General features: G+C 68.7%; 37 protein-coding genes. 16 read left to right on the forward strand and 21 right to left on the reverse strand.

Features of this window, described 5'->3' with window-relative positions; all coding sequences use genetic code 11:
* Positions 1-53: 53 nt before the first annotated feature.
* Complete coding sequence (locus CV1CTNOD_RS07925) at positions 54-1,343, reverse strand: acyltransferase family protein (RefSeq protein WP_131785502.1); 1,290 nt, start codon at positions 1,341-1,343, stop codon at positions 54-56.
* Complete coding sequence (locus CV1CTNOD_RS24550) at positions 1,340-2,497, reverse strand: acyltransferase family protein (protein ID WP_165485378.1); 1,158 nt, start codon at positions 2,495-2,497, stop codon at positions 1,340-1,342. Before CV1CTNOD_RS24550 ends, CV1CTNOD_RS07925 begins: the two co-directional genes overlap by 4 nt.
* A 327-nt stretch (positions 2,498-2,824) precedes the next feature.
* Between CV1CTNOD_RS24550 and CV1CTNOD_RS07935 the strand changes: the two genes are divergently transcribed.
* On the forward strand, positions 2,825-3,703 hold the full coding sequence (locus CV1CTNOD_RS07935) for a class I SAM-dependent methyltransferase (protein WP_131785504.1): 879 nt from the start codon (positions 2,825-2,827) through the stop codon (positions 3,701-3,703).
* 68 nt (positions 3,704-3,771) lie between these two features.
* Here CV1CTNOD_RS07935 and CV1CTNOD_RS07940 read toward each other — a convergent pair whose 3' ends face one another.
* From CV1CTNOD_RS07940 to CV1CTNOD_RS07965, 6 genes are all read right to left on the reverse strand, one after another.
* Positions 3,772-4,782, reverse strand: a complete 1,011-nt coding sequence (locus CV1CTNOD_RS07940) for a glycosyltransferase family 2 protein (RefSeq protein ID WP_131785505.1) — start codon at positions 4,780-4,782, stop codon at positions 3,772-3,774.
* A complete protein-coding gene (locus tag CV1CTNOD_RS07945; RefSeq protein ID WP_242606477.1) occupies positions 4,779-5,780 on the reverse strand; it encodes a glycosyltransferase in 1,002 nt (333 codons plus the stop codon). Before CV1CTNOD_RS07945 ends, CV1CTNOD_RS07940 begins: the two co-directional genes overlap by 4 nt.
* A gap of 100 nt (positions 5,781-5,880) precedes the next feature.
* Positions 5,881-7,260, reverse strand: coding sequence for a phenylacetate--CoA ligase family protein (locus CV1CTNOD_RS07950; RefSeq protein WP_131785507.1), 1,380 nt, complete (start codon positions 7,258-7,260; stop codon positions 5,881-5,883).
* The gene (locus CV1CTNOD_RS07955) at positions 7,257-8,729 is read right to left on the reverse strand and encodes a DUF362 domain-containing protein (RefSeq protein WP_242606478.1); all 1,473 of its coding nucleotides are present in this window, start codon (positions 8,727-8,729) and stop codon (positions 7,257-7,259) included. Before CV1CTNOD_RS07955 ends, CV1CTNOD_RS07950 begins: the two co-directional genes overlap by 4 nt.
* Before the next feature lie 234 nt (positions 8,730-8,963).
* On the reverse strand, positions 8,964-9,926 hold the full coding sequence (locus CV1CTNOD_RS07960; RefSeq protein WP_165485379.1) for a class I SAM-dependent methyltransferase: 963 nt from the start codon (positions 9,924-9,926) through the stop codon (positions 8,964-8,966).
* A gap of 2 nt (positions 9,927-9,928) precedes the next feature.
* The gene (locus tag CV1CTNOD_RS07965; RefSeq protein ID WP_131785510.1) at positions 9,929-10,726 is read right to left on the reverse strand and encodes an FkbM family methyltransferase; all 798 of its coding nucleotides are present in this window, start codon (positions 10,724-10,726) and stop codon (positions 9,929-9,931) included.
* Between the two features lie 466 nt (positions 10,727-11,192).
* Between CV1CTNOD_RS07965 and CV1CTNOD_RS07970 the strand changes: the two genes are divergently transcribed.
* Positions 11,193-12,362: a glycosyltransferase family 4 protein gene (locus CV1CTNOD_RS07970; RefSeq protein WP_131785511.1), complete on the forward strand. Its 1,170-nt coding sequence runs from the start codon at positions 11,193-11,195 to the stop codon at positions 12,360-12,362.
* Positions 12,363-12,368: 6 nt separating this feature from the next.
* Here CV1CTNOD_RS07970 and CV1CTNOD_RS07975 read toward each other — a convergent pair whose 3' ends face one another.
* Entirely contained in the window at positions 12,369-13,394 is a 1,026-nt protein-coding gene (locus CV1CTNOD_RS07975; RefSeq protein ID WP_131785512.1) for a GDP-mannose 4,6-dehydratase, read from the reverse strand.
* 99 nt (positions 13,395-13,493) lie between these two features.
* On the opposite strand from CV1CTNOD_RS07975, the gene CV1CTNOD_RS07980 reads away from it, so the two are divergent.
* Positions 13,494-14,165, forward strand: coding sequence for a class I SAM-dependent methyltransferase (locus CV1CTNOD_RS07980; protein WP_131785513.1), 672 nt, complete (start codon positions 13,494-13,496; stop codon positions 14,163-14,165).
* Between the two features lie 19 nt (positions 14,166-14,184).
* On the opposite strand, the gene CV1CTNOD_RS07985 is transcribed toward CV1CTNOD_RS07980, so the two are convergent.
* The 7 genes from CV1CTNOD_RS07985 to CV1CTNOD_RS08015 all read right to left on the reverse strand — a co-directional run bounded on the left by CV1CTNOD_RS07985 (position 14,185) and on the right by CV1CTNOD_RS08015 (position 24,405).
* Entirely contained in the window at positions 14,185-15,012 is an 828-nt protein-coding gene (locus CV1CTNOD_RS07985) for a TylF/MycF family methyltransferase (protein ID WP_131785514.1), read from the reverse strand.
* A gap of 117 nt (positions 15,013-15,129) precedes the next feature.
* Positions 15,130-16,011: a glycosyltransferase gene (locus CV1CTNOD_RS07990; protein WP_131785515.1), complete on the reverse strand. Its 882-nt coding sequence runs from the start codon at positions 16,009-16,011 to the stop codon at positions 15,130-15,132.
* Between the two features lie 10 nt (positions 16,012-16,021).
* A complete protein-coding gene (locus CV1CTNOD_RS07995) occupies positions 16,022-17,380 on the reverse strand; it encodes a lipopolysaccharide biosynthesis protein (protein WP_131785516.1) in 1,359 nt (452 codons plus the stop codon).
* Positions 17,377-19,776 carry a bi-domain-containing oxidoreductase gene (locus CV1CTNOD_RS08000; RefSeq protein ID WP_131785517.1) on the reverse strand — a complete coding sequence of 800 codons (2,400 nt, stop codon included), beginning with the start codon at positions 19,774-19,776 and terminating at the stop codon, positions 17,377-17,379. Before CV1CTNOD_RS08000 ends, CV1CTNOD_RS07995 begins: the two co-directional genes overlap by 4 nt.
* Positions 19,773-21,989 carry a heparinase II/III family protein gene (locus CV1CTNOD_RS08005; RefSeq protein WP_131785518.1) on the reverse strand — a complete coding sequence of 739 codons (2,217 nt, stop codon included), beginning with the start codon at positions 21,987-21,989 and terminating at the stop codon, positions 19,773-19,775. Before CV1CTNOD_RS08005 ends, CV1CTNOD_RS08000 begins: the two co-directional genes overlap by 4 nt.
* Positions 21,986-22,855, reverse strand: a complete 870-nt coding sequence (locus CV1CTNOD_RS08010) for an SDR family oxidoreductase (protein ID WP_131785519.1) — start codon at positions 22,853-22,855, stop codon at positions 21,986-21,988. Before CV1CTNOD_RS08010 ends, CV1CTNOD_RS08005 begins: the two co-directional genes overlap by 4 nt.
* Positions 22,852-24,405 (reverse strand): glycosyltransferase family 4 protein, encoded by a 1,554-nt coding sequence (locus CV1CTNOD_RS08015; protein WP_242606479.1) that lies wholly within the window; start codon positions 24,403-24,405, stop codon positions 22,852-22,854. The genes CV1CTNOD_RS08010 and CV1CTNOD_RS08015 overlap by 4 nt, the downstream gene beginning before the upstream one ends.
* A 300-nt stretch (positions 24,406-24,705) precedes the next feature.
* Here CV1CTNOD_RS08015 and wecB point away from each other — a divergent pair, with 300 nt between their 5' ends.
* Positions 24,706-25,884 (forward strand): non-hydrolyzing UDP-N-acetylglucosamine 2-epimerase, encoded by a 1,179-nt coding sequence (wecB, locus tag CV1CTNOD_RS08020; RefSeq protein ID WP_242606480.1) that lies wholly within the window; start codon positions 24,706-24,708, stop codon positions 25,882-25,884.
* A 354-nt stretch (positions 25,885-26,238) separates the two neighbouring features.
* Entirely contained in the window at positions 26,239-28,050 is a 1,812-nt protein-coding gene (locus CV1CTNOD_RS08025) for a putative bifunctional diguanylate cyclase/phosphodiesterase (RefSeq protein ID WP_242606481.1), read from the forward strand.
* On the opposite strand, the gene CV1CTNOD_RS08030 is transcribed toward CV1CTNOD_RS08025, so the two are convergent.
* Together CV1CTNOD_RS08030 and CV1CTNOD_RS08035 are read right to left on the reverse strand one after the other, a co-directional pair.
* Positions 28,040-28,792, reverse strand: coding sequence for a protein tyrosine phosphatase (locus tag CV1CTNOD_RS08030; RefSeq protein WP_131785544.1), 753 nt, complete (start codon positions 28,790-28,792; stop codon positions 28,040-28,042). The genes CV1CTNOD_RS08025 and CV1CTNOD_RS08030 overlap by 11 nt on opposite strands.
* 15 nt (positions 28,793-28,807) lie before the next feature.
* Positions 28,808-29,899, reverse strand: coding sequence for an MraY family glycosyltransferase (locus tag CV1CTNOD_RS08035; RefSeq protein WP_242606483.1), 1,092 nt, complete (start codon positions 29,897-29,899; stop codon positions 28,808-28,810).
* 373 nt (positions 29,900-30,272) lie between these two features.
* Between CV1CTNOD_RS08035 and CV1CTNOD_RS08040 the strand changes: the two genes are divergently transcribed.
* Positions 30,273-31,577 (forward strand): nucleotide sugar dehydrogenase, encoded by a 1,305-nt coding sequence (locus CV1CTNOD_RS08040; RefSeq protein ID WP_131785521.1) that lies wholly within the window; start codon positions 30,273-30,275, stop codon positions 31,575-31,577.
* 182 nt (positions 31,578-31,759) lie between these two features.
* Here the strand turns inward: CV1CTNOD_RS08040 and CV1CTNOD_RS08045 are convergent, their stop codons facing one another.
* Complete coding sequence (locus CV1CTNOD_RS08045) at positions 31,760-32,569, reverse strand: enoyl-CoA hydratase/isomerase family protein (protein ID WP_165485380.1); 810 nt, start codon at positions 32,567-32,569, stop codon at positions 31,760-31,762.
* Positions 32,570-33,039: 470 nt separating this feature from the next.
* Positions 33,040-33,588, reverse strand: coding sequence for a MarR family winged helix-turn-helix transcriptional regulator (locus CV1CTNOD_RS08055; RefSeq protein WP_131785523.1), 549 nt, complete (start codon positions 33,586-33,588; stop codon positions 33,040-33,042).
* 65 nt (positions 33,589-33,653) lie between these two features.
* Here CV1CTNOD_RS08055 and CV1CTNOD_RS08060 point away from each other — a divergent pair, with 65 nt between their 5' ends.
* The 3 genes from CV1CTNOD_RS08060 (at position 33,654) to CV1CTNOD_RS08070 (ending at position 38,455) form a co-directional block, all read left to right on the forward strand.
* A complete protein-coding gene (locus tag CV1CTNOD_RS08060; protein WP_131785524.1) occupies positions 33,654-34,373 on the forward strand; it encodes an SDR family NAD(P)-dependent oxidoreductase in 720 nt (239 codons plus the stop codon).
* Positions 34,374-34,730: 357 nt separating this feature from the next.
* Positions 34,731-36,320 (forward strand): HNH endonuclease signature motif containing protein, encoded by a 1,590-nt coding sequence (locus CV1CTNOD_RS25505; RefSeq protein WP_131785525.1) that lies wholly within the window; start codon positions 34,731-34,733, stop codon positions 36,318-36,320.
* Between the two features lie 746 nt (positions 36,321-37,066).
* The gene (locus tag CV1CTNOD_RS08070; protein ID WP_131785526.1) at positions 37,067-38,455 is read left to right on the forward strand and encodes a glycosyltransferase; all 1,389 of its coding nucleotides are present in this window, start codon (positions 37,067-37,069) and stop codon (positions 38,453-38,455) included.
* Here CV1CTNOD_RS08070 and CV1CTNOD_RS28165 read toward each other — a convergent pair.
* Positions 38,388-38,930 carry an NUDIX domain-containing protein gene (locus CV1CTNOD_RS28165; protein ID WP_431607089.1) on the reverse strand — a complete coding sequence of 181 codons (543 nt, stop codon included), beginning with the start codon at positions 38,928-38,930 and terminating at the stop codon, positions 38,388-38,390. The genes CV1CTNOD_RS08070 and CV1CTNOD_RS28165 overlap by 68 nt on opposite strands.
* Before the next feature lie 1,735 nt (positions 38,931-40,665).
* Here CV1CTNOD_RS28165 and gap point away from each other — a divergent pair.
* The 7 genes from gap to CV1CTNOD_RS08110 all read left to right on the forward strand — a co-directional run bounded on the left by gap (position 40,666) and on the right by CV1CTNOD_RS08110 (position 48,729).
* Positions 40,666-41,673: a type I glyceraldehyde-3-phosphate dehydrogenase gene (gene gap / locus CV1CTNOD_RS08080; protein WP_131785528.1), complete on the forward strand. Its 1,008-nt coding sequence runs from the start codon at positions 40,666-40,668 to the stop codon at positions 41,671-41,673.
* Between the two features lie 93 nt (positions 41,674-41,766).
* Entirely contained in the window at positions 41,767-42,969 is a 1,203-nt protein-coding gene (locus CV1CTNOD_RS08085; RefSeq protein ID WP_131785529.1) for a phosphoglycerate kinase, read from the forward strand.
* Complete coding sequence (tpiA, locus tag CV1CTNOD_RS08090) at positions 42,969-43,784, forward strand: triose-phosphate isomerase (RefSeq protein WP_131785530.1); 816 nt, start codon at positions 42,969-42,971, stop codon at positions 43,782-43,784. The genes CV1CTNOD_RS08085 and tpiA overlap by 1 nt, the downstream gene beginning before the upstream one ends.
* Positions 43,785-43,952: 168 nt before the next feature.
* Complete coding sequence (locus CV1CTNOD_RS08095) at positions 43,953-45,779, forward strand: ABC transporter substrate-binding protein (protein ID WP_242606485.1); 1,827 nt, start codon at positions 43,953-43,955, stop codon at positions 45,777-45,779.
* A gap of 317 nt (positions 45,780-46,096) precedes the next feature.
* Positions 46,097-46,327 (forward strand): preprotein translocase subunit SecG, encoded by a 231-nt coding sequence (gene secG / locus CV1CTNOD_RS08100; protein WP_131785532.1) that lies wholly within the window; start codon positions 46,097-46,099, stop codon positions 46,325-46,327.
* Complete coding sequence (locus CV1CTNOD_RS08105) at positions 46,324-48,096, forward strand: ABC transporter substrate-binding protein (RefSeq protein WP_242606486.1); 1,773 nt, start codon at positions 46,324-46,326, stop codon at positions 48,094-48,096. The genes secG and CV1CTNOD_RS08105 overlap by 4 nt, the downstream gene beginning before the upstream one ends.
* Before the next feature lie 297 nt (positions 48,097-48,393).
* Entirely contained in the window at positions 48,394-48,729 is a 336-nt protein-coding gene (locus tag CV1CTNOD_RS08110) for an RNA polymerase-binding protein RbpA (protein WP_131766216.1), read from the forward strand.
* Positions 48,730-48,912: the final 183 nt, after the last annotated feature.

The following is a 48,912-nucleotide window of genomic DNA, read 5'->3' on the forward strand; positions in this document are numbered from 1 at the left end:
CTCCCCGAACGGCGACTGAATGTTTACCTGCTAGCGTTGCCGCGTGTCCGGCATCATGTCCCGGTCGCGCCGGGATGCTCGATGGTCCCGGCTTCCGGGAGGGTGCCGCGGGCGGGTGTCTCAAGCCTGTCCTCCTGGCGCGGGAATGCCACCCGGGGTGCGACGCGCCGCCGAGTGGCCTGGGTGGGCCAGAAGAACGGTCGTTCCGTCTTCAGCCTTCCGGGAGTCCAGTGCTTCAGCTTCAGTACATGTTTCTCGACCGCGAACCAGCTGCCCGCGGCGAGGGCGGCCGATCCCACCGTGAACGCCGAAAAATACACCAGTACGCCGTGCCGGTGCAACCCGTGGAGCGCCAGGAGGTGCTGCACCGGGGAGGAGTATATGTACAGGCCGTAGGAGAGGTCGTTCTTTGCCCCGATCCGGTGGAACGGGAGCCGGATTCCCAGCCACAGGCACAGATAGGCCAGCGGCGGGGCCAGGATCAGGTGCGGTTCGCTCAGGAACATCGAACCTGTCACGGCGATGGCCGCCGCCGCCGCGAGCCGGCCCGACACCGGCACCCGGTCCCCGTAGAGAAACAGCAGGGACCCGCAGAGGAACAACGGGCCCAGCCGGAGTGCTCCCTCGGCGAAGGGGCTCCCGAGAAGAGTGCCGGCGACGTCAGGCGTGAGGTGATGCACGACCACCGCGAACCACATGACGGCGGTCAGCACGGCGACGACCACCCGTCGCCGTCGCAGTACGCCGATCGCTCCCAGGATGGCCACGCCGAGGTAGCAGAGGAACTCCCACCACAACGACCAGAGCGCACCGTTCCAGGAAGCCGGACCTGTGGCGGGCGCCGTGCCCGGAGCGTTTCCGGCCGGGGTTCCCGAGACGTCGTAGAACTGCATGTGCAGCGTGCTGTTCCGGACGATGTACTGGACCGGTCCGTGGTTTGCGTCCAGGAAGCCGTCGAGCGACCCGTGGGCGTGCAGCCAGCCCAGTGGCGCGAAGAATCCGGCGACGACGACGAGACAGACCCAGAAGGCCGGGTAGATCCGCAGGAAGCGGTGCCACAGGAAACGGGCGGTCGTCCCCACCCGCACGTTGCTGCGGGTCACGAGGAATCCGCTGATGACAAAGAACGAGTCGACGGCGAGAGCACTCACTTCGTAACGCCCGAGTCGGAACAGGCCGAACTGCCCCAGCGCCCATCCATGGGCGATCATGACGAGGGCCGCGAAAACCAGGCGTAGGAAATTCAGACTGTTGTCGGGGCCGAAGGCGGTCCTGATCGCGGGTTTCCGCGGCCGGTGCGAGCGTGTCGACGGGCGCGGGCCCGGCTTGGTGCGGTTGCTCATGATTCCTCCGCTCGGGCGCCGGGGGAAAGTGGTTCTTCGGGTCTGGGCAGGCGAAGCCGCTGTAGTATGCGGATGGTCTCCGCCGGGCGGGGGGTCCAGCTTTTCAGCCGCAGGGCCGGGCGTTCGATGCAGAACCAGCTCAGTACCGCCGCGGCGGCGGTCACGGACAGGCAGAGCACGAAGTATGCCGCGATGCCGTGTTGCTGTACCTTGTACACCGCCGCGAGCTGTTGGATGGGAAACGAGTAGATATACAGGCCATACGAGAAATCGTGTTCCGCGCCGACCCGGTGCAGCGGCAGGCGGATGCCGAGCCAGATACACAGGTAGGCAAGGGGAAGATTCAGCAGTATATGCGGATCACTCAGGAACATCGAGACGATCAGAATGACGGTGCAGCCGGCGGCGAGCATTCCTGAAAGCGGGATACGGTCGGCGTAGAGGTAGAGGACGGAGCCGGCGAGGAACATCAGGACGAATCGCTCCACACCGCCTGCGAAAATGCTGCCAAGAGGCCCTGGGGTGAAACCTGGTGCCAGCCAGTGCAGCACTAGTACGGCCCACAGGCAGGCGGTGATCGCCGCGACGAGCGCGCGCCGCCGCTGGATGATGCCGAGCAACGCCAGAACAGCGATGCCGAGGTAGCACAGGGCATCCCAGTAAAGCGTCCACATGGAGTTGTTCCAGCCGATCGAAATAGCCGAGTTCGCCGGTGGGAAGGGTATTCCGGACGGTGTACCGGAAATATCGTAGAAGCGCACCTTCAGCAGAGAATTAGCGATCACGTACTGTATCGGCCCATGTGGACGGGCGGCCAGGTAGCCGTCGAACGAGCCTCGTTCGTATCGCCAGGCCAGCGGCGCGCAGAGGAACGCCACAGCTATCAGGCTCGCCCAGAACCCCGGCAGGATGCGCAGGGCGCGGTGCCACAGGAAGCGGGACGTGGTTCTCACGCCCAGTCGACTCCGGGTGATCAGGAAGCCGCTGATGACGAAAAATCCGTCCACGGCGACGCTGGCCGGATCGTAGTTGCCGATGTGGATCTGGCCGAATCCACCGAGGGCCCAGGCGTGAACGATGACGACGGTGAGGGCGAACACCAGGCGAATGAAGTTGAGGCTGTTGTCCTTGCTGAATCCGGTGGCGATGGTCACCTTTGTCTCTGTCCGATGTGACACGGATGTCTCCGATTGCTGTGATTGCGGCCGGCTCCCAAGGGGAGCTGAATGCGATGTATGGTAGCGAGAATCGATTGATCTCAAGGTTTCCGACACGCCCATCGATGGTGGCAGGGTAGTTGTCCGGGCTCTTGTGCCGTTAAAATCGGAAACATTGATGCGAACGCTTCCAGCAGAGGTCGGCCGCATGTCCCGGCCGACCTTCGACGGCGGTCGTCCGGGCCGTACGAGGGATGCTGCCGGGTTGTTTCGCCACGCCTTGGTTTGCAAGATCCACGGACGAGGAGAAGGAGAAGGAGTGACATGGGTACGGTCCGCCCGGAGGTCCGGTCGATCACCGAAAAATTTCGGGAACGCCGAGTCCTGGATGCCCGATGGGTTCCGGCGCTGCTTGACGCCACCCCGTCGGGCAAACGCCGACGAGTGGCGTCGTGGCTGATTTCGCTCGATTCCCGGTACGCCCGCGCGGCCGATCGGGGCAGTGGGGCGGGTCGGGCCGACATCCCCTGGGATGGACTCGTCCGGGATCTGCTCGTCCCGTCCCTCACGGTAGACATGACCGTGCTGGAACTCGGCTGCGGACCGGGTTTCGCGACCAGGGAGGTTGTCCGCCATGTGGACGCGGTCACCGCGGTGGACATCTCACGGGGCGCTCTCGCCTGCGCTCGTGCGATCAGCTCCGACCCGGACATCGAATACATGACTCCGGAGGAGTTCAATCGTGCGGGGCGGACCGTGGACTTCGCGTACTCCTTCACGCTCACCCAGGATCTGTCCGATGATCTGTTGCGCGGGGCGCTGGAAACCGTCTGCCGCGCGCTGCGCCCCGGCGGAGCCCTCCTCGTGTATGCCGGTGCCGGCGAACCGGACACCGCGGGCGGACGCGAGCGCGCCGGGACCGGCGCATTCCGCACGGACGCGTTTCACGCGAACGTGTTCCGCGAGGACAACGGTCCGGCCCGTGCCGGCGGCGCTGACCAGATGCGTATCCTTCGCCTGGCGCGGGCCGCGGGCTTTGTCGACGTCGATGTTGCGCCGGTCCGCCCGCGGACACCGGGCCCGGACGCCATCGCCGACCGGCGCATCCTCAACGTTCTCACCGCGCGTCGTCGCGGTCCGGTCGAGAAGGATGCCGCGGGTACGAGCTGGGACGCGCAGGCGGAATCCGCGCCGACACCGTAGCCAGCCACGGTGAACCGGTTCACCGTGGCTGGCTTCAGCTTGGTTTCAACCGGTTCACCGTGGCCGGTTCAGCTGGCCCGAAGGGAGGCTGACGGTGAAGGCAGCGGTGCCGTTCTGACAGCTACCGTCTCGAACGGGTAGACAGCTTCCTGCGGTGCTGCCACGGAGGTGTTGAGAAGATTGATCGTCTTCTCGTGCCAGGCTCGGTACAGGCAGAATGCCAGCCCCTGCCAGCCGTCCCGCCAGCCGCTTCTGAACACGTACATGTAGAAGAACATCGCCGGCGTCTTGCAGGGCACCAGGGGAAAGACGACGTCCCGGGCGATGGCCCGCGACAGCGGTCTGGTGCTTGTCGTCCGATTGTTGACGAGCGCCTGCCGAAGCTGCTGGAACGGCTTGGCCGAGGTGCTCCGGCGGCGTGCCTCCAGCTCCGCGTAGGTGATGTGCTTGTGCAGCCAGGAGGCCAGTCCCTTGCTGTCCTGGTCGATGAGGTCATGTTCGAGGGTCAGTATCCTGCCGTTGACCGACGCGCGTTCGTTGAATTCCTCCGCGGTGGCGAACGATGCGAATCGTCGGTCGAGCAGCCGGGCCTGCCAGCTGTTGGTGTACCATCCGCAGTGGGCTATCCATCGTCCGAGGAAGAAGAACCGGCGGCGGTGGGTGTAGGCGGCACACTCCTCCCGCCCGAGCCGTTTGGCGATCTCCGCCGCGAGTTCGACGGGAACCCACTCGTCAGCGTCGAGAAAGTACACCCAGTCGTGCTCGATGTCGGGATGGCGCATTGCCCACTCGCGCTGGCCGGCAAAGCCGCGCCATGGTTCCTCCCATACCGTGGCGCCCAGCGCCCGGGCGATGTCGGGTGTCCCGTCGGTGGAGCCGGAGTCGACAACCACCACCTGTCTGCACCACCCGACCGACCGGACTGCCCGGGCGATGTCCCGGTGTTCGTCACGTGCCAAGATGATTGCGGTGACCGATACGGACCCCGGTGGCGGCGACAGCTCGACACCGGCTGTGGAGGGGGCTGCGTACGGGAACGACAGCTGTGCCGGCCGGGCCGATGCGGATCGGAACATCATGGTGTCACCTCTGCTTCACCCAGCATCCAGTTGAAGTAACGGTCACGGTCGAACGGGTTGTCGTGTTCCTGCGGCACCTGAGTCTCCAACGCACGCCGGATCGCGTCGGCGACTTCTTCCGGATTCTCCCGGGTGAATGGCACCAGAGCGCCGCCGGCGACCTCCCGGTTGTGTGGCGTGTCATGGGCGACAACCGGCTGTGCCGCGAGCCGTGCCTCCGCCAGCGGGTAGCCGAACGATTCGATACGGGTGGGGTAGATGGTCGCCCACGACGTCCTTCGGTACCTTGTCACATCGGCATGCGTGATCCGGCCGATGAAACGTAGGTGACGCGCGTCGCCCACCCCCTCCGTATGAGCCTCCTGGGGAGTCGCGGTGACCAGCACTTCGACTGGTGTTCCGTGTTTGCGCCGGACGATCCCCACCGCATCGTCGATGACCCGGAGGATGTCGCCCATCCGCTTCCATCTGGCAAAAAGCACAGGACACAGGAAGACGCCCGGTTTTCGATCGGAGACCGGCTCGGGCTCCATCGACAGCGGGTTCGGCCGTACCGAAATGCGCGACGAGAGATCCGGGGCGGCCATGGCGACCCGCTGCGCCATTCCGGTGGTCGGTACCACGATCACGTCCGATCGGCGGGCGGCCTGGCGTACCACCTTGGCCTGCCACGGGATCTCCCGATCGATGCGGTTCCCGAGATTCCTGATCTCTTCGGGATCCAGAAAGTGCTGTGGTTGGTGGAGCAGCAGCCATCGTCGGGCGGGCGTCACCACGAACCCGACGTTGTTGAGGGAGACCACCCGGCTGTGTTTCCACGGCCGCTCGCGCTGGATCAGCCAGGTCGGGTTGACCGGTTGGTCGCGACCGATGATGCGGACGTCCGGGCGATGGTTGTCCGCGAGATAGCCGTCGAGCTCGAGAAGCAGCCGCCGTGCGCCGCCCATCCGTGCACCCGCACAGTCGACGAGGACGGTGCGCTCCTTCGCCGCTGTCATCGTCGCCTCCATGGTTTCGGATCCGTGCATAACGTCCATGTTCGTCGCACTTCTCTCCTCGGTCGGTCCGGAAAACTGCCGATGGCTTGAGACTTGGTGGTCAGGGCATACCGGGACGCTCCTGCGTCCGGGCCGGTCGATAGTGTTGGTCCACCGTCACGCCCTTTCCCCGGATGCTCAGGAGCGTGTCCGGGGGGACGACGGTCACGGACACCCGCAGGCGGTCGCCCACCCGTTCCTGCAGGAGGCGGCGGGCCCGGGTCAGGTCGCTGGTCTCCGGCCGCCGGGCGGCGGCCACCCGCAGCTCCACCTCGCCGCGCCTTTCCTGCCGGAACTGGAACCTGTCGAAGACGGCGAAGGAGCTGTCATGGAAGTTCAGGGCCGCGGTGGAAATGGGTTCGTCATCCGTCCCGTAGACCAGGGACTGGTCCCAGCGGCCGCGAACGTCGGTCAGCACCGGGAACGACGAACCGCATACGCAGCGGGCGTCATGCGGACCCGGGGGCAGGAGGGTGCCCGCGTCCTCGGTGTCGTAGCGCACCAGGGGCATGGCGGCGTTCGTCATGCCGGTGCCGACGATCCGCCCGTCGACGATCTCGGTGAGGCCGTAGGTGGGTGCCACGTGGTAGGCGCCGGTGCGGCGGGGGCATTCACCCGCGAACACCACCTTCTCGCTCTGCCCGTACCAGCGGACCACCGGCGCGGCGAAGACGTCCCGGAAAAGCGTCAGCTGCCAGTCGAAGGCGCCTTCGCTGGCGAGCAGAACCGCACGAATGCGATTCAACGCGCGATGCGGTCCGGTCCGCGCCACCCAGCGCGCGAACGGCGTGACAGCAGACGGGTATCCCCAGACGGCCATCGGCCGGAATTCATCGAGCCGGTCCAGGAGATCCTCGAAGGTCCGGTCCGACAGGTGGAACGGGGACACCAGGAAATGGTTGTAAGTAGGCTGGAACAGGATGGGACGGCCGGCGAAGCCCTCCCCGAGGCTGCCCCCCCGAAAGGTGATTTTCGGGTCGGTCGGCCGTACTCCCGCCCGTCCCCACACGTGGGCGATGTGGGCCCATTCGGTGAAGAACGACGCGTAGGAGATCCTCAGGTCCAGCGGCCGCCCGCCGGTGCCACCGGTGGTGACGCGCCGTGCGGGCACCCGTGGATTGGTGAAGGAGCCGGCAAGGCCGCGAACGGTTTCCTTGCCCAGCACCGGAAGATCGTCGAGCGGGCCCTGGAGGTATTCCGGATGCGCCTGGTAATACGGCACCGGCCGGCCCCATTGCCGGTGGAACCGGGCCATCCGGGACAGCTGCCACTCGCGGACCTCGGCCGCGTCGGCCGACTCCAGCCGGGCGAGTGTGCGCAGGTGGCCCTGCACCAGTGGGCTGGCATAGGCGGCGCCGAACGCCGCGGCGGCAGCCCGTGACCCGAACACCGAGCCCGCCTTCGCCGAGGTCGTCCTTGAGGTCGTCCTCGCCCGGGTCATCGAGGGACCGCCGGAGGTGGCTCGTGTTCGACGTGCCCATGCCAGGCGAAGTGCGCCTCGGCCCGCAGGACCGCCTCGACCGGCAGCGATCCGAGGCCGCCGCGCCATGGGTCGTGGTCGGAGACGATCTCGATGTCGCGCCAGTCGCCGTGGGCCAGCGGCAGGCTCCGGCACGCGAACGCCTGGTGGACCACCGGCACCCGCTCGGGGTCGAAACCGAACAGGTACGTGACGGCCGCGTCGACCGCGGCCGGCGTGGTCCCGCAGGCCAGCAACCGGGCGGGCAGCGGGTCGGGGTTCATGGGGCCGTTGCGCTGCCCCGCGATCACCCCGTCCACGATGACGATGTGCCGCCGGTTCGGGTCGGGGGTTTCGGCCACGGTGCCGTCCGGCCGGCCGTATTCCAGGATCTTGTTAAGGTCGAGGCACATGCGCCATACCGTGTCGTTACCCCACCAGTTACCGCTGCGTACCACGGTGTCACCGTCGCCGAACAGTTGGCTGCCCTGGTGGCGAGCCACCCGCAGCACGCGTCCGCCCAGGCGAGGGGACAGCGCCGCCGCCCGACGCAGCCGGGTGGCCACAGCCCGCTCGAGGGAGTGCCGGGAGCTGCGGCTGGGATGCTCGTCGCCGCCGGTGTCGGGCCGGCCCTCGGTGTGGTGCGGTAACCAGTTCTTGTCTGCGTTGATCCCGACCAGGTTCTTCAGACCGAGTGTGATCCCGGCCTTCTTGTGGCTTTTCAGCTTGGGAAGGTTCACCACGAGATCGGCGCGTAGGGCCGTACCGGACAGCAGGTACTCGTGCCGGCCCCCGATGTGGTGGGAGTTCACCACCCGGCTGTCGTAGTCTGCGCCGTAGTAACGGCCCGCTCCGCTGTGGCCGACGAACTCGCTGGCCGTCGCGAGGTCGAAGGCGATCGCGCCACCGGGATCACCTGCCAGGCGGCGCCGGGCCACGACGACGTCGTCGACCGTGGTCCATTCCTCCTGGCGGAGGTCGATCAGATCGAGGCGCAGCCCGCGTTCCTGGTAGAAACGGCGCAGCTCGTCCAGGCCGAGCACACCCACGATCGCGGAGAACGACGAGTCGGTCTGCGGTGCGTCGGCGACCACCACCCGGCCCGCGGTCCCGACCGCGGCGAACGCGTAGTCGGCGACGGCGCGCACCACGGAGCCGTGTGTGAGCACGTACCGCCAACCCTGCGGATCTCGCGGGTGACGTTCGCGCACCAGGTTGGGTTTGAGGACGACCGTCCCGCCCGGTGGGACGAAGTCACCCAGCGGATTCCAGCGGGCCGTGTCCACATGCGCCGCGTCCATCCCGGCCAGCGCCAGGACCCGGCGGACGCCGGAATACACCTGGTTCGTCGCCGGGCCGAGGTGCCCGTGCGCGTACTCGGGATATGCCGTGTCCGGAGAGAAGGGTGCGATGTCCGGATATGACGCCGTCTGCGTCCGCGTGACTGCCACCCGGTACTGAAAGGCGATGTTTTTAGGCATTACCGGCTTTCCGGCCTTCTCGGTAGGAGAGCTGGCCGTGGTCGCGATGCCGCCACGGCCGGGGTGGTCGGATATCGCGCCTACCGGTCCTTGAACGGATGGTCGGTAGATAGCCGACGGTGGTGTATCTACGCTCAGGGTAGTGATTCTGCTACATAATGCGAGGACTGGACCGTGCGCGTCGCATCACCGGCAGGCATGGACTCAACCGCGCAGGCCGGGCTCAGGGGTTTGATGGGTGAGAACGGCCTTGATGGAGGCGGCCCGCCCGAGCCGGGCCATCAGCCGGGCGCTGGGCTCCCAGCCGGGCCTGAAGCGGTGCGCCCGTCCGTTCGTCCTGCGGTCCGCGGCTTCATGGGCGGCTCGGATGGCAGGCGCTCCGGCAGCCGGTGGGCGGCCAGGTGCGGCGTCCCGCCGGCCTGCCTCGGACCGCCTGCACCGGAAGTAGTCGCGCACGGCCACCGCCAATCCGATCGGCGTCTCCAGCGGGAGCTCGCCCGTCCACACCCGACCGACTGCCAGGCCCGCGGCGGCGGCGACGGCCGACATGCCCGCGGCCGACGGGAAGGCCACATGGTCCACCTCCTTGAACATCGACCACCACGGGCCTACGACGCCGGGCACGATGCAGGATGAGTTCGACGTCGAGATGAAGATTTCGCCGTCCGGCGCCAGGCGTGTTCGCAGCGCCCGCAGGAATCCCCGGATGTCGTGGACGTGTTCCAGGACGTTGATCGCGACGATCGCGTCGAAGGTCCGGCCGGGCGGGAGATCCGACAGCGCCGGGTGGACGGTGCGGATTCCCCAGGCGGACGCGATGTGGGCGCGGTGCGCCGGGTTTGTCTCCACGCCCCACACCTGCCGGCCGGCGTCCCGTGCGGCGGCCAGCAGATGCCCGGAGCCCGGCCCGATTTCCAGGACAGTCGATCCGGCCAGGCCGAGCGTCTGCCAGGCGTCGGTATGCGGCTGGTCGCCCGACGCCCCGACTGCGCGGGGAATCAGGGTCGTACCGTCTTCCGCCTGTTTGTGGAGATCTTCGAAGTCGGTTGCGGAGATGTCACGGAAGATCGATCGGCAGGCTCGGCACGCCGCCCAGACCGCCGTGTCCCGGTTGCCGTAGTAACGGGCGCCGGAAGCGCCGCAGAACGGGCATTCTCTGGTGATCACAGCTACCTCTCCGCGGCGAGTGCGAGCGTGGACCAGGCAGCGGAGTCGACGGGCCGGCGCGTGCCGGCGGGATGGGAGGCGTCAAAGATCTGGTAACCGTGCTCGGTGAAGATCTGTGTCACCGGACCGGCATTGGCCGGGGCAACCTCGCAGATGACAGCCGGCCGGGTCTCACTCAGCAGCCGGGGCCCGCCTTCGAGGACCAGCCGCTCGGCCCCCTCGACATCGACCTTCAACACGTCGGGTGCGGGGAAGTGGTCGAGGAGCGAGTCGAGGGTGACCGTCGGCACGACCTGGACAGCGCGTACGCCGCCGGTCTGGTCACCACCGAATCCCTCGATGTGGTTGGTGGCCCGGTTGCGTGCCGCGATGCAGAACCTGCTCACACCAGGATCGGCCGCGGCCGCCACCGGCAAGACGTCTATACGAGCACGTCGCCCGGGCAACGTGCTCGACCGTCGCAGCAGGTTGACCATGATCGTGTCGGGTTCGACGGCGAGCACCGTTCCACCGGGGCCGGCCGTCGCCGCGGCAGCGAAGGTGAACAGACCGGTGTTGGCTCCGATGTCCCATACCGTGCTGCCTGCCCGGACCACTTCGCCGACCAGGCCGAGCAGGACGGGGTCGACACCGGTCAGGCGCGGGCGCAGGAACTTCAGCCCGGCCTCGGAGGAAACATAGATCCGGGTCTGGTCGAAGGGCGCGGGCAGCCTGCGGCGCAGCACGACCCGGTGGGACGCGCGCTCCGCCGCGGATCGCAGGGAGAGCATCGTTGCCGCGGAGTGCCTCGACCCGATCATCGGATCGCCTGTTCGTCATCGGAGCCGCTCGGACGCGGCTCGCCGATCCAACGACGATTCTCGTAGATGTTCCTACGGTTCATAGGTTCTCCCGCACGTGGGGGTGCCACCCTGGTGTGAATCCAGCGGGCCTGAGGTCGTCTCCGGGTGACCAGCGGGCCAAAGGTGACGCGATCATGTTCTTTTCGCGCGCTCGGGGGCCGGTTGGAAACTTAGAGTAGCAGTTCAGTAACTTTTCGTGTCTAGCAGTCGGGATTTCGGCGTGCCTCGCGCCGGTGCGTTCCCGCCATGGCGACCCGGCGGGCCAAAGGCAGTGTGATCATGTTCCTTTTGTGCTCGGGGCTCCTGTCGGAGTCCGAGGTTCCTGGGGTGCTTCGGCCGTGCGCGGGATGGCGACACTGTGCGCGCTCAGGACCGGCGCGTTGATGCCGCTGGTTCCGAGCGTTTCTCGAGCACAATATGTGACATGAAGAACTCCATACGTCATGGCCGTCACGCACGGCAGACCGGCCGGACCGGTGACGTGCTGCTGCTCGCACCGTCGCTGGGACTCGGTGGCGGCATCGAGCGCTATCTCGCCACGCTTGAACAGGCCCTCGACGGGTCGGGCGCACAGGTACGCAGGGTGGACCTGCTTTCTCCCGGACGCCGTCCCACGCTCGCCGCGAAGGCCGCCTTTGCCGCTCGCGCCCTGGTCGCCGCGCGGCGGCATTCGCCGATCCGCTGCCTGCTGGTGGGGCATCCCGGCCTCATCCCGGTGGCGGCGGCGGTCACGGCGGCGGCCAGGCCGCCGCGCTCGTTCGTCGCGTTCTACGGCACCGACATCTGGGGTACCCGACCGCTGCGCCGGACACTGCTCACCCGGCTTTCCCGGGCCCGCCCCCTGACGATCAGCAGTTTCAGCGCGGGTGCCATGGTGTCCCTGGGTATCCCGGCGGTCCTGCCGCCCGGCATCGACCCCGTCTGGCGCCAGGCCCTGCTGAGCACGCCGCGTCCGGCCGGGGCGGACCGCGTTCCGGTGCTGCTCACCGTCTGCCGGTTGCCGGATTGGCGGGGCAAGGGCGTGGCGGAGCTTGTCGAGGCGACCCGACAGGTACGTGAGCGCATCGGTGCGGTGCGTCTGGTCGTGGCGGGTCAGGGCCCAGCCCCCTCCGACCTCGTCGAGTTGCTCGCCCAGGCGGACGCCGAGCTGCACGTGTCGCCGTCCGACGCACAGCTGGCGCAGCTCTACTGCACCGCCGACCTGTTCGCGCTGTGCACCCGGACCAGAGTGCGGCCCCCCAGCAGCGGGGAGGGTTTCGGCATCGTGCTGGTGGAGGCGCAGCTCGCCGGCTGCCCGGTCGTCGCGCCGTTTTCCGGTGGCTCCTCCGACGCCTATGTCGCCGGGGTGACCGGCTGGTCACCGACGGACGAATCCGCTCCGGCCCTCGCCGAGCTGGTGCTGCAGCTGCTCTCCGACCGCTCACGCCTTGCCGAGGCCGGCGGGCGTGCGCGTGAATGGGCGCGGACGGTGACCGATCCTGACGCCTACGCCGAGCAGACCTGCCGGATCCTCCTCGGCCGGGATGGGCCGTCCCCGGCCGGGACGGGCCGTCCCAGCGCCATGGCAGGCTGGGTCGGGCCCACCGTGATCTGATGTTGTTCAGGCCCGCTGCGCGGCGTCGCCGCGCAGGGTGGCGTCCTCACGGTCGAGATCGCTGCGCACGGCGGTAAGGTCGGCGTCCACCATCATCTCGACAAGGGTGCGGAAGTCGACCGCCGGTCGCCAGCCGAGCAGATCCCGTGCCTTGGAGGCGTCGCCTACGAGCACGTCGACCTCGGCGGGCCGCAGGAAGCGCGGGTCCTGGACGATGTACGGGCTCCAGTCGTCTATCCCGACATGGCTGAACGCGGTGTCGAGCAGCTCGCGGACCGAGTGCGTCTCCCCGGTGGCGACGACGTAGTCATCGGCGGTGTCACGCTGGAGCATCCGCCACATGGCGTCGACGTAGTCGCCGGCGAACCCCCAGTCGCGCCGCGCCTCGAGATTACCCAGCGCGATCTTCTCCTGTGCTCCGAGCGCGATCCGTGCGACCCCTCGGCTGATCTTTCTGGTCACGAACTCCACACCCCGTCGCGGGCTCTCGTGGTTGAACAGGATGCCGGACACGGCGTGGGCGCCGTAGGACTCGCGGTAGTTGACGGTGATGTAGTGGCCGAAGGTCTTCGCGACCCCGTACGGGGAGCGTGGGTGGAAGGGAGTGGTCTCACGCTGCGGGGTCTCGCGCACCTTGCCGAACATCTCCGAGCTTGACGCCTGGTAGAAGCGGATGCCTCCCATCTCGTCCGAGGCGACTATCCGGATCGCCTCGAGCATCCGCAGGACGCCGATGCCGGTCGTCTCGCCGGTCAGCTCCGCCTGCCGCCAGGACAGGCCGACGAAGGAGATCGCGCCCAGGTTGTAGACCTCGTCGGGCTGGGCGATCTCGACCGCGCCGATGAGGGACGGCAGGTCGGTCAGGTCGCCCTCCAGCAGCTGGACCCCTGGCAGCGTCTTCTCGACCATGGCGACCTTCGGATTCGACTGGCCGCGGACGAGCCCGAAGACCTCGTAGCCCTTGTTGATCAGTAGCTCGCCCAGGTACAGCCCGTCCTGACCGGTGATACCGGTGATCAGTGCGTGTGGCATGCGATGACACTCTCTTTCTGTTACTTGGAGTACGCGATATATTGCGTATAGTAGCGAGCTTGCATCGTCCATCGTCACCGCATGTAGGGGAACAGTCTGATGGCCACTGATTTGCGATACCGCAACGCCGGCAACAAGATCCTGCTCGACCTGATCCGCCGGGAGCCCGGTAGCGCACTCGACTGCGGCTGCGGCGCTGGTGACAATGCGCGGTTGCTGACCGGCCGTGGGTGGAGCGTCACCGGGGTCACCCACGATCCGGCCGAACTCAAGGTGGCGGAGGAGGTCTGCGAAGCCGTGTACCTGCGCGACCTTACCGATGGTCTCCCTTTCGCCACTGACGGTTCTTATGATCTCGTGCTGCTGTCACACGTCCTGGAGCACCTCGCCGATCCCGCCCGGCTGCTGGCGGAGGCTCGGCGGGTCGTCGCCGAGGACGGGCTCGTGGCGGTGGCCCTGCCCAACGTCCTGCACTACAGCCAGCGGGCCAAGTTCATCCGTGGCCGGTTCGAATACACGCAGACCGGGGTGATGGACGCCACCCACCTGCGGTTCTTCACGTTCGACTCCGCTCTCCGGCTGGTCCGCGACAGCGGCCTCGACGTGGTTTCGACGTTGCCCGACGGCGGGCTTCCCTGGTGGCGCCTGCGCAACGTGCTGTCCTCGGGCGTGACCGGACGGCTCGACCAGTGGGCCGCCCGGCGGCGGCCGAACCTGCTGTGCTGGCAGGCGGTGTTCCTGGCTCGACCGCTGCCGAGCTGGGCGGCGTGACCCGCCGAGCGACCCGGGGCTACCGCCGCCAGTAGGCGCCGCAGGCGTCGATCCGCACGAGCGGGGCGTTGATTCCCTCGGCCGCCCGGAAGTCCTCGACCGCGCGCCGGCAGCCCTCGACCGCACCGAAATCGTCGATGATGCAGAAGCCGCCGTCCGACAATCTGGGATAGAGCGCGGTCAGGGCCTCGATCGTGCTTGAGTACATGTCGCCGTCCAGGCGCATGAGCGCGAGCCTTTCGATCGGCGCGCCCGGCAGCGTTTCGGAGAACCAGCCGGGGAGGAACTTCACCTGGTCGTCGAGCAGCCCGTACCGGCGGAAGTTGTCCTTGACCTCCGCCAGCGAGACGGCGAGCTCGGTCACCGTGTGATGCCGATCATCGGCGTCGGCGGGATAACGCGTGGGATCGGGCCTGGGCAGCCCCGAGAACGAGTCCGCAACCCATACCCTGCGGTCCTCGACTCCGTGGGCCGCCAGTATTCCTCGCATCAGGATGCACGAACCGCCCCGCCAGACGCCAGTTTCGATCAGATCGCCGGGAACCTCGTCGCGCAGGATCGTCCCGACGCATTCCTGTAGATTGTCCAGCCTTTTAGTGCCCACCATGGTGTGTGCGAGACGAGGCCAGTCCTGACCGTTCTGGCGAACCTCTGGAGAAATAATTTTCGCTACCGACAGATTATGGCGCTCGAGCAGCCGCTGCAGAATCTGGGCGCTCTTGCGCCCGCGCCAGACGGCGCCGTCCCGCCCATCCCACAATGAGAAGGAGAGCACCTCCTTCAGTAGGTGGACATACCGTTCCGGAAGTTCCTGTCCCACGGTCGGTGATATGTCGAGGTCCGTCATGTCAATCATTCCTCTTTTTCTTTTCCGGTGGGCGTGTCAATGCCCCTGTCGCCGGCCCAGGTTTCTCGGGGCCTCCGAGCGCGCGAGAAAAATCATGATCGTGTGCTTTTCGGCCGGCTAGGACCAGGACACCCAGCGGGCGGGACGGGGTTCGTCGGGCAGGGGCGCGCCGTCGGCGGGCATGCGCAGCAGCCCGTCGACGAGACCGTGGAAGGCGAGCAGGCAGGACATGTACCCACGCCTGCGCACGGCGTCCTTCAGAGCGGTGCCGGGCAGCAGGACCAGGACCGACCACAGTGTCACCAGTGCCGTGCGCAGCGCCCAGCCCCGCGCGCGGACGAACCACAACCTGTTGCGGATGCTGTAGTAGATGTATCGGCCGGACGGGATCGTCCCGCCGCTGGCGTGCCAGGCCCGTGCCGGGCTGAGCATGACACGCCAGCCGGCATCCCGCGCCCGGTGGCAGAAGTCGGCGTCCTCGAAACCGAGGAAGTAGCGCCCGTCCATCGGCACGTCCCGGTGACATTCGGCCTTGATGAACATGGCCGCGCCGGTGACCCACTCGGCCTCGCACGGCTGGCTCGCAGCCGGTGTCCGCAGGACCCGGGGTGCGGCAAGGAACCGGGTGAGGACGGCGGCGCCCGACTGCAGTCCCCGGGCGTTGACCAGTGTCGGGCCGACCACGCCGACGCGGTCGGTGGACAGCAGGTCAAGGCATGCCCCGATCGTCGCGTCATCCATCCGGATGTCGTTGTTGAGCAGCAGATAACAGGATGCGGTCGGGTAGACCCGGGTGGCGTGCTGAAAACCACCGGCGAAGCCGAGATTGCGCGACGGGACCATCCAGGCGATCTCCGCGGGGATGTCCTCGGGGCGTTCCGACAGATCGTTGGCCACGACCGCAACCCTGTGGAGCAGCGTGCTCCGGTTCAGTTCGCGGGCGAGTTCGACGGTGGGCTCGGCCGGCCCCCAGTGCACGATAACCGCGATATTCCTCATGATTGATTCCTCATGATTGCTCCGCAAAAGCGGCTCGGTTCGGCGCGGTGCGGCCCGGTGCGGTGCGCCGCAGCACCGCGCCGAACATCAGTGCCGCGGACAGGGTGTAGACGGCGATCGACGCGGTGGCGACGAGCGTGAGATTCCCCGTCGGCACGGTCACGCACAGGCCGGCGATGGTCAGGGTTGCCGCCAGCGCCTGCGTCCCGTACACGCTGCGCTGGCTGGAAAGGCTGAGCAGGGCATGAATCAGCAGGTAGTCGGCGGACAGCGGGATCGCCGCGAGGACGAGAGCCCGGGTCGGGTCCACGGCGGGCAGGAATTCCCGGCCATAACAGACAGTGATCAGCTCGGGTACGAGGATCGCGACCGGCAGGGCCACACCGGCCGCGACACTGAGCGCCCACTTCACGCCACGCCGGATCAGGAGGCGTTGCTGGTCCGGGCCGCGGGCGTGCCGCAGCCGGCTGAAGGCGACCATGCCGACCGCCTGGCCGAGCGCGGTGCAGGTGAGGCTGGCGGTGGCCGCGATACCATAAAATGCGACGCTGGCGGTGGGCAGAGTGGCAGCGACGACCACCGAGTCGAGTCGATAGATCACCTGCGCCCCGATGGCCGTGGGCAACGCTGCGACAGCACTCTGGACAAGCGCCCGCGACGGGACGATCCGGGCCAGCCCGCGTAGCTTTCCCAGGCCGCCGAGGGTCCGCACCAGCATCATGACCGCCGGGACGGCGACGCCGGCCCCCGAACACAGCAGCCACACACCGACGTCGCGCGTTCCCGCCCGCCAGGCCACGACCAGCAGGAACAGGCCTGCCAGGCTGGGTACCAGCCGCACGATCTGGAACTCGCCGGTCATCCGTGACCGGCGCTGGGCCATACCGGACGCGAGCGACGAGGCCACCGCGCCAGTGGTGGCCGCCGCCGCGCCGACAACCCCGAAAACGCCCAGCCATGGTTGTGCCCCGGTGCCGGCGAGCACCCCGAACATCACCGTTGCCGCCAGCACGACCGCGGCGACCTGCGTCAGCAGCGGGCCGACAAGGTCGCTGTCGCTGCCGCGGTCGGTCACCACCGCCTGCGTCACGCCGAGGGTGAGCACGACCGCCGCCACACCCGACATCGTCTGGGTGGCCACGAACGCCCCGCGGGCGGCCGGCCCGAGAAACCGTGCGGTCACGATCCCCGAGGCCAGCCCGATCAGGATCCCGGAGGCGTTGCCCGCGGCGACCGCGATCCCCGACGGCACGGTCGGGCGTCCGAGTGCCATGCGTCGTGACCGCCGGTGCCGGGCCGTGGGCAGCCTGCCGGGCGCTGTGACCGGGCCCGCGGCGACGCTGCCGGTCTGGGCGTCCTGGGCTGTCACGTCGCGGCGTTCGGAGTAGTCGCGACGTCCGCGCCGCTCGTGCTGTCGGGCGTGGCACGGTCCGCCGGCTGGGCGCTGCTTCGAGTTGCCGGCGCCGCGGGCGTCGCCGTTGTGGTTGCCGTCGCCGCGGCGGCAGCCGCGAGGACGTGGGCCGAGGTGGCCAGGCCGAAGTCCGGCTCCGGGGCGTCACCGGTGTTGCGCAGGCGCCGGTGGAACTCGCGGACGGCCGCGTTGTGGCCCTTGTCCTGGCGTCCCTGCCAGACACCACGGCCACCGACGGTCAGATTCCGGAAGTCGTCGAGGACGAGGTGCGTATCGCCGGCCAGAGCCTCCAGGTGCTCCTTGCCGATGCCGGCCGGGCGGGCGGAGGAGTAGACGATCACCGAGGTCGACTGGTCGGCGTGTCCCAGTACGACCGTCACGTCGTCGGCAACCAACACGCCCCCACCGCCGGCCGGGTGCGCCTGCACCGACACGACCTCGGAGGGATTCAGGAACGTGCAGGTGTCGACGAAGTGGCAGACCTCCCCGAGCAGCCGCCCGCCCTGGCGGCGGTCGGCGTACCAGTGCCCGTCCGCGATCTTCCCGGCCGCGACCCGGTAGATCATGGTGAGCGGGGACGTCCGGGCGTCGAGATGCTCCCGGGCGAGCCGGGCCGCGGGTGACCAGCGCCGGTTGAAGCCGACGAACAGGACGCCGTCAGCGCGGCGGGCGGCGGCGTCCACCGCCTGCAGCTCGTCGAAGGACAGCGCCAGCGGTTTCTCGCACCACACGTGCCGGCCGGCGTCCAGCGCCCGTACGACAAGGTCGGCGTGGGCGTCGTGCGGGGTTGCGATGACCACCACGTCGACGTCGGGATCGTCGATGACGGCGTCCGCGCTGCCGGCGATCTTCGCGAAACCGGCGCGTTCCCCGAACCGTCTGGCGCGCAGGCCACCGGCCGAGCCGACCGTGACGAAGCGGTCGAAGCCCGCGGCGCGGAAGGCGGGCAGCAGCACCGTGGCGGAGAAGGCGCCGGCGCCGATCCAGCCGACGCCGTAGCGTCCGCCGGAGGCCCGTGCCGTGCCCTCGTCTGTGACGCGCTGTGCCCCGGCCAGCCCCGGGACCGCGGGGAGCTCGGGACGCCGGGAAGATCCGGAAAGCCGAGAAGATCTGGAAAGCCTGGGAAAGCCGGGAAGCCGGGCAGGCCCGGCCAGCCCTTGGGCCCCCGGCAGCCGGCTCGGGTGGCCACGCTGGGAAGGCAGGACGATGCTGTCCGGGAGCGTCCGGGACACGTCATAGTCGAAACGGATCGCCAGGTACGGTTCGCTCCTGCTTTCGACCAGGGCGTAGGCGGCCGCGGCGTCGTCGATGGCGAAACTGTGCGTAACTAGATCGGCGACTTCCAGGCGGCTGGTGGCCAGCAGGTCGACGACGGCCTCCAGGTTGCGGCCCTCGGTCCAGCGGACCTGGCCGGCCGGGTAGTCCACGCCCCAGTCCTCGTACGCCTGCTCGTAGCGACCCGGCCCGTACGAGCGCGCGAACCGTACCGACAGTTCCCGGTCGTAGAAGGGTGTGCGGTTCAGCTCGAGCCCCACGTCCCCGACGACGACCACGGTCGCGCGGTCCCGGCACAGCGCCGGCACCCTGCCCATGAGATCCGACGTCCGTGTGGCGGCGCAGACCAGCACGGCGTCCGCGCCCCGTCCACGGCTCCAGCGCAGCACCGCGGCCGTCGTGGCCTCGCCCTGTTCACGCAGGGTGAGGACACCGGCCCGGCCGGCCGCGGCCAGTGGCAGGTCGGCGACGTCGATGCCGGCCACGTCACATCCGCTGGCCAGCGCGATCCGGGCGGCGAGCTGGCCGACCAGGCCGAGTCCGGCGACCACCACCTTGGCACCCGGCCCGACGTCGGCGAGGCGCAGCCCGTGCAGGGCGATGGAACCTACCGTCGCGAACGCCGCGTCCACGGCCGGTACCCCGGCGGGAACCGGCGCGCACAGCAGACCTGGCACCGCCTGCACCTCGGCGTGGTTCGCCCAGCCGGCCCCGCCGGTCGCGACGAGCTGTCCGGGCACGATGCCGGCCCCGCTGACCATCTCTCCGACATCCACCACGGTTCCGGCCGCACTGTAGCCCAGCGGTATGTCCCCTCCGAGCCGAGCCTGCACCGCGCGAGCGGCCGTACCGATCCCGTCGGTACGGGCCCGCCGGACCACCTGGCGGACCAGGTCGGGACGGGCTCGGGCCTTGGCGACGAGTCCCGACTGGGCAAGCGCGGTGACCGCCCGTTCCGTCCCGGGGGAGACGATGCTCGCCGCGGTACGGACCAGAACCTCGGTCGGACCGATCTGCGGTGCGGGGACGTCGAGAACCTCGACCGCGCCCCCACGGATTGCCTGCACCACCTGTTTCACGTCCGCTCCACCCCCTTCTTTCCTGGTTGGCCTGGCACTCCTGGTTGGCCTGGCGTTCCTGGTCGGCTTGGTATTTCCGGCCGGTCTGGTATTTCCGGCCGGAGGCCGTCCGGTCGGACGACCTCGATGTCCGTGTGGATCTCGACGGGCAGCTCGCGGTCGACGACGTATGCGGCGGTGAACGCCGGTACGGTGTCCTGCCAGCCGATCGCCCGGTGTGTCCGGCGTAGCTCCCAGCGACCCTCCACGGCGGTGGTCGCGGTGCCCCGCGCGCGCAGGACGATCTCCCAGGCGCCGGCGGTGCGGACCCGGATCGTGCTGGCGGGGTCGTCCACTGTGGCGACCGTGTCGTGAGCGAGCGGGAAGAGAACCTCGACGCGGTGGGCTTCCCGCTCGCCCGCTCGGTCGGTGAGTTCCACCCGGTCGGTGAGTTCCACCCGGTCCGGCCGGACTGTGAAGGTGCGCTCGTGCGCCGGGCGTCCGGGCAGGTGCCGGTAGCCGTCGTGGGAGGCGGTGAGTACCGCTGTGCCGCCGTCCAGCGCCATCTGGACGATCTTCGGATGGGCGCGGCGGCCGGCGCGGAAAGCGCCCCAGACCTCGGTCGAGTCGACTCCGTCGACGACGAGGCTCGCGTGCGCCGCGCTCGAGCGTTCGTGGTCGCGGACGGCTCCCGGGTCATAGGTCGAGGTCGCGGTGTCGACGATCAGGGGGATGCCGTTCCACCAGAGCAGGAACGCGAGGGTGTCGGCGTGGGCGTGCGCGGGGAGAGTGTCCGGGCACGCCGGTCCGACATCGGCGACGAGGTGGAAGCCGCCTGCCCGTAACACCGCGAGACCGGTGTCGGCAAGCAGCCGTGACCCGGTCCCGGTGACGGCAGGTGCAGGGACGCCTGACCGGCCGCCGCCGGCATGGTGGACCACCTGCCGCCTGCCGGATCCCCACCCGACGGGCTCCGGCCCTCCGGCTCCCCGCCCGGCTGGCAACAGGTGGTCCACCATGCCGGCCGGGATCGGGTAGCCGTCGTTCAACAGCGGCACATCGCCGTCCGGGCCGAGTACCGTGCGTAGCCAGTGGCGCATCCTGGTGACCGCGGCCGGCAGCTCCTCCGGTACCACCGCGCCACTGGCCGACAGCAGGCCGATCACGTCGTCGAGGTCGGCGAGCACCTGGCAGTGGTAGGCGGGTGCCCGTTCGAAATGACCACCGTCGGCCAGCACCTGTCGGCGGACCTCGCCGCGCAGCTTCTCGACCCACCGCTGGCGGTCCGCCGTGTTCCCGCCGGCCACCGCCAGCCCGATCAGGGCCTTGAGGTTCTTGACCAGATGGTTGCCACCGACATCGGTCTCCAGGTGCAACCGCAGGAATGCCTCGTGCCGGCCGAGGTCGGCGCGCACGGTCGAATCGACCGCGCTGTCGCGCACGAGCGGCTCGAACAGCCCGCACAGCGTCCACGCGCGAAGGGACACGACATAGGGCGCCCATGCGGTGCCGCCATGGAGCGTCGCGGCTCTCCCGCCATCGGGTGTCGCGGCTCTGCCGCCGTGGGGCATCGCTACCCGGCCGCCGTCAGGCATCCCGATCCGGCCGCTGCCGATCATTGTGGCGGTCCGCCAGGACGTGTAGAGCCGGGCGAAGGCGGCCCGGGCCTCGTCGCGGTCACCGTGGGCTGTCAGCGACCAGGCCCAGTCCCAGTAATGCAGGTGGTAGCGCCACAGCAGTGGTGCGTTCGCCTGTTCCCAGTCGAGCTCGGACGGGCTGCCGCCCCGGGGGTGCAGTCGATGGGTGCGGCCGAGCAGGGTCAGCGCTCCCTCGAGGATCTCGGCCGGGTCCGGCCAGGCCGCGTCGCAGCGGCCGTCGAACGGTATGAAGGAGGGCGGCCAGCAGCCGATCTCCGGCGCGGCCAGGCGCAGCAGGCGATCGGTCGTCCAGGGGAAGCGCCGGGCGAAGGCCCGCTGGCCGCGAAGGCGTACGCGGGCGGTGATCTGTTGCGGCCGCAGGTGCCGCACGGTCCGCAGGTACCGGCCCGGCTGGACGCCTGTGGTAGCTGTGGGGAAGCGGGAAGCCGCCGGTCCGGCAGGCTGTCTCCTCTCCCGTGTGGGCTCGTCGCGGTGGGTGACGGACGGTCCGGCGTCGGTGGGGACGCCGCTGACCGCGGTCGCAACCTCGGGGCCCGACGGATTGTGCAGGCCGGTCACGTCACGAAGGCCGGTCATGTCAGTAGCGCCGCTTCGGCTCGGATGCCCTGGTCGAACGGCCGCGGCGCGAAGCCGAGGTCGGCGGCTGCGTCGGCGATCGAGAACGCCTTGTCCTCGGCGAGCCGGGCGATCTGTTCGGCGCGCAGCAGCGGACGGGCCGTCAGCCGTTCGTATCCGCGGGCCACGGCGAGCGTGGTGCGCAGCGGGAGCGTAACGGTGACCACCCGGCGTCCGACCGCGGCGCCGGCCTCCTCGACGATCTTCCGGAAGGTCAGCGCTTCCGGCCCGGCGATGGTGTAGGAGCGGCCGATGGAAGCGTCCAGTCGTACCGCCGCCAGCACGGCGGAGGCGAGATCGTCGACGTGGACGGGCTGCTGCAGGCGTTTGCCACCACCGGGCAGGGGCAGTAGCGGGGATCGGCGCAGCGCGGCCAGCAGCCGCGCCATGTTCCGGTCGTCCGGGCCTCCGTAGATCATGGTAGGTCGCAGGATCGTCCAGCCGAGGCTGCTGCTGGTGACCGTTTTTTCGGCTTCCGTCCGGATCTGCTTTGTCGCGGCGGGGAGCGTCGTGAAGATTGCGGTGGTGGAGATGAAGATCGCCCGATTCAGCCCGGCCGCCTCGGCCGCCGACACGATCACGTTCGCGTGCCCGAATCCGAGGGAGGCAATGTTGATCAGTACGTCGCCCTTGGCGGCCCGGAACGCGGCGTCCACCGAGGCGGGGTCATCAAGATCGCCCGGAACGGCCTGCGCGCCCGCGCGTTCAAGGGCGCGAACGGCCGCTGCGCTGCGGGCGAGTCCGGTAATGTGATGCCCTTCCCGGATCGCGTCTGCGACCACCCGGCGCCCGAGAAACCCGGTTCCGCCGGTCACCACCAATCTCATGCGTGTTCCCGGTGCCCGGCGATTTCGGCGATCCCGGATGCGTCCGAAGGCTCGAGCTCCGAAGATGTGGACTCCGAAGATTCGGGCCCCGACGACTCGGGCCCCGACGATGTGGGCCCGGAAGGTTCGGATGCGCCGGACGCCTCTACCGCCTGCGCAGGCTCGGTCACCGGATCGGTCGCCGGTTGGTACGGCTCGACCGTGTCCGCGCTCCGCTGCCGGGGGACGGCGACCGTACGGCCCGCTACCTCCTCGAGAAGGCTGCGGTACCGACGGGCCAGTACCAGGCGGTCGAAACGTGTCGCCACGTAGGCGTGGCCCCGCTCGCTCATTGCCACGCGCCGGGCCGGGTCCGCGGCCAGGGTGCGGATCGCGCCGGCCAGTTCCAGCGGGTTTTCGGGCGGGACGACGACCCCGCCCGCCTCGGAGAGGATCCGGGCGGCCTCGCCGGTGAGCGCCCCGATGACCGGCCGTCCGGCGGCGAGCAGCTCGAACATCTTCGACGGGATGAAGGTGGAGAACAGCGGCACGTCCCGCAGGGGGACCAGGCAGATGTCGGCCGCGGCGACGATGGCCGGGACCTCGTCGCGGCTGACCGCGGGCAACATGGTGACGTTGGTGAGTCCGAGCTCGGTGACCCGGTCGGCGACCCGTGCCCGGTCGGCTCCCTCGCCGACGAGGGCGACGTGCACCGGGTCTACCGGATCCCGGGCGAGTTCGGCCGCGGCTTCCACTACCGAGACCAGGCCCTGGGAGATGCCGTGGGCCCCGATGTAGACGACGAGGGTGTCGCCGGTGCGCGCGCCGAGACGGTCGCGTAGCGCCCGGGACGGCGACTCCGCCGGGGATGCTGATCCCGCCGGGGACGGCGACTCCGCCGGGGACGGCGAGTCGGATGGGCTGAACCGGCTCAGGTCGGCCCCGTTGTGGATCGTGTGGACCTTGCCCGCGGGTATGCCGCGTCCGACGATGTCGTCCCGGAAACCGTCGGTCACGGTGACGACGGCGTCGGCGGCTCGGTAGGCGGCCATCTCCAGGCGTTCGAGCGCGGCTATGACCCGGCGGTTGCGCAGGACGCCGAGCTGCACGAAGATCGCCGGCCACAGGTCGCGGACCTCGACCACCAGGCGTGCGCGCCGCAGCCGGGCCAGCAGCCACGCCGAGCCGAGCGGGAAGAACGTCGGGGACGAGACGACCACGACGTCGGCCGCGCCGGTGTGACGCCCGCCGAGCAGCACGCTGGTCGCCATGAACGACAGGTGGGACAGGGTCCGGCGGGCGATGCCCTCGTTCGGGGTGGCGTATATCCACGTCCGTATCACCCGGTAGCCGTCGCGATGTTCGATCCGCCGCCGTGCGCCGCGGTACTCAGGCGGCACGATGCCAGTGGGGTGGTTGGGCATCCCGGTCAGGACCGTGACGTCGAGGCCGTCCGCCGCCCATGCCTGTGCCGTCTCGGCGAGGCGGGCCTGCGGGGCACCGACCTCGGGCGGGAAGTAATGAGTGATCAGGAGTACGCGCAGCGGTCGCTGGCCTGCTGGTTCGGTCACCGTAGCTACCTCGACGCCGCGTACGCGATGTAGGCGAACTTCACGGTTGTCTCCTGAGTACGAGATGGCGTGGGAAACGTACTGTCGGTGTGACAGAGCTTATCGTAGCCAGATGCATACGATCCGTATGCACACGTCGGGCGCGGCGATCCGGCTACTCGCCTCAAAGCCGTCCGGCAAGGGACAAGCCGTCCAGCCGTCCAGCCGGCCGGCTACTGGTTCGACGGCTACTGGTTCGACGGCTGCTGGTTCGACGGCCGCTCGACGGTCGGTTTGACGCTCTAAGTAGGGAGTTCCGTCGTGCATGTACTCTTCGTCGCCGGTGCTCGGCCCAACTTCATGAAGGTCGCGCCGGTACTGGCCGCAACCGTGGGTCGTGGTGCCGTCACCACGCTCGTGCACACCGGTCAGCACTACGACGCCGCGATGAGCGGGGTGTTCTTCGACGAGCTCGGCCTGCGGGCCCCCGACCACTTCCTCGACGTCGGCTCGGGCAGCCATGCCGGCCAGACCGCCGGGGTCATGACGGCCTTCGAGCCGCTGCTCGCCCTCGTCCGCCCGGACGTCGTCGTGGTGGTCGGCGACGTCAACTCCACACTTGCCTGCGCGCTGGTCGCGGCCAAGTCCGGCATCCCACTCGCCCATGTCGAGGCCGGGCTGCGCAGCCGGGACTGGTCCATGCCCGAGGAAGTCAATCGTGTCGTGGCCGACCGGATCTCCGATCTTCTGTTCGCCACCTCGCCGGACGCCGCCGGCAACCTCCGCCGGGAGGGCTACCGGCCCGACCAGATACATCTCGTCGGCAACGTCATGGTCGACACCCTGCTGGCGAACATCGAACGGGCGCGGGCCCGCCCGACACTGTCCCGGCTCGGTCTGCGCGCGGGCGAGTACGGGCTGGTCACCCTGCATCGCCCGGCCAACGTCGACGACCCGGGTGTCCTTGCGGGGCTGCTCGGCGCGCTCGGGACCGTGGCCGAGCGGTGCCCCCTGGTGTTCCCCCTGCATCCCCGGACCCGCGCCCGAGTCGAGGGCCGGTTGCCGGCGGGTGTGACCACGCTCCCGCCCGCCGGCTATCTCGACTTCCTCGCCCTGCAGGTCGGCGCGCGTGTCGTCCTGACGGACTCGGGCGGGGTCCAGGAGGAGACGACTGTCCTGGGGGTGCCGTGCCTGACGTTGCGCGACACAACCGAACGAGGAATTACTGTCGCTGAGGGTACTAATCAGGTCATCGGCACCGATCCCGAGCGGATCGTGGCAGCGGCAGCTGACGTACTCGCCTGCCCACCACGGCCGCGGCGGCCCGCGCTGTGGGACGGACACGCTGGTGAACGGATCGCCGAGATACTGCTCGCCGGCGATTACGGGTGTCGCGGCCGGCGGCCGACCGACATCCTCGCCGAGCCCGTCGAAAGTATTTCTGATGTTGGTCTGCGGAATTCCTCCCCGCTGCCGCGGATGACAGATCCGCTGGTGTAAGCCTCCGCTGGTCTAAGCATCCGATGCTGTAAGCGTCCACCGATGTAAGTAACGCAAGTGGTGTAAGCGGACCGTGTTCCGGACGGACCACGTTGTGAGCTCTCAAGCAGACCACGCTGTGGGCGCTGGCGGCTCCCTGCGCCTAATATCGCGTGGATGGCCGGGAATTGCCTGGTCGCAGGCTGAGAAGTCCCTGCTCCTGAAAGCGGAGTTCATCCATACCGGGCGAGTCCGACGCGTTACTCTCGGACCGCTTACCAAGAGCACCCAAGTCCGGATTTCAGGGGAATCAATGCCTGCAGACATCAGCGGCCGCACCGGCCGGGATCCCGTTACCAGACCATCAGCGCAATGGTGACGTTGTTCGCGCCCGAGCGTCGGGCCCGACACCGGAGCCCGGACGGATACGCGCTGCGGGATCGCCTGTCCCACCGGTCGGTTCGCCCGGTCGCGGACCCGATCGGTCGCCTGATCGGTCGCCCGACCGACCGGACGACCGGACGCGCCACACCGATGCTTCCGGTTTGCCCGTGGGCTGTCGCGGCCACGCTGGTCGTCTGGACGGCAGCCTCGACGGCATTGGCGGTTTGGACGACCTTGCACGGGGGGTTCGGTCGGTGGCTCACCGGCCTGGCGTGTCTGCTGATCCTGATTGTGATCGCGGCGACCATGCTGTTGCTGTGCCGGCTACGGGGAAAACGCGTCGGCGACGAGTTCGCGGACACCGACGAGCTGACGGGCCTTGCCAACCGTCACGGATTTCTCGGTCAGGCCGCGCGGTTGCTCGGGGAACACTCCGACGGCCGCCCGGCGCGACGCCAGGGTCAGGGACGGGGCCGAGGCCAGGGAGAGCCGGAGCGCTCCGGCCATGTCGCCGGCGCGTTGATGCTGATCGACATCGACCGTTTCAGCGAGATCAACAGCAGTCTCGGTCACGAGCAGGGCGATCGTCTGCTGGTCAAGGTGGGTCAGCGGGTCCGCGCGAGCGGACGCTCCGGCGACATCGTCGCAAGGATCGGCGGGGACGAGTTCGCGGTACTGCTGCGCAGCGCGGGCACCGAGCGAGTGCAAGCCGAGGCGGTCAGCGTCCGTGACGCCCTCCGGGAACCGGTCATGCTGGCCGGCATGCCGGTGCCGGTCGAGGCGAGCATCGGCATCGCGATCGCTCCCGATCACGGTCGGGACGTGTTCGAACTCCTGCGCAACGCCACCTCTGCCCTGGGGGAGGCGAAGAAGTCACTCGCCGGCCACCGCGTGTATGACACGAGCTGCGGCCGGATCAGCCCGGCCCGGCTACGGCTGCGCGCCGAGCTGCGCACGTGCCTGCAGAGCGGGCAGATCGAACCGCACTACCAGCCCAAGGCTAACCTGCGCACAGGACGTATCACCGGGATGGAGGCGTTGGTGCGCTGGCGGCATCCGGTCGAGGGAATCCGCCCGCCCGACACCTTCCTCCCCGACATGCAGGCCGCCGGTCTGATGCCCAAGCTGACCGGACAGGTCCTCACGACCGCGCTCGCGGACTGCGCGCGCTGGCACGCGGCCGGGGCGAAGCTGTCGGTGTCGGTGAACGTGCCCGCACCCGTGATCGTCGACCCCGACTTCGTCCACGGTGTTCATGACGCGCTCGGCGGGGCGGGCGTCCCCCCGTCCGCGCTCTGTGTGGAGATCACTGAGGATTCCCTGATGACGCAGCGGGAAAGCGCGCAGCACACCCTCGCCCGGCTGCGTGCGCTCGGCGTGCGGGTCAGCCTCGACGACTACGGCAGTGGCTACTGCTCCCTGGCCTACCTGCGGGATCTTCCCGCGGACGAGATCAAGCTCGACCGGGCCTTTCTGCGGGACATCGAGCGCAACCCTGCGGCCGGGGAGATCGTCCGATCGACGGTCGCTCTGGCGCACACCCTGCACCTGCGGATGGTCGCTGAGGGTGTCGAGACGGACAGGTCATGGGCGCTGCTGGCGGGCTGGGGATGTGACGAGGCACAGGGCTACTTCGTCTCGCCTCCCATGGTCGGTGAGCAGGTTCTTCCCTGGCTGCGGCAGTGGGCCCGGCGTACCCGTCCGTCCCGGCCGGTGCCGGTGCCGGCACCGCTGTCGCAGCCACCGCTGTCGCAGCCACCGCTGTCGCAGCCACCGTCGTCGCTGTCGTCGTCTAGCCGGTAATGTTCACGGCACGAGCCAGCAGCTCCAGCGGCTGGGCCAACGCGTCGCTGATCTGTTCGGCGCACAGCCGGAACGCCTCGACCGGCGATCCGATCGGGTCGGGGATGTCGGCATCGGCGGGGTCTGCGGGTGGATGAAGACCGCGGCGTGCCAGTGCACGGGCGACAAGAGCCTCGCAGCACATCCGGACTCTGTCCCGGGAGACCGGAACCCCGCTCGCGGGGGTGCCGTTCACGAGGGCTTCGTCCGGGTGGCTGTTGCTCAGGTGGGCGTTGCTCGGGCGGGCCTCGTCCAGGCGGGCGCTGTCCGGACTGATGTCAACGGGCTTGATTCCGGCGGTCACCCGGGCGAATTCTCGCAGTGTGAAGGTGCGGCTGACGACTTTTGGTGCGGCCGTCACGACGGTTGCGCGGTGTTCGCGCTCCGCGCACAGCACCAGGTCGGCGCTGCCGATCAGCCTGGCGTCCAGGCGGCGTGTTGCGAAACCCCGTGGGTCAAGACCGCGACCGGCCAGTACGGATGCGGCGTGGGGATGCATGGGTGTGCCGTCACGTGCGCGGGTTCCGGCGCTGGTAACGATCATTCCGGATGTGGCGGTGCCCAGACCGGCCTGTAACAACGCGGCGGCTAGGTACTGGGCCATCGGTGATCGACACAGATTCCCCGTACACACGATCAGTATGTGCCACGGTGGGGCAGCGCCGCCGACCGCATGTTCATGGGGTGTGTGGGTGGGTGCCATCACCGTGCAGGGCCCTCACACCGCGGGGGTGTTGTGCAGCGGTTCGTTTCGTCCGCCAACCTTCGCGGCCCGGTGCCGGCCGGGTGCGGTCGCACCGGCCCGGGGCTGTTGCTGCCCGCGGGCGACGTGCCGGGGGAGGAGGAGATAACCCCGGACGAGCAGGATGGCGACGATGTCGGCCGCCACCCGTACCGCCACGTCGGCACTGTAGATCACCAGTCCGAGGCTGGTGGTTGCCACGGTGACCGAGGAGACCACGAGCGTTGCGCGGGTATGCGACCATCCTGCGACCGTGAGTAGCTGGTATACGTGGCCGCGGTGCGGCGCATACCAGACCTGGCCGGACCTTACCCGCCGCAGCAGCGTACAGGAGGTGTCCGCGAGGTAGACCAGCAACGGGGCGACAACGGCGTCGGGTCGCACACCGTGCCCGACGGCCAGCAGCGCCAGGACGGCGATCAGCGCGCCAAGGGCGTAGCTGCCTACGTCACCGAGAAATATCCTTGCTCGCGGGAAGTTGTAGGGGCCGAAGCCGAGTGCGACCCCGGCTGCCATGGCTCCGCCGTAGGTGAGGAAGTCAAGGCCGCTACGGTGCCCGATGATGGCGAAGGCCACGCCGGTCAGCAGAGTCTGGGCTGACGAGATGCCGTTGATGCCGTCCATGAAGTTGAAGGCATTGGTGAAGCCGGCGATCCACACCAGCGCCGCGCAGGCGGCCAGGGGGATGGTGGCGACCGGCAGATCAGGCTGTGCGACGACGACCCAGGCGGCAATCGTCACGGCTGCCGCCACCATCTGCAGGCCGAGTCGACGAAGGGCGGCCACGCCATGGGTGTCCTCGGCGAGGCCGAGCAGACCGAACAACGACGCCGCCACAACCACGGTGAACAGGTCGGCGGGGGCGTCCACGTCCGGGTTGACGATGGGTACCAGCATTCCCGCGAACAGGCCGAGGGCGATGGCCACCCCGCCACCCCGGTAGGTGGGTACCAAGTGTGACGATCGCTCGGTCACGGTGTCCACGACGGCGAGACGCCGCATCACTGCGATCACGACCGGTGTCGTGATCGCAGTGATCAGAAGTGCGATGGCTGCCGAAAGCACCACGTCGTCCGCCGCCTCTTGGTGGTCCGGGGCCTGGGCCTCCGGCGGCGCGGAAGGAGCATGGCCGCGCTGCCTTCGGCTGTCTGGGGCCGGCTCTTGTCGAAGATCGAGAGAGTTACATTCGGTAGCAGAAACACTACTACTAGTGTGGGTCGGTGTTCGTCGTGTCGCGTCCGACATTGCTGTTGGGGTCGTGATGGCTCCGGCGCTGTGACGGCTGCCGGTGTCGTGGGGCTGCCCGTGGCCTTGTGGTGCCGTTCGCGCTGGTTGGTTGTCTGTTGGCTGTCAGGTGTTGTCTGTTCATGGTCTTGAGCTTGTGGCGCGACACGTAGCATGCTTCCGCTTTGGTGTTGGTTCAGTATGTCACGCTCTGCTTATGAATATTTACGGAAAGCTCGTCGTGGTCGGCCAGGGCTATGTGGGTCTGCCCCTGGCGATGCGGGCCGTCGAAGTCGGCTGGTCCGTGGTCGGGATCGAGGTGGACGAGGGACGGGTCAAACGGCTTACCAGCGGCGAGTCCTACGTGGAGGACATCCCGGACACGGTCGTCGCCGCCGCGATCAGTAGCGGCCGTTACCAGGCGTCATCGAGCTACCAGGACGCGTTCGGATTCGACGTTGCGGTGGTGACCGTCCCGACCCCGCTGCGTGAAGGCATCCCGGATCTTTCCTACATCGAGAGCTCCGGGCGCAGCCTCGGGCCGCGGCTGCGGCCAGGGGCGACGGTGATACTGGAGTCCACGACCTATCCCGGCACCACCGACGAGCTGTTCGGGCCGCTGCTGGAGGAGACCTCAGGGCTCGTGGCCGGGGACTCGTTCTTCCTCGGCTACTCGCCCGAGCGGATAGATCCCGGCAACCAGAGCTGGAACCTGGTCAACACCCCGAAGGTGGTCTCCGGCATCGACGAGCAGTCCCTGCAAGCCGTGCGGGCCTTCTACGGCTCGATCGTCGAGACGACTGTGCCGGTGGCCTCGGTCCGCACCGCGGAGCTGACCAAGCTGCTGGAGAACACCTTCCGCCATGTCAACATCGCTCTGGTGAACGAGCTGGCGATGTTCGCCCATGAGCTCGGTGTTGACGTGTGGGAGGCGATCGAAGCGGCATCCACCAAGCCGTTCGGCTTCCTGCGGTTCACCCCCGGCCCCGGGGTCGGCGGGCACTGCCTGCCCATCGACCCCTCCTACCTGTCGTGGCGGGTACGGCGCAGCCTCGGGCGCAGCTTCCGTTTCGTCGAACTCGCCAACGACGTCAACGACCACATGCCCGACCATGTCGTGCGCCGGGTCCTGGAGATACTCAACCGCAGGCGCAGCGCGGTGAACGGCAGCCGCATCCTGCTGCTGGGGCTGGCCTACAAGAAGAACACCGGTGACGCCCGGGAGTCCTCGGCGGTGCGGGTCGCCGCTCTGCTCGCCGGGCTCGGCGCGGACGTACGGGCCGCGGACCCTCATGTCGACGAGTCATGCCTGCCACCGGGGGTTGCCCTGGTCGAGGCGGACGCGGAGGAGATCGCCGCCGCCGATCTCGTGATCGTCCTTGTCGATCACGATGCGTTCTCCCGGGAGCTGGTGGAACGCACCGCTCGCGCCGTGCTCGACACCCGCTGCTGGTTGCCGACACAGAGGTCGGGACGCCACGACGCGGCGTGCGCCTTTCATGCCGAGGTCGAACTGCTCTGAACCGACCGTGATGGACAGGTACGGCGGCCGTGCGGCGGCGGCCAGGCTGCGGGTGGGGTGGCCGGGAGCGGCCTGGTGGGCGGCCCCCGGTGGGTGGCGCGTGCGGGCGTAATGGTCACATGATGGATGCGGACCGGGCTGAACCTGATCCGGGAAGCTGAATCTGATCGAGGAAACAGTGCCTACCGTGCCCGGGAGCGCCGAGCGCTGATGAAGGCCGCGACCAGTGTCCGTGACTGTGGGTCCGCCGCCGACTCCGCGATCGCGGTCGCCTCCAGGTCGAGGTGCTCCTCGAACGAGTGCTGCTCCGCTTCCGCGAGCAGCTTCTTCGTCCGGGCCAGCGCGCCCGGTGGAACAGCTGTCAGCTGCTGCACGACCGCCCCGACCGCGTCGTCGAGCCGGCTGTCCTCGACGACCTGGGTGACAAGCCCCCAGCCGAGTGCCTCGGCGGCTGAAAGGGAGCGCTTGGTCAGTGCGAACTCGGCTGCGCGACGGGGACCGACGACGCGGGGGAGCAGCCAGCTTGCGCCGCCGTCAGGGGAGAGCCCGACCGCGGAGTAGGCGAGAGTGAACGAGGCGCTCTGGCCGGCGACCAGGATGTCACCGGCCAGAGCGAGGCCGATGCCTATGCCCGCCACGGCGCCGCGTACCGCCACGACGACCGGTGCCGGCAGCCCCGCGAAGATCCGCAACGCGCTGTGAACAGTGTTCGCCAGTTTGGCAACGTGGATCCCGACGTCGTCACCGGCGGCGGCGAACGTGCGCAGATCCCCGCCCACGCAGAAGTTCGGCCCCTCCGACTGGACGACCACGACAGTGCACGTTCCCTTGGCGACAAGCTCCCGCACCTGCTCCGCGGAGTTGACAAGGGCGGTGGCCAGTTCGAGGTCGACGGCGTTGCCCGCACCATGATCGATTACCAGATGCGCGACGTGCTCGGTAGTCGTCACATGGACGGGGCCGTGAGCGGGAGCCGGTTCCGCAGCAGTCATCGTCGATCTCCCGGTGGGTGACAAGGGCCTGTGCATGAGCGATCTGAGTGTGAGCCTGGATGCACCATATGGTGGACGCCCGCGGGACGGTACTGGTGCGCCCAGGAGAGTACTGGTGTGCCCGCAACGGCCGCAGGCGGCCTTGCGGGCGCACCAGCATCCATGAGCAGGATGTCGAGTAACAGGATCCGCCGGTACCGGCATGCCATCACATGGACGTCAACACGAACCCGGGAGCCTCGACGTCAGCGAGCCAAAGGCGGCGCGATCATGCTTTGCTCACGCTCGGGCTTCCTGTCGGATCCGGGCTTCCGGAAGCCGATCTGGGAGGTCCGGCAGGCCCCGGCCTGTGGGCCGCTGTCCGGGTGGACTGGCGGTTTCGAGGATCCGGACGCACGTGGCGCACGTGGCGCACGTGGCGCACGTGGCGCACGTGGCGCACGTGGCGCACGTGGCGCACGTGGCGCACGCTACGGCAGCAAAGCTGGCGCCGTGCGTCGTTCGACATCGATGATCAATTTCTCCAGCAGCCCGATGAGTGTAGAGCGTTCGGGCTCCGACAGGCAGGTGACGAGCGTGGCCTCACGGCCGAGGACCATGTCGACGGACCGTTCGACGAGCGCGTGGCCTTCGGCCGTCAACGACACCAGGACGCTCCGACGGCCGGTTGCTCCTGATGATCTCCGGACGAGTCCGTGCCGTTCGGCCCGTCCGACGCGCTGTGAGATCGCACCGGCGGTCACGAGCGTCCGCTGTGCGATGTCGCGGGTGCTGAGGGTATAGGGCGGCCCGGAGCGGCGGATGACCGCCAGCAGGTCGAGGGTGGCCGCGTCGATCCCCGCTGCGCGCAGAACCCGGCCACGGTCGTCCGCGAAGAGCTTCGCCAACCGCCGGATGGGCGTCACGATCTCGATCGACTCGGTCGGGGTGCCCGGCCGTTCCCGCTGCCAGGCTGCCGCGATCTCCGCGGCGGGATAGGAGGGTGTGGGACCTCCTGCAGCGGCTACGGCGTCACTCATGGTGTGATCCTCTGTTGGCGTCGGCTATGTTTAGGCCTAAACACACTAGATGGGTAGGAGGATTCTTGACCCGCACCGTGCTCGTCACCGGAAGCACCAGCGGCATCGGCCGGGCCATCGCCGCGAGGTTCGCCGCCGACGAGGCCGAGGTCTTCGTCACCGGCCGCCACGCCGACACCGTCGAGCGAACCGCCAAGGAACTGGGCGTACACGGTGTTGTCTGCGATGCGACCGATCCCGGGCAGGTCGCGGCGCTGGGTACCCGACTCGGTGAGGCGCTCGACGTCCTCGTCAACGCAGCGGGTGGTCTGGCCGAGGCGCCGTCCGGCGACGGGTCGTGTCTGGAGACGCTGGTCGCCGGGTGGCAGGCTGCCCTGGCCCAGAATCTGCTCAGCGCGGTCCTGACCACCGCCGCGATCCGGGACAGGCTCACCCCCGGTGGCTCGGTGATCAGCATCGGTTCAATCGGGGCGGAACGCCGCGGTGGATCCTACGGCGCGGCCAAGGCTGCCCTGGCCGCGTGGAACGCCTCGCTGTCCGCCGAGCTCGGCGCCCATGGCATCACCAGCAACGTCATCTCCGCCGGCTACATCGCCGGCACCAACTTCTTCCGCGGCCGGATGACCGACGAACGCCATCACTCGCTCATCCAGGAGACGCACGACAAGCGACCGGGGACGCCGGAGGACATCGCGGAGACGGCGTACTTCCTCGCCGGTCCGGGCGCCCGGCACATCACCGGTCAGACCATCCACGTCAACGGCGGTGCCTTCACCACCCGGTAGCGGGCCCGCGGGCTTGGAAGAGCCGTCTTGAAATGATGATCTTTGCGGGTTCTTTCGCGTTGTACGAAGGCAGGGCCATCCCATCCTGGGCGGGGTCGAACGGTCATAGCGACGTCCCTTATTTGGTTTCGGATACCTGGATCAGAGGCATCCGGATCGGACGTATGCGCGGTGGTTGTGGGGAATTACTTGGCGGGTCGCCCTTCGCGGGCTGCGTCGTCATCGTGTGCACGGCGGCCGGGGGAATTGCTCTGCAGATACCGGTTGCCCTCGACCCGGAGCGCGCATGTGTGAGGGTGGGGAGAATGGTCGTCGTCGACGGTGGAAATATCCGGATAAGCGACTAGAATCGTACACATGTTCGAACCCGAGGTGGGCGTCTCCGACCCGGCCGCCGGCACCCGCCCATCCGCGCGGCCCGTCGGCAGCACCCCCGTGCCCGCCACCAGCGCTGGCACCGCCGAGGGCGGTGCCGGTGGTGCCAGCACCGCGGCTGCTCCGACTGCTGCCGGTGTGGCGGCTGTTCCGGCCGCTGCCGCTGTGGCAGGTGTTCCGGCCGCTGCCGCTGCCGCTGCCGGTGTGGGGGCTTGCGGTGTGTCTGCCGGCTTGCTTCCGCTTGGGGAGCGCGATGCGGACGGTTGTCTGACGGTGATGGCCGCGGTCCGCCGGCACATCGCCGGGTGGGAGGCGCTGATGATCCGTGCGCAGGCCCGGTTCGCTGCGCTCCGGCACCCCCTACCAGCTGCGGACGGTCCGACCCCGGACGGGTGTCCGGGGTCGGACCGTCCGGTCGGGGCGGGTTTCGCCGCCGAGGAGATCGCCGCCGAGCTGCACCTGTCCCCGGCCGCCGCCGCCGTTCAGCTGGAGCTGGCCGTGACCGCGGTCAGCCGCCTACCCGCCACCCTGGCGGCCCTGGACACCGGTGATATCGACCTGGGCCGTCTGCGGGCGACGGTCGAGGCCACCGCCGCGCTCTCCGACGAGCAGGCCGCCGCCGTGGAGGCGAAGGTGCTCGCCCGCGGCGGGCGGGCCAGCCACAGCCTGTTCCGGCAGGCGTTGCGCCGCGCCGTGCTCGCCGCTGACCCCGACGGCGCCCGCCGCCGGCAGGTGCAGGCCCGCCGGGACCGGCAAGTGCGGGTGCGACCGGTCGAGGACGGGATGGCCGAACTGTGGGCGCTGCTGCCCGCCGCCGACGCCCAGGCCGCCTACCAGCGCCTCGACACCCTCGCCCGCCGCGCCGCATCGTCGGAGGATTCCCGGGTCGTGGACGTGGGCCGGCGGTTTCCCGCCCCGGGGCTGGCCAGGCTGGTCCATGCCCGGGATCGGACGTGTCGGTTTCCGGGCTGTCGGAAACCCGCCCGGTTCTGTGACCTGGACCATGTCCGGCCCTACACCGCCGGCGGGCAGACGACGGAAGGGAACCTGCTCACGGTCTGCCGGCGGCACCATCGGGCCAAACATGAGGGCGGATGGGGAGTGACACGAGCCGCGGACGGGGTGACGGCCTGGACCGGCCCGACCGGCCGGGTGTACCGGAGCGTGCCCGAATTCTGGGAGAACCTCGACCATCCCCCACCCACAACCGTATCCGCACCCACCGCATCCGTATCCGCATCCACTGCCGCCGCATCCGCATCTGCCGTATCGGTGTCGGCTGCCGTCGTGGTGGTGCCCGGGGCCGGGGCCGGGTCCGGATCAGCCGGCAGGTTGCACCCAGTCTGCAGGGCCTACAGCGGCGCGGTTCTCGCGCTGCTGGAAGCCGGGTCCCCGGGCCGCCGCGAGGAAGCATCGATGATCATCTTTCTGTCGGCAACGGGACCGGGAAAACCAGCAGCGGGACCGGGAGCGGGGACGGACGGCCCGGGGGGCGGGGCCGGCAGCCACGCTCCAGACTCGGGCGGTACCGGGATGGGTACCGTCCCGGACCTCGGCCCGCCACCCTTCTGAGACGGGCGGTTGCGGCGGCTATCTGACTCGCTGTCGGTGCGTGACGTCGCCGAATTGCTCGGTATTTCCCATCAGCGGGTCGCGCAGGTGCGGTCGGATCTTGCCTGCGGTACCGGTGGGCAGGCGTCGGCCAGCGGGTGAACGGGATGATCCCGCGGTACGGACCGTACCCAAGAGCCAACCTTCATCTGTCATCTGTCTGGCGACTGAGCGGTAGGGCGGCTTCGGAGAGTCAGAGCGTTGCTACATTCTTGGGATCCCGTTGATATGTGCTCCATTGAAGCCCATTCTTGGCCGTGACCAAAGGTAGTATGTCGACTCCTGTAGGTTAAGTTTCCTGTGGACATGAATGTGGGTGTGCGTGCCGCCGGTCCGCTCCGAGGCTAGGGACCCGAGGTGGGAGACCCCGAAGGGGACCGCTTGGCCGAAGGGCGCGCGATCGCGGTTGTTTCGCGTGTTTCGCGCACCCGGAGGCCAGCGGGAGAGCAGGGAGGCGGCATGCGGGTCGTCGTCACGACGGATGCACGGTTGCAGTGGCTACCGGACAGCAGCATCGGAGCTGGCGGTCCTACCAGAGTGGGCGGTCCTACCGAGGTGGCTGGGGCGGACATGGGACGGGAGGCAGCAGTGGGCAAGGCGGATGGTCCGACCGAGGTGGCCGGGGCAGACAGATCCCCGACGGTCACTGTCCGTGTGGTCTGGTCCGCCGTAGGCGGGTCTGTCGCGGGTGAGGCGGTGCGGCAGCCATGACGACCGGTCTGTCCTCTGTGGACCCCCTTGTCAACCTGCCCGCGGCGAGCCGGGTCGGTGATCCCGGACGGCCGGAAATCGGGACTGAACACCTCGGGCGGTCCAGGTCCTCCGGCAGGCAGCCGCAGACGGTGATGCACCTTGTCCGGGAGATGAACCGGGGTGGTGCAGAGCTGCGCACCGTCGAATTGATGCGCCGGCTCGATCCGAACGAGTTCCGGCTGGTGTTCTGCTCGCTCAGCGGCCGGCGGGGCGCCCTCGACGACGAGATCCGTTCCCTCGGCGGCGAGGTGTACTACTGCCGGCTCGGCCCGGCCTTCCCGCTCGCCTTCTACCTGCTGCTTCGCCGCCTGCGTCCGCAGGTCGTCCATGCGTACGCGTCGAATTCCACCGGGCTCGTGTTCGGTATCGCCCGGATGGCCGGTGTGCCGCGCCGTGTCGCGCATTTCCGCAACAGCGCCGACTGGCCTGGTGACAGTGCCGGACAGCTTGGTAACGCTTCCAGCTGGTTCGGTGATGGCGCCGACTGGTCTGGTGGCAGAAACAGTCAATTTTATAGCAGAAACGGGCAGTTTGGTGACAGTGTCAACCGGCGTGGGCAGAGCATCGGTGGGCTTCTGCGGCGCACGGTGGGACGGGCGGCGCTCGACGCGAACGCGACCGATCTCCTGGCCGTGTGCGAGGCGGTCATGCGCGAGCTGTGGCGCCCGGAGTGGCGGGCCGACCCGCGTTGCCGGGTGATCTACAACGGGCTGGAGGTCGAGCCGTTCGGCGTCGCCATCGCGGCCCGGCGGCGTGCGCTGGAGAGCGCTCCCGAGGGGGCTGACACCCCGGTCGTCATGGTCCACATCGGACGGCCGGAGGCGAACAAGAACCGGGTCCGCGCGATAGATGTGCTCGTTGCGTTGTGCGCGCGGGGGGTGGACGCGCGTCTGCAGATCATCGGAGGCCAGGACACGGCGGAGACCGCGGAACTGCTCGCCAGGGCGTCCGCGGGTGGTGTGCGTGATCGTGTTGAGATGCTCGGCGAGCGCGACGACGTCCCCCGGCTGCTGGTCGCCGCGTCGCTGCTACTGCTCACCTCGTACTACGAGGGCCTGCCGAGCGTCGTGCTCGAGGCATGTGCGGTTGCCACTCCGGTGCTGGCCACGGATCTGCCCGGGGTCGGGGAGATCGCCCGGCTGCTGCCGGGGATCACGTTGTTGCCGTTGTCCGCCACGGACGAGATATGGGCTGACACCGCTCGGGCGCTGACCGCTGTTCCGCCGCTGCTCGATGATCGGCGAGCGGCGTTGCGGCACTTCGTCCGCTCGCCGTTCACGATCGAGAACTGGCAGCGGGAGCTGACGGCGGTCTGGTCGAGGCCGCCTGGAAAACACCGGTAGGCAGGAGGGTCGTCGTGGTTCGACGGGCCGTCCAGCCGCCATGCGAAAAGAACTCGCCTCTTGCCCAGCGGTTGACAACGTCCTGATCGGGCCAGGCGAACCGTTCGGGCAAGGCGCCCAGAGGATGCCACGCCAGCCTGCGCGACCGGCGGGGGGCACCAGGGGTGACAGGGCCATGTGTGCGCGTGACATGGAAGAACAAACCCAGTTGTTCCTTCTCGTCCACCCAGTGATGTGCCACGTGTTCCAGCCAGACATCCTCGGCTGTGGTCACCAACGCCGCCTGTTCGCACGCTATGCGGACCGCGGCGTCGCTCGCGGCCTGCCCCTCGAGGTTTCCGGACGGCAACCGCCACTGTGCCGGCGACGTCTCGTCACCGGTGGTGAGAAGAATTCTGTCATCGGAGCACAACAACAGATGAACCCGCACCGGCAGCGTCGACCGGCTCATTTCGTGGTGCGTCGTCTGGTGCATCGTCACGGCCGTATCCCGTTCTTCCGGACACCACCGGGCCTCGCCCTTCCGCAGTGGTGTCGGTAGTGGCAGCTGGCGCACTGTAAAGGTGCGGCGGCACAAGTCGTCACGACCGGGGGCTGTCGCCGTAACTCGTGCCGCCGCACCCGCGGGACGGTACCGGCGGTCCCCACCCCGGTGGGGTGAGTGGGGACGGAGGCGGGGATCGCCGGTACCAGTTTGACCTCGGTGGCCGGGGCACGGTCAGCCGGCCACCGAGGAGCTTATGGTCCCCCCGGAAGTCCCCGGCGACGCGAAAAAGGGGCAGTATCGCGCGCCACCGGAAACCAACTTGGAGTGTGAAGAACAACCAACATCCAGCGTCTTTCCGCCTCTTTGGAAGGTCGGTCGGTTGCTGAACTGTTTCGGAGCTTAGGGCGCGTCCGGCGCCCGCGTCCACTCCCAATTATCCGGTATCCGTCCCCGTCGAACTCCGGCCGGCGGCCGATCGGTATCCCGGCGTATTAGTTCGACGGACCGACGGGCGCCCGGTGAGCGGCTCTGCTCGAATCCCGACGGTATCCGAACTCCCGGCCGGCGCGAACGTCCGGCCGTATTGCGCTCCGGCCCCGACACCGTGCATATCATTCCGGCCCGGTCATAAGAGACCTCGTGGTGAATCGTCGGCTTTCCCTATTACGCGGCGAAATCCGGCCGGGACGGTATTCGCCGGGCAGGACTTCCGTCCCCAGCGGAATACCGGACCCGATTTTCGCAACCAGAGAACGATGGCCACCTAATAGTGGCCCAACGAACAGTGGGTTCGTGTTGCGGTCGGGCTGTCCGCTACTCGGGTATGCATGACGTCGCTGCCCGGTATGCGAGGTGTCACTACTCGGGTACGCATAACGTCGCTGCCCGGTATGCACGGCGCCGCTCAAGATCTGCGCGTTCCCGGGGGTGGTGTGCTTCCAGGGAGCCCGGCCGGCGGGACGACAGTGGCGGCGGGACGACAGTGGCGGTGTGGCGGCGTGGCGGCGGCCGGTGGTGGCGGGTGGACGCGGTGGGCGCTTGCCGCAGGAGGGATCGCTTGCCGCAGGAGCGGGTATTGCGGTGTGGCGTCCGCCACGGAAGGGGTATTGCTGTGCGGTGAGTATCCGTGTGACGGGTGTTACAACTGCGAGCGTCGTCGAGGATTGTTGGTGTTGCCGGGGATTACGGCCGTCCGCGCGGATCCAGGGCGGCGGGTTACGCCGCGGTAGGCCCTCCGGCCGGATCAGCGATCGGATGGTTACGCCGCGGATGTGCCGGGCCCAGCCGGGTGGACCGATGTCAGCGGGCGTGGTCGATGCGGGTGGCCGGTGCGGGTAAGCCGGTACGGATGGCCGATACGGTGCGGATATGGTTGTCTGCGTTGCGTTGCGTTGCATGTCATGCCGTCCGCGCGTCGTCGGTGCGCCGACGGTTGCGCCTGGTCGTCCGCGGGTTCGCCCTCGCGCGGATCGCGGACGATTATTGGAGATTAACGAAAACAGTCACGCAGCGTAGAAGGCGATCTCGACGGCGCGGAACTGCGACCGTCGTCCGCCCGATAGGGTCAAATCATCCCGCAGTCTACCAGAATTGGAAAAAGAGTCGAGTGGGTAGTTCTGGACACGCTGGGCGTTGATCTGTGAGGATGCCGGCCGGTGACGCCCAAAGTCGTTTAGGCTTACTGCGACAACGGAATGCATCGACGATAGAGGAGTTCTCTGACGTGGTTACGCGAGTAGGTGTCAACGGCTTCGGCCGTATCGGCCGCAACTTCTGGCGGGCGCTTCAGGCTAGTAAGCGTAACGACATAGAGATCGTTGCAGTGAACGACCTTACCGACAACAAGACACTTGCGCATCTACTCAAGTACGATACGACGTTGGGCACGTTGTCGGAGCCGGTGAGTCTCGGTGACGGTGGGATCAAAGTCGGTGACGGCTTCATCAAGGTGGTCTCCGAGCGCGACCCGGCAGCCCTGCCCTGGGGAGACCTCGGGGTCGAGGTGGTTGTCGAGTCCACCGGCCGGTTCACCAAGGCCGAGGACGCTCGCAAGCACATCCAGGCGGGCGCGAAGAAAGTGATCATTTCCGCTCCGGCCAAGGGCGAAGACCTCACCGTCGTCATCGGCGTGAACGACGACGTGTACGACCCGGCGCAGCACACGATCCTGTCGAACGCCTCCTGCACGACCAACTGCGTGGCGCCGCTGGCCAAGGTCCTCGATGACGCCTTCGGTATCGAGCGCGGCCTGATGACGACCGTGCACGCCTACACCAACGACCAGGTCATCCTCGACTTCCCGCACTCGGACCTGCGCCGTGCCCGCGCCGCCGCACAGAACATCATCCCGACGACGACCGGTGCGGCCAAGGCGACGTCCCTGGTACTGCCGCAGCTCAAGGGCAAACTGGACGGACTGGCGATGCGCGTTCCCGTCCTCGACGGGTCGGTGACCGACTTGGTCGCCACGCTCAAGCGTGAGGTCACGATCGAGGAGGTCAACGCCGCGTACCGGGCCGCCGCCGAGGGCGCGCTCAAGGGCATCCTCGTCTACACCGAGGACCCGATCGTCTCCTCCGACATCGTGGGGACGGCTGCGTCCTGCACGTTCGACTCGCTGCTCACCATGGCCAGCGGCAACCAGGTGAAGGTCATCGGCTGGTACGACAACGAGTGGGGTTATTCCAACCGTCTGGTGGACCTCACCGCCCTTGTCGGCGGGCGGCTGTAGAACCTCGCCTGTAGGACCTTTGATGGCCTCCGGCGACGCGAAGAACATCATGATCGCGTTGCCTTTGGCCGGTTAGGACTTCGGAGTAACGGCGTGACGACCATTGACGATCTACAGGTTGGCGGGCGGCGGGTTGTCGTCCGCAGCGACCTGAACGTTCCGCTGGACCGTTCCGGCGACACACCCCGGATCATCGACGACGGACGGGTACGCGCAAGCGTGCCCACCGTCCGGGCGTTGCTGGACCGGGGCGCCCGGGTGGTCGTCTGTTCCCATCTGGGACGACCCAAGGGTGCACCCGACCCGGCGTACTCACTCGCCCCGGTCGCCGGGAGGCTCGCGCAGCTGCTCGGGCGGCCGGTCGCGTTCGCCGGTGACGGTACCGGCGACGTCGCCGGGGCGCAGGCTCAGAAAATCGTCGCCGGGCTGGGCGACGGTGAGGTTGCGCTCCTGGACAACCTCCGGTTCCATCCGGGGGAGACCAGCAAGGACGCGGCCGTGCGGGCCGCGTTCGCCGACCAGCTCGCCGGGCTGGCCGAGTACTACGTCGGTGACGCCTTCGGTGCCGTCCACCGTGCGCACGCCAGCGTCGTGGACGTGCCCGAGCGGCTGCCGCACGCGGCCGGGCAGCTCGTGCTCAGGGAGCTGGAGGTGCTGCGGACCCTCGCGGGTTCCGCGGCCCGTCCCTACGTCGTCGTTCTCGGCGGGTCGAAGGTCAGCGACAAGCTCGGGGTGATCCGGGCGCTGCTGCCCAAGGTCGACGCTCTGCTGGTGGGCGGCGGGATGTGCTTCACCTTCCTGGCCGCCCAGGGGCACGGTGTCGGCGGGTCGCTGCTGGAAGCAAGCATGATCAACACCTGTAAGGACCTGCTCGGTGAGGGTGGTGATCGGATCGTGCTGCCCACCGACGTGGTGGTGGCCGACGAGGTTTCCGCCGACGCGCCCACCGCTGTGGTGGCGGCCGATGCCATCCCCGACGGCCGGAAGGGCCTCGACATAGGGCCTGCGTCGGTGGCCCTGTTCGCCGACAGACTGCGCGGCGCCCGCACCGTTTTTTGGAACGGCCCGATGGGTGTGTTCGAGCTCCCGCCGTTCGCGGCCGGCACCCGCGGGGTGGCCGAGACGATCGCCGGACTTGACGGTCTGACCGTCGTCGGCGGTGGTGACTCGGCCGCGGCCGTGCGCACCCTCGGCATCGCCGAGGAGGCGTTCACCCACATCTCCACCGGTGGCGGTGCCAGCCTCGAATACCTGGAGGGCAAAGTCCTGCCCGGCCTCGCCGCCCTGGAGGCATGATGGCCAACGACAAGAACGACAAGAAGAAGTCTCGGGGTACGGGCCGGCGCACCCTGGTCGCGGGCAACTGGAAGATGAACCTCAACCATCTTGAGGCGATCGCGCTGGTCCAGAAGATCGCCTTCGACCTCAAGCCGGTCGAACTCGACAACGCCGAGGTCGTCGTCCTGCCCCCGTTCACCGACCTGCGCAGCGTCCAGACCCTTGTCGACGGGGACAAGCTCGCGATCGGTTACGGCGCTCAGGACCTCTCCCCGCACAGCTCCGGGGCTCACACCGGTGACATCAGTGGCTCGATGCTCGCCCGGCTGGGATGCGGCTATGTGGTGGTCGGCCATTCCGAGCGGCGTGCGGACCATCACGAGGACGACGCCCTCGTGGCGGCCAAGGCACGGGCCGCCTACGCCCACGGGATCACCCCGATCCTGTGCGTGGGCGAGCCCGAGCCGGTGCGGGTGGCGGGCAACCACGTCACCTATGTCCTGGACCAGCTTGACGGCTCGCTCGACGGGATCACCGCGGAGCAGGCCCGCACGCTGGTCGTCGCCTACGAGCCGGTGTGGGCGATCGGTACCGGGCGGACCGCCTCCGCCCAGGACGCCCAGGACATGTGCGCCGCGATCCGTAACCGGCTTGCCGAGCACTTCGGTGCGGCGGCCGCCGCGGTCATCCGCGTCCTCTACGGCGGTTCGGTGAAGGGGTCCAGCGCGCCGGAGCTGTTCACACAGCCCGACGTCGACGGCGGACTCGTCGGTGGAGCGAGCCTGGACGCGGCGGAGTTCGCGGTGATCGTCCGTAGTGCCCCGCCGAGCTGACGGGATCACAGGATCACGGGCCGTGCCGGCAGGCGTGGCCCGTGATCCCGGCGATGATTCTCCGGGCCGCCGACGGTATGAAGATCATTTTTGTACCGCCTTCAACCGTTGATTCTCCGGGTCGTCGGCGGTGCGAAGAACATCCGCCGGACGCGGCCTGCTCGGAGTGTGCTTGGGTGGCTGGCGGTGGTGGGGTGCGGCCCCGCCGGGAAGGGGCTCACCCAAGTGGTCGGCAGGACCATGCCACGCTGTTGCCCGATCATCCGGGTCGGAACCGTCACAGCCGTCCTCGGACTCCTCCTCGCGGCCTGCACAGGTGGGGGAGGAGGGCAGCAGACCCCATCCGACCCGTCGGGTCCGCCCGCGGCGATCGGTAACCGTGTCATCGCCGTCTCGCCACGGGACGGCGGGACGCTGCGGGTGCTGGCCACCACCGACTGCGATTCCTGGGATCCCCAGCGCACCTCGTCCACCCGTTGCTGGAACCAACAGCGGTGGATCTCCCGGCAGCTGGTGACCTACGCCCCCAGCCCCGGCGTCGTCAAGCTGGCCGGTGACCTCGCCACCGATGTCCCGTCCTCGAAGGACCTGCGTACCTGGACGTACACGATCCGGGAGGGGCTGACCTTCGAGGACGGCGTCCCGATCACGTCCAGGGACGTCAAGTACGGGATCGAGCGGGCCTTCGCCACGGACGTGATCAGTGGCGGTTCCGGTGAGGTGGTGGAGCTCCTGCAGGACGAGAACAACCCCTACCGGGGTCCCTACAGCGATCCGACACCTGACCGCCTCGGTCTGGCCTCGGTGACGACGCCGGACGACCGGACCATCACGTTCCGGCTGAACCGGCCGTTCGCGGACTGGAACCTCGTCATGGCCTCCCCGGTCTCCACGCCCGTGCCCCGGGCGCACGACACCGGCACCGGGTACGGAGCCCGGCCGGTGGCCTCCGGACCGTACAAGATTGAGAACTACCGTCCGGGCGAGTCCCTCACCCTTGTGCGTAACCCGCAGTGGAATCCGCGGACCGACCCGAACCGGCCCGCCCACCCCGACCGCATCGTGGAGCGGACGGGGCTCGCCGCGACCGACGTCGACAGCCGCATCCTGACCGACCAGGCCGACGTCTCCGCCGACCAGAGCGGGGTGGGAGCCGAAGCCGCCGCCCGGATCAGCGCGAATCCCGGCCTGCGCGCGGCCCGGACCACCAGTGAAGCGACCGGCGGGCTGCGCTACCTGGCCGTGCTCACCAAGGTCACACCGTTGGACAACGTCGCCTGCCGTAACGCCGTGGTCTGGGCACTGGACAAGAAGGCGCAACAGACCGCGCGCGGTGGTCCCCTCCTCGGGGGCGACATCGCATCCACGATGCTCACCCCACCGGTGCGGTTCTTCTCCTGGTTCGATCTCTTCCCGAGTCCCGGCAGCACCGGGAACATCGCCAGGGCCAGGGCGGAACTGAACACCTGCGGTCAACCGAACGGCTTCGCGACCACGCTCGCCACACGCTCGGACCCGCTTTCCCTCGCCCAGGCCGAAGCGGTCCGCACCTCGCTTGCCCGGGTCGGTATCACGGTCACCGTCGAGAAGCTCGACGACGCCGGATACGCTGCGGCGCTGGACAGTCCGGAGCGCGTCCACAGCATGAAGTACGGTCTCGCCCTGGCCGCCGGGGCGGGTACCCGACCGACGCCGTACGCCTTCCTCGCCCCTCTCGCCGCCGGGAGCGCGATCCAGCCGCGGCACAACACCAACATCGCCGAACTGGATCTGTCCGCGGTCGACCAGCACCTGGACCAGGGCATCCGGACGGCTGACGGCGAGGATGCGGCGAGCGTCTGGACGGAGACGGACCGGGCGGTCGTGGGGTCTGCCGCCTACATCCCGCTGCTCTACGACCGGGCGCTCAACGTCTACAGCAGCCGGCTTACCAACATCCATTACTCGCCCGGGTACATGATGACGGACTTCGCCTCGCTCGGTGTCGTACCGTAGGTCGTCCCCTCAGGCCCCGGCGAGGGGCCGCAGTGCGGACGGGCATGATCTGGCGGTGGTGTGCTGTGCCGGCCGCGGGATCGCCGTGCGGTACCTTGGCACGATTGTCAGTCAGCCAGTGTCGTCAGTCAGCCGGCCAGCCGAAAGAGGAGCGATCATGGTTCGTCGCGCCGCCGGAGGCTCTTGGGTTATGGGTATGTCGAAGGAGGCGCGATGATGGTTCCTCGCGTCGGGGTTCCTGCCGTGCCGCGAAACGATGCGGCAGGGCCGGCAGGTTTACGAGATCACTGGATGACGGTGCGGGAGCGGGTCCGGAGATGACTGTTGGGCTGTCGGTTGTCCTGATCATCACGAGTGTGCTTCTGATGCTGCTCATCCTGTTGCACAGGGCCAAGGGAGGCGGGCTGTCCACACTGTTCGGCGGCGGCGTCTCGTCCTCGCTTGGGGGCTCTTCGGTGGTGGAGAAGAACCTCGACCGACTGACGATCACCATCGGGCTGATCTGGCTCACCTGCATCATCGGTCTTGGCCTCCTTCTTAAGGGGTGAGCAGCCGCGGGCACACCCGGATATCGGCCTCGCTCATCTGCCTGGTTGTTCTTGTCGCGGTCGCTGCCTGCGCTGGTGGGAGGCCGACACCCGTACCGGTGACCTCGATCACCCCCACGGTCACCACCGACCCGACGGACAAGCCAGGCGGCACCCTGCGCCTGCTCACCACGGCGATGCCCAGTGGCGACCCAGGCTGGGCGGCGGATGCCGGTTCGCGGATGCTGCTGCGGCTGGTCTCGCGCCAGCTCTACTCCTACCGGGCCAGCCCCGACCCGGTCTTCACCACCGCACCCCAACCGGACCTGGCCGTCGGGCCGCCGGCGGTCAGCGAGGACGGGAAAGTCCACACCGTCACTCTGCGTCCGTCCGCACGGTGGGACACCCCCGGGGTCAGGCGGGTCACCGCGACCGACGTCGCTCGCGGCATCAAGCGGTTGTGCACACCGCCGAACCCCTCACCCATGCGCGGTTACTTCTCCGCGACGGTGACGGGTTTCGCCGCCTACTGCGACGAGCTGGCGAAGACTCCGGTCGAGGGGGTGCGTGACTTCATCGAACGTCGCAACATCGACGGTGTCCAGGTCGTCGGCGACGACTCCATCGAGTTCCACCTGCTCGCCCCGGCCGGGGACTTCACCGACGTGCTGGCCACACCGGCGGCTTCACCGGTGCCACTGGAGGCTCTCGCCTACGCTCCGAATTCGCCTGACTACTTCGAGCATCTGATTTCCGACGGGCCATACCATTTCGGGGACACGGTGAGCGGCGAAACCTTCCGGCTGTCGCGCAATCCGGCGTGGATCGCCTCGTCCGACGGCATCCGTCCGGCACTTGCCGATCATGTTACGGTGCGCACCGGCGTCGACGCGACCGCGGCCCAGACCGAGATCGACGCCGGCCGGGCCGACATGGCCCTCGACAGCACCGTCCCCGCCGCCGACGTGGCGGCGCTGGACGCCCGGGTGGACGGCAGGCTGTCCACGGACGGCCCCGGTTCCACCGTGTTGCTCACCGTTGGTCTGCACGGCCCTGCGTCCGCGGTGCTGCGCAGCAGCGCAGTCCGGCAGGCGCTGACGTACTGCGTGGATCGTGCCAGCGCAGCCGCGGCGTTGGGCGGGCCCACCGTGGCCACCACCACCGCACAGCTGCTGCAGGCTCCCATGGCCGGTTTCCAGCCGCGGGATCCGTTCCCGGCACTGGGATTGACCGGGGATCCGGCGCGCTGCCGGGAGGGGACGCTGAACGCCTCCGGTGGTCCTCTGACCACCGTGGTCCTGCTCACCACGGATTCCGCCGCGGACGCCGCTGTGGCGTCGGCACTGCGGGACGCCTTCGCCCGCGCGGGGGTGACGTTGCAGGTCAACGCGGTGGCCGTGGCGGACTACCCGCGTATCGCGGTCCCCTTGAGCGCGGTGAGCTGGGACCTCGCCCTCACCCGGGTGACGCCGCAGTGGTTCGGCAACGCCGGGCGCAGCGTGTTCCAGCCCCTGCTGGAACCGGAATGGTCCGGCCCCCGGCCGGCCGACGGCGGATACCGCAACGAGCGGATCATCCAGTTACTGCATGACGCCCTCGGGGAGCGTGACCCGGTCGTGCTCCCCACCCGGTGGGGTGACCTGGAGCGGGAGCTGCTCACCGATGCCGCTATCATTCCACTGGCGGCTACCGTCACGCCGCGTTTTCACAGCGCCAACGTCCGCGGTTTTCTGCGGGTGCCGTCACTCGACGACGCCGATCCCACCGCCGTCTCACTGGGGATCGCCTAGCCGGTTGTGGATCAGCACTTGGCCGAAGAGCGTACGATCATGGTTTTTCGGGCGCTCGGAGACCTGTTCCTGGATCAGTCTGGATCAGACTGGTGAAAGCGATTGAGGGCGGATCCCTGGGCGCTTCGACGGCAGCGGTGACGGCGCTCGGTCACCAACGCGGATTGTGAGGGTGACCGGCGGTGGTCGGTACGACGAGATCGGCCCTTCTCGTCTTACACTCGGTCAGGCCGGCTGGCGGCTGGTGGGCCGGATCCGGAGTCAATCAGCGGGACGAGACAAAGGAGTATGCGGACCGTGGCAGGTGGTAACGCCATCAGAGGAAGTCGTGTAGGGGCGGGACCAATGGGGGAGGCCGAACGCGGTGAGACGGCCCCGCGGCAGCGGATTTCCTTCTGGTGCGCCAACAATCACGAGACCAAGCCGTCGTTCGCCGCGGACGCCGCGATTCCGGAGACCTGGGACTGTCCGAACTGCGGCTTCCCGGCGGGCCGCGACCGCGACAACGCGCCCGCTCCGACCAAGACCGAACCGTACAAGACCCACCTCGCCTACGTCCGGGAGCGGCGTAACGAAAAGGACGGGGAGGCGATCCTGGCCGAAGCGCTGGCCAAGCTGCGCGGTACCGCCTAGGTTCCTCGGGGCTTCCGAGGTTCCTTCGGCCTCCGAGCGCGCTAAGAATAATGATCGAGCGCTTTTGGTGTCCGCAAGCCTGGGCCCGGGGCCTGGGTGCCCATCCGCTTCGTGATGCACGTTCACGATGCACGGGTACCCGGCTGGCAAGGCCCGGATGGAACGTCGCTGTCCGGGCCTTGC

Origin of the sequence: Protofrankia symbiont of Coriaria ruscifolia (assembly GCF_900634745.1) — a bacterium.
Lineage (GTDB): Bacteria > Actinomycetota > Actinomycetes > Frankiales > Frankiaceae > Protofrankia > Protofrankia californiensis.

Coding starts and splice junctions, on each gene's coding strand:
- CV1CTNOD_RS07965 (WP_131785510.1), bottom strand. CDS start 10,726: ATGATCGGGTCGAGGCACTCCGCGGCAACGATGCTCTCCCTGCGATCC.
- CV1CTNOD_RS08070 (WP_131785526.1), top strand. CDS start 37,067: ATGACGACCGGTCTGTCCTCTGTGGACCCCCTTGTCAACCTGCCCGCG.
- CV1CTNOD_RS07975 (WP_131785512.1), bottom strand. CDS start 13,394: ATGCCACACGCACTGATCACCGGTATCACCGGTCAGGACGGGCTGTAC.
- CV1CTNOD_RS07985 (WP_131785514.1), bottom strand. CDS start 15,012: ATGACGGACCTCGACATATCACCGACCGTGGGACAGGAACTTCCGGAA.
- CV1CTNOD_RS28165 (WP_431607089.1), bottom strand. CDS start 38,930: ATGCACCAGACGACGCACCACGAAATGAGCCGGTCGACGCTGCCGGTG.
- CV1CTNOD_RS07990 (WP_131785515.1), bottom strand. CDS start 16,011: ATGAGGAATATCGCGGTTATCGTGCACTGGGGGCCGGCCGAGCCCACC.
- CV1CTNOD_RS07980 (WP_131785513.1), top strand. CDS start 13,494: ATGGCCACTGATTTGCGATACCGCAACGCCGGCAACAAGATCCTGCTC.
- CV1CTNOD_RS25505 (WP_131785525.1), top strand. CDS start 34,731: ATGTTCGAACCCGAGGTGGGCGTCTCCGACCCGGCCGCCGGCACCCGC.
- secG (WP_131785532.1), top strand. CDS start 46,097: ATGACTGTTGGGCTGTCGGTTGTCCTGATCATCACGAGTGTGCTTCTG.
- CV1CTNOD_RS07925 (WP_131785502.1), bottom strand. CDS start 1,343: ATGAGCAACCGCACCAAGCCGGGCCCGCGCCCGTCGACACGCTCGCAC.
- CV1CTNOD_RS07945 (WP_242606477.1), bottom strand. CDS start 5,780: ATGACAGCGGCGAAGGAGCGCACCGTCCTCGTCGACTGTGCGGGTGCA.
- tpiA (WP_131785530.1), top strand. CDS start 42,969: ATGGCCAACGACAAGAACGACAAGAAGAAGTCTCGGGGTACGGGCCGG.
- CV1CTNOD_RS07940 (WP_131785505.1), bottom strand. CDS start 4,782: ATGATGTTCCGATCCGCATCGGCCCGGCCGGCACAGCTGTCGTTCCCG.
- CV1CTNOD_RS07970 (WP_131785511.1), top strand. CDS start 11,193: ATGAAGAACTCCATACGTCATGGCCGTCACGCACGGCAGACCGGCCGG.
- CV1CTNOD_RS08005 (WP_131785518.1), bottom strand. CDS start 21,989: ATGACCGGCCTTCGTGACGTGACCGGCCTGCACAATCCGTCGGGCCCC.
- CV1CTNOD_RS08055 (WP_131785523.1), bottom strand. CDS start 33,588: ATGAGTGACGCCGTAGCCGCTGCAGGAGGTCCCACACCCTCCTATCCC.
- CV1CTNOD_RS08010 (WP_131785519.1), bottom strand. CDS start 22,855: ATGAGATTGGTGGTGACCGGCGGAACCGGGTTTCTCGGGCGCCGGGTG.
- CV1CTNOD_RS08040 (WP_131785521.1), top strand. CDS start 30,273: ATGAATATTTACGGAAAGCTCGTCGTGGTCGGCCAGGGCTATGTGGGT.
- CV1CTNOD_RS07935 (WP_131785504.1), top strand. CDS start 2,825: ATGGGTACGGTCCGCCCGGAGGTCCGGTCGATCACCGAAAAATTTCGG.
- CV1CTNOD_RS07950 (WP_131785507.1), bottom strand. CDS start 7,260: ATGACCCGGGCGAGGACGACCTCAAGGACGACCTCGGCGAAGGCGGGC.
- CV1CTNOD_RS08045 (WP_165485380.1), bottom strand. CDS start 32,569: ATGACTGCTGCGGAACCGGCTCCCGCTCACGGCCCCGTCCATGTGACG.
- CV1CTNOD_RS08030 (WP_131785544.1), bottom strand. CDS start 28,792: ATGGCACCCACCCACACACCCCATGAACATGCGGTCGGCGGCGCTGCC.